The organism is Bradyrhizobium yuanmingense (genome assembly GCF_900094575.1).
Classification (GTDB): Bacteria; Pseudomonadota; Alphaproteobacteria; order Rhizobiales; family Xanthobacteraceae; genus Bradyrhizobium; species Bradyrhizobium yuanmingense.
On sequence record NZ_FMAE01000009.1, the window covers coordinates 170,889 to 227,878 of the forward strand.

The 56,990-nt window shown below is 65.3% G+C and carries 54 protein-coding genes (1 of these 54 only partly in view); 31 read left to right on the forward strand and 23 right to left on the reverse strand.

Annotated features, from left to right (window positions below):
- Window positions 1-164 precede the first annotated feature (164 nt).
- From GA0061099_RS29975 to GA0061099_RS30045, 15 genes are all read left to right on the forward strand, one after another.
- On the forward strand, window positions 165-1,265 hold the full coding sequence (locus GA0061099_RS29975) for an inositol-3-phosphate synthase (protein ID WP_036023680.1): 1,101 nt from the start codon (window positions 165-167) through the stop codon (window positions 1,263-1,265).
- On the forward strand, window positions 1,265-1,861 hold the full coding sequence (locus GA0061099_RS29980; protein WP_036023678.1) for a histidine phosphatase family protein: 597 nt from the start codon (window positions 1,265-1,267) through the stop codon (window positions 1,859-1,861). Before GA0061099_RS29975 ends, GA0061099_RS29980 begins: the two co-directional genes overlap by 1 nt.
- Complete coding sequence (locus GA0061099_RS29985) at window positions 1,858-2,961, forward strand: CgeB family protein (RefSeq protein ID WP_036023676.1); 1,104 nt, start codon at window positions 1,858-1,860, stop codon at window positions 2,959-2,961. The genes GA0061099_RS29980 and GA0061099_RS29985 overlap by 4 nt, the downstream gene beginning before the upstream one ends.
- 2 nt (window positions 2,962-2,963) lie before the next feature.
- On the forward strand, window positions 2,964-3,764 hold the full coding sequence (locus GA0061099_RS29990) for a nucleotidyltransferase family protein (protein ID WP_036023674.1): 801 nt from the start codon (window positions 2,964-2,966) through the stop codon (window positions 3,762-3,764).
- Window positions 3,761-4,528 (forward strand): TIGR04290 family methyltransferase, encoded by a 768-nt coding sequence (locus tag GA0061099_RS29995; protein WP_074448197.1) that lies wholly within the window; start codon window positions 3,761-3,763, stop codon window positions 4,526-4,528. Before GA0061099_RS29990 ends, GA0061099_RS29995 begins: the two co-directional genes overlap by 4 nt.
- A complete protein-coding gene (locus tag GA0061099_RS30000) occupies window positions 4,525-5,475 on the forward strand; it encodes a glycoside hydrolase 5 family protein (RefSeq protein WP_036005069.1) in 951 nt (316 codons plus the stop codon). Before GA0061099_RS29995 ends, GA0061099_RS30000 begins: the two co-directional genes overlap by 4 nt.
- Window positions 5,463-6,668, forward strand: a complete 1,206-nt coding sequence (locus GA0061099_RS30005) for a phosphopentomutase (protein WP_036023670.1) — start codon at window positions 5,463-5,465, stop codon at window positions 6,666-6,668. Before GA0061099_RS30000 ends, GA0061099_RS30005 begins: the two co-directional genes overlap by 13 nt.
- A 209-nt stretch (window positions 6,669-6,877) precedes the next feature.
- Window positions 6,878-7,990, forward strand: a complete 1,113-nt coding sequence (locus GA0061099_RS30010; protein ID WP_036023669.1) for an NAD-dependent epimerase/dehydratase family protein — start codon at window positions 6,878-6,880, stop codon at window positions 7,988-7,990.
- Window positions 7,990-9,051 carry an SDR family NAD(P)-dependent oxidoreductase gene (locus tag GA0061099_RS30015; RefSeq protein WP_036023667.1) on the forward strand — a complete coding sequence of 354 codons (1,062 nt, stop codon included), beginning with the start codon at window positions 7,990-7,992 and terminating at the stop codon, window positions 9,049-9,051. The genes GA0061099_RS30010 and GA0061099_RS30015 overlap by 1 nt, the downstream gene beginning before the upstream one ends.
- Window positions 9,048-10,334, forward strand: coding sequence for a TIGR04295 family B12-binding domain-containing radical SAM protein (locus tag GA0061099_RS30020; RefSeq protein ID WP_036023664.1), 1,287 nt, complete (start codon window positions 9,048-9,050; stop codon window positions 10,332-10,334). The genes GA0061099_RS30015 and GA0061099_RS30020 overlap by 4 nt, the downstream gene beginning before the upstream one ends.
- On the forward strand, window positions 10,331-11,443 hold the full coding sequence (locus GA0061099_RS30025; protein WP_036023662.1) for a glycosyltransferase family 4 protein: 1,113 nt from the start codon (window positions 10,331-10,333) through the stop codon (window positions 11,441-11,443). The genes GA0061099_RS30020 and GA0061099_RS30025 overlap by 4 nt, the downstream gene beginning before the upstream one ends.
- Window positions 11,440-12,570 (forward strand): CgeB family protein, encoded by a 1,131-nt coding sequence (locus tag GA0061099_RS30030; protein WP_036023660.1) that lies wholly within the window; start codon window positions 11,440-11,442, stop codon window positions 12,568-12,570. The genes GA0061099_RS30025 and GA0061099_RS30030 overlap by 4 nt, the downstream gene beginning before the upstream one ends.
- Window positions 12,567-13,655, forward strand: coding sequence for a CgeB family protein (locus tag GA0061099_RS30035; RefSeq protein WP_036023658.1), 1,089 nt, complete (start codon window positions 12,567-12,569; stop codon window positions 13,653-13,655). The genes GA0061099_RS30030 and GA0061099_RS30035 overlap by 4 nt, the downstream gene beginning before the upstream one ends.
- Window positions 13,652-14,776, forward strand: coding sequence for a CgeB family protein (locus GA0061099_RS30040; protein WP_036023657.1), 1,125 nt, complete (start codon window positions 13,652-13,654; stop codon window positions 14,774-14,776). The genes GA0061099_RS30035 and GA0061099_RS30040 overlap by 4 nt, the downstream gene beginning before the upstream one ends.
- An 11-nt stretch (window positions 14,777-14,787) precedes the next feature.
- Complete coding sequence (locus GA0061099_RS30045; RefSeq protein ID WP_036023654.1) at window positions 14,788-15,852, forward strand: UDP-glucuronic acid decarboxylase family protein; 1,065 nt, start codon at window positions 14,788-14,790, stop codon at window positions 15,850-15,852.
- Between the two features lie 39 nt (window positions 15,853-15,891).
- On the opposite strand, the gene GA0061099_RS30050 is transcribed toward GA0061099_RS30045, so the two are convergent.
- Window positions 15,892-18,195, reverse strand: a complete 2,304-nt coding sequence (locus GA0061099_RS30050; RefSeq protein ID WP_036023651.1) for a TonB-dependent receptor — start codon at window positions 18,193-18,195, stop codon at window positions 15,892-15,894.
- Window positions 18,176-19,255 (reverse strand): HoxN/HupN/NixA family nickel/cobalt transporter, encoded by a 1,080-nt coding sequence (locus GA0061099_RS30055; protein ID WP_050995897.1) that lies wholly within the window; start codon window positions 19,253-19,255, stop codon window positions 18,176-18,178. Before GA0061099_RS30055 ends, GA0061099_RS30050 begins: the two co-directional genes overlap by 20 nt.
- 108 nt (window positions 19,256-19,363) lie before the next feature.
- Between GA0061099_RS30055 and GA0061099_RS41440 the strand changes: the two genes are divergently transcribed.
- Both GA0061099_RS41440 and GA0061099_RS30060 read left to right on the forward strand, forming a co-directional pair.
- Entirely contained in the window at window positions 19,364-19,516 is a 153-nt protein-coding gene (locus tag GA0061099_RS41440; RefSeq protein ID WP_156447252.1) for a hypothetical protein, read from the forward strand.
- A 72-nt stretch (window positions 19,517-19,588) separates the two neighbouring features.
- Window positions 19,589-19,789, forward strand: a complete 201-nt coding sequence (locus GA0061099_RS30060) for a hypothetical protein (RefSeq protein ID WP_036023649.1) — start codon at window positions 19,589-19,591, stop codon at window positions 19,787-19,789.
- Between the two features lie 15 nt (window positions 19,790-19,804).
- Here the strand turns inward: GA0061099_RS30060 and GA0061099_RS30065 are convergent, their stop codons facing one another.
- The 10 genes from GA0061099_RS30065 to GA0061099_RS30110 form a co-directional block, all read right to left on the reverse strand.
- Window positions 19,805-20,806 carry a formate dehydrogenase subunit gamma gene (locus GA0061099_RS30065; RefSeq protein WP_036023646.1) on the reverse strand — a complete coding sequence of 334 codons (1,002 nt, stop codon included), beginning with the start codon at window positions 20,804-20,806 and terminating at the stop codon, window positions 19,805-19,807.
- Window positions 20,807-20,846: 40 nt separating this feature from the next.
- A complete protein-coding gene (gene fdh3B / locus GA0061099_RS30070; protein ID WP_036005105.1) occupies window positions 20,847-21,443 on the reverse strand; it encodes a formate dehydrogenase FDH3 subunit beta in 597 nt (198 codons plus the stop codon).
- A 13-nt stretch (window positions 21,444-21,456) separates the two neighbouring features.
- Window positions 21,457-24,399 carry a formate dehydrogenase subunit alpha gene (locus GA0061099_RS41445; RefSeq protein WP_036005108.1) on the reverse strand — a complete coding sequence of 981 codons (2,943 nt, stop codon included), beginning with the start codon at window positions 24,397-24,399 and terminating at the stop codon, window positions 21,457-21,459.
- A gap of 14 nt (window positions 24,400-24,413) precedes the next feature.
- Window positions 24,414-24,623, reverse strand: a complete 210-nt coding sequence (locus tag GA0061099_RS30080; RefSeq protein WP_036023641.1) for a twin-arginine translocation signal domain-containing protein — start codon at window positions 24,621-24,623, stop codon at window positions 24,414-24,416.
- A 29-nt stretch (window positions 24,624-24,652) separates the two neighbouring features.
- The gene (locus GA0061099_RS30085) at window positions 24,653-25,432 is read right to left on the reverse strand and encodes a molecular chaperone TorD family protein (RefSeq protein WP_036023638.1); all 780 of its coding nucleotides are present in this window, start codon (window positions 25,430-25,432) and stop codon (window positions 24,653-24,655) included.
- A 129-nt stretch (window positions 25,433-25,561) separates the two neighbouring features.
- Complete coding sequence (locus tag GA0061099_RS30090) at window positions 25,562-26,173, reverse strand: DUF3306 domain-containing protein (protein WP_036023636.1); 612 nt, start codon at window positions 26,171-26,173, stop codon at window positions 25,562-25,564.
- Window positions 26,170-26,685: a DUF3305 domain-containing protein gene (locus GA0061099_RS30095; protein ID WP_036023633.1), complete on the reverse strand. Its 516-nt coding sequence runs from the start codon at window positions 26,683-26,685 to the stop codon at window positions 26,170-26,172. The genes GA0061099_RS30090 and GA0061099_RS30095 overlap by 4 nt, the downstream gene beginning before the upstream one ends.
- The gene (locus GA0061099_RS30100) at window positions 26,682-27,689 is read right to left on the reverse strand and encodes a DUF6352 family protein (protein WP_036023630.1); all 1,008 of its coding nucleotides are present in this window, start codon (window positions 27,687-27,689) and stop codon (window positions 26,682-26,684) included. Before GA0061099_RS30100 ends, GA0061099_RS30095 begins: the two co-directional genes overlap by 4 nt.
- Complete coding sequence (locus GA0061099_RS30105) at window positions 27,686-28,225, reverse strand: DUF6505 family protein (protein ID WP_036005125.1); 540 nt, start codon at window positions 28,223-28,225, stop codon at window positions 27,686-27,688. The genes GA0061099_RS30100 and GA0061099_RS30105 overlap by 4 nt, the downstream gene beginning before the upstream one ends.
- On the reverse strand, window positions 28,222-28,962 hold the full coding sequence (locus tag GA0061099_RS30110; protein WP_036023628.1) for a biotin/lipoate--protein ligase family protein: 741 nt from the start codon (window positions 28,960-28,962) through the stop codon (window positions 28,222-28,224). The genes GA0061099_RS30105 and GA0061099_RS30110 overlap by 4 nt, the downstream gene beginning before the upstream one ends.
- A gap of 164 nt (window positions 28,963-29,126) precedes the next feature.
- Here GA0061099_RS30110 and GA0061099_RS30115 point away from each other — a divergent pair, with 164 nt between their 5' ends.
- The gene (locus tag GA0061099_RS30115; protein ID WP_074448198.1) at window positions 29,127-31,097 is read left to right on the forward strand and encodes a 4Fe-4S binding protein; all 1,971 of its coding nucleotides are present in this window, start codon (window positions 29,127-29,129) and stop codon (window positions 31,095-31,097) included.
- Window positions 31,098-31,127: 30 nt separating this feature from the next.
- On the opposite strand, the gene GA0061099_RS30120 is transcribed toward GA0061099_RS30115, so the two are convergent.
- The gene (locus GA0061099_RS30120) at window positions 31,128-32,417 is read right to left on the reverse strand and encodes a c-type cytochrome (RefSeq protein WP_036023624.1); all 1,290 of its coding nucleotides are present in this window, start codon (window positions 32,415-32,417) and stop codon (window positions 31,128-31,130) included.
- An 88-nt stretch (window positions 32,418-32,505) separates the two neighbouring features.
- On the reverse strand, window positions 32,506-32,766 hold the full coding sequence (locus GA0061099_RS40415) for a hypothetical protein (protein WP_128262436.1): 261 nt from the start codon (window positions 32,764-32,766) through the stop codon (window positions 32,506-32,508).
- 236 nt (window positions 32,767-33,002) lie between these two features.
- Here GA0061099_RS40415 and GA0061099_RS42810 point away from each other — a divergent pair, with 236 nt between their 5' ends.
- Window positions 33,003-33,125 carry a hypothetical protein gene (locus GA0061099_RS42810; protein ID WP_260346694.1) on the forward strand — a complete coding sequence of 41 codons (123 nt, stop codon included), beginning with the start codon at window positions 33,003-33,005 and terminating at the stop codon, window positions 33,123-33,125.
- A gap of 6 nt (window positions 33,126-33,131) precedes the next feature.
- On the opposite strand, the gene GA0061099_RS41450 is transcribed toward GA0061099_RS42810, so the two are convergent.
- The gene (locus GA0061099_RS41450; RefSeq protein WP_157785990.1) at window positions 33,132-33,275 is read right to left on the reverse strand and encodes a hypothetical protein; all 144 of its coding nucleotides are present in this window, start codon (window positions 33,273-33,275) and stop codon (window positions 33,132-33,134) included.
- Window positions 33,276-33,437: 162 nt separating this feature from the next.
- On the opposite strand from GA0061099_RS41450, the gene GA0061099_RS30125 reads away from it, so the two are divergent.
- A complete protein-coding gene (locus GA0061099_RS30125) occupies window positions 33,438-34,574 on the forward strand; it encodes a GNAT family N-acetyltransferase (protein WP_036023621.1) in 1,137 nt (378 codons plus the stop codon).
- 20 nt (window positions 34,575-34,594) lie between these two features.
- On the opposite strand, the gene GA0061099_RS30130 is transcribed toward GA0061099_RS30125, so the two are convergent.
- Entirely contained in the window at window positions 34,595-35,812 is a 1,218-nt protein-coding gene (locus GA0061099_RS30130) for an FAD-dependent oxidoreductase (RefSeq protein ID WP_036023619.1), read from the reverse strand.
- 409 nt (window positions 35,813-36,221) lie between these two features.
- On the opposite strand from GA0061099_RS30130, the gene GA0061099_RS30135 reads away from it, so the two are divergent.
- The 3 genes from GA0061099_RS30135 (at window position 36,222) to GA0061099_RS30145 (ending at window position 40,515) form a co-directional block, all read left to right on the forward strand.
- Window positions 36,222-37,568, forward strand: a complete 1,347-nt coding sequence (locus GA0061099_RS30135) for a lipopolysaccharide biosynthesis protein (protein ID WP_036005142.1) — start codon at window positions 36,222-36,224, stop codon at window positions 37,566-37,568.
- Window positions 37,569-37,774: 206 nt separating this feature from the next.
- A complete protein-coding gene (locus GA0061099_RS30140; RefSeq protein ID WP_036023616.1) occupies window positions 37,775-38,950 on the forward strand; it encodes a glycosyltransferase family 4 protein in 1,176 nt (391 codons plus the stop codon).
- 29 nt (window positions 38,951-38,979) lie between these two features.
- On the forward strand, window positions 38,980-40,515 hold the full coding sequence (locus tag GA0061099_RS30145; RefSeq protein WP_036023614.1) for a glucosamine inositolphosphorylceramide transferase family protein: 1,536 nt from the start codon (window positions 38,980-38,982) through the stop codon (window positions 40,513-40,515).
- Here GA0061099_RS30145 and GA0061099_RS30150 read toward each other — a convergent pair.
- From GA0061099_RS30150 to GA0061099_RS30180, 7 genes are all read right to left on the reverse strand, one after another.
- On the reverse strand, window positions 40,480-42,207 hold the full coding sequence (locus GA0061099_RS30150; protein ID WP_036023730.1) for an FAD-dependent oxidoreductase: 1,728 nt from the start codon (window positions 42,205-42,207) through the stop codon (window positions 40,480-40,482). The genes GA0061099_RS30145 and GA0061099_RS30150 overlap by 36 nt on opposite strands.
- A gap of 46 nt (window positions 42,208-42,253) precedes the next feature.
- Complete coding sequence (locus GA0061099_RS30155) at window positions 42,254-42,721, reverse strand: MarR family winged helix-turn-helix transcriptional regulator (protein WP_036023611.1); 468 nt, start codon at window positions 42,719-42,721, stop codon at window positions 42,254-42,256.
- A 150-nt stretch (window positions 42,722-42,871) separates the two neighbouring features.
- Window positions 42,872-43,819 (reverse strand): ABC transporter substrate-binding protein, encoded by a 948-nt coding sequence (locus GA0061099_RS30160; RefSeq protein WP_036023609.1) that lies wholly within the window; start codon window positions 43,817-43,819, stop codon window positions 42,872-42,874.
- Between the two features lie 101 nt (window positions 43,820-43,920).
- Window positions 43,921-44,961, reverse strand: a complete 1,041-nt coding sequence (locus tag GA0061099_RS30165) for an ABC transporter permease subunit (protein ID WP_036005162.1) — start codon at window positions 44,959-44,961, stop codon at window positions 43,921-43,923.
- Entirely contained in the window at window positions 44,954-46,477 is a 1,524-nt protein-coding gene (locus tag GA0061099_RS30170; protein WP_036023608.1) for a sugar ABC transporter ATP-binding protein, read from the reverse strand. Before GA0061099_RS30170 ends, GA0061099_RS30165 begins: the two co-directional genes overlap by 8 nt.
- Before the next feature lie 138 nt (window positions 46,478-46,615).
- Entirely contained in the window at window positions 46,616-48,061 is a 1,446-nt protein-coding gene (xylB, locus tag GA0061099_RS30175) for a xylulokinase (protein WP_036023606.1), read from the reverse strand.
- Between the two features lie 11 nt (window positions 48,062-48,072).
- Complete coding sequence (locus GA0061099_RS30180; RefSeq protein ID WP_036023604.1) at window positions 48,073-48,996, reverse strand: LysR family transcriptional regulator; 924 nt, start codon at window positions 48,994-48,996, stop codon at window positions 48,073-48,075.
- 107 nt (window positions 48,997-49,103) lie between these two features.
- Here GA0061099_RS30180 and GA0061099_RS30185 point away from each other — a divergent pair, with 107 nt between their 5' ends.
- The 8 genes in view from GA0061099_RS30185 to GA0061099_RS30220 are tightly spaced (at most 50 nt apart) and all read left to right on the forward strand, a layout consistent with a single transcriptional unit that may run on beyond the window.
- Window positions 49,104-49,427: a Dabb family protein gene (locus GA0061099_RS30185; RefSeq protein ID WP_036005173.1), complete on the forward strand. Its 324-nt coding sequence runs from the start codon at window positions 49,104-49,106 to the stop codon at window positions 49,425-49,427.
- Window positions 49,424-50,503 carry a maleylacetate reductase gene (locus tag GA0061099_RS30190; protein ID WP_036005176.1) on the forward strand — a complete coding sequence of 360 codons (1,080 nt, stop codon included), beginning with the start codon at window positions 49,424-49,426 and terminating at the stop codon, window positions 50,501-50,503. Before GA0061099_RS30185 ends, GA0061099_RS30190 begins: the two co-directional genes overlap by 4 nt.
- Window positions 50,504-50,507: 4 nt before the next feature.
- Window positions 50,508-51,872, forward strand: a complete 1,365-nt coding sequence (locus GA0061099_RS30195; RefSeq protein ID WP_036023601.1) for an amidohydrolase family protein — start codon at window positions 50,508-50,510, stop codon at window positions 51,870-51,872.
- A 20-nt stretch (window positions 51,873-51,892) separates the two neighbouring features.
- Window positions 51,893-52,795: an NAD(P)-dependent oxidoreductase gene (locus tag GA0061099_RS30200; RefSeq protein ID WP_036023599.1), complete on the forward strand. Its 903-nt coding sequence runs from the start codon at window positions 51,893-51,895 to the stop codon at window positions 52,793-52,795.
- A gap of 14 nt (window positions 52,796-52,809) precedes the next feature.
- Window positions 52,810-53,694: an intradiol ring-cleavage dioxygenase gene (locus GA0061099_RS30205; protein WP_036023598.1), complete on the forward strand. Its 885-nt coding sequence runs from the start codon at window positions 52,810-52,812 to the stop codon at window positions 53,692-53,694.
- A gap of 50 nt (window positions 53,695-53,744) precedes the next feature.
- Entirely contained in the window at window positions 53,745-55,139 is a 1,395-nt protein-coding gene (locus GA0061099_RS30210; RefSeq protein ID WP_036023595.1) for an FAD-linked oxidase C-terminal domain-containing protein, read from the forward strand.
- A 10-nt stretch (window positions 55,140-55,149) separates the two neighbouring features.
- Window positions 55,150-56,673, forward strand: a complete 1,524-nt coding sequence (locus GA0061099_RS30215; protein ID WP_036023593.1) for a sugar ABC transporter ATP-binding protein — start codon at window positions 55,150-55,152, stop codon at window positions 56,671-56,673.
- Window positions 56,666-56,990, forward strand: the 5' portion of a protein-coding gene (locus tag GA0061099_RS30220) for an ABC transporter permease (RefSeq protein WP_036023591.1). 626 nt of this gene lie beyond the right edge of the window; the window shows 325 of its 951 coding nt (coding positions 1-325); its start codon is at window positions 56,666-56,668; its stop codon lies off the right edge, out of view. The genes GA0061099_RS30215 and GA0061099_RS30220 overlap by 8 nt, the downstream gene beginning before the upstream one ends.

Sequence of the window (56,990 nt, forward strand, 5' to 3'; positions counted from 1 at the left end):
ATTTTATCCCATGTTAAGCGCGTCGCATTTTCTCGCGATGAATCGGCCGAGGCGTGCCGCCCGCCATCTCCTTTCCAGGAACGAACATACCTTCCACACGTTCGCCGACGTACTTACACCGACTCTTGCACCGACGCCGCGCGTTTTCCGGAGGGCTTCATTCCATGCATTCTCGTCTCCAACACAGGCGCCGCGTGCGCGTCGGACTCGTCGGCGTCGGCAATTGCGCGAGCTCCTTCGTCCAGGGCCTCACCTACTACCGGAACGCCAAGTCGAACGAGCCGGTCCCGGGGCTAATGAACGCGGATCTCGGCGGTTACCATATCAGCGATATCCAGATCGCTTCGGCGTTCGACGTCAACGCCAACAAGGTCGGCCGCGACGTCGCCGATGCGATCTTCGCCTCGCCCAACAACACGCACCGTTTCTCCGACGTCGCGCCGACAGGCGTGATCGTGCAGCGCGGACCGGTCCTGGACGGCATCGGGCATTATCTCACCGACGACGTTCCGATTGCGGACGTGCCGGAGGCCGACGTGTCCGAAGTGCTGGCGATGTCCCGCACCGACGTTCTGGTCTCCTATCTTCCGGTCGGCTCGCAGCGTGCCAGCGAGTGGTATGCGGCGCGCGCCATCGAGGCCGGCTGCGGCTACGTCAATTGCATTCCGGTCTTCATCGCCTCCAATCCCGAATGGCAGCGCCGCTTCGAGGAGGCCGGCCTGCCGATCGTCGGCGACGACATCAAGAGCCAGGTCGGTGCCACCATCCTGCATCGCGTGCTCGCCAACCTGTTCCGCGAGCGCGGGGTGCGGCTCGACCGCACCTACCAGCTCAATGTCGGCGGCAACACCGATTTCAAGAACATGCTCGAGCGGGAGCGGCTGGCCTCGAAGAAGATCTCCAAGACCCAGGCCGTGACCAGCCAGTTCGACGTCCCCATGGACCCCGACAACATCCATGTCGGACCGAGCGACCACGTGCCGTGGCTCACCGATCGCAAGCTCGCCTTCATCCGCCTGGAGGGAACGACCTTTGGCGGCGTTCCCCTGAGCGCCGAGGTCAAGCTCGAGGTCTGGGACTCCCCGAATTCGGCGGGCGTCGTGATCGACGCGGTGCGCTGTGCCAAGCTCGCCATGGACCGCGGCCAGGCCGGAGCGCTGACCGGCCCTTCGAGCTATTTCATGAAATCGCCGCCGCAGCAGTTCACCGACGAAGAGGCCGGACGGCGGACGCGCGCCTTCATCGACGACAAGGCGTTTGCGTGATGGCTGAGATCATCCATCTCGTCCGCCACGGTCATCATGCCCTGCTCGGCCGCATCCTGTGCGGCAGGATGAAGGGCGTCGAGCTCGACGATCTCGGCTGTGAGGAAATGGCGCGCTGTGCCGGCACCATCGCGCCGCGGCCATCGCTCATTCAGTCCAGTCCGCAACGGCGCTGTATGCAGTCGGCCTGCATCCTCGCGGCGCATTTCAGGCTGCCGGTCGAGATCGTTCCCGCCCTCGACGAAATCGATTATGGCGAATGGACCGGACGATCGTTCGATGAGCTGGCGCCGGATCCCCGATGGTCGCGCTGGAATGGGCGCCGCGGCACCAGCCGTCCGCCCGGTGGCGAGAGCATGCGGTCGCTTCAGAATCGGATGGTCGCTCATCTGGAGCAGCTGCGTGGCGATCGCAATCTCGACGCCGTGGTCCTCGTCAGCCACGCCGAGCCGATCCGCGCCGCGCTGCTGCACTATTCGCGCACGCCGCTCGACCAGTTTCTTTCGATCGAGATCGATCCGGCCAGCATCAGCACGCTCCGCGCCGACAGAAGCGGCATGAAGATCATCGGGATCAACAAGCGGGTGCCGGCGTGAAGATCGTCATCTTCGGCCTGACAATCTCCTCTTCCTGGGGCAACGGTCACGCCACCTTGTGGCGCGGCCTCTGCAAGCATCTCGCGCGTTCGGGACACAGCGTCGTCTTCTTCGAGCGCGACGTGCCCTATTATGCCGGTGCCCGGGATCTCTACGAGCTGCCGGGTGGCGCGCTCCGGCTGTTCGCGAACTGGGACGACGTGCGGCAGGCGGCAAGCGCCGAAATCCGTGATGCCGACGTCGCGATCGTGACCTCCTATTGCCCCGATGCGATCGCCGCGACCGAGCTGATTCTCGCTGAGGATCGTGCCGTTCCCGTGTTCTACGACCTCGATACGCCGGTTACGCTGGCAAGGCTCATCGCCGGCGAGGCTGTCCCCTATATCGGCCCGCGCGGCCTGCGGGACTTCGCGCTGGTGCTCAGCTTCACCGGAGGGCCTCACGTTGCGGACGAATTCCGCACCAGGCTCGGCGCGCGCGACACCCTGCCGCTTTATGGGCATGTCGACACAGACATCCACCATCCGGTTACGCCGCAGCCGCATTATCGCGCCGATTTGTCCTATCTCGGCACCTACTCCGAAGACCGCCAGCGCACGCTCGAGGCGCTTTTCGTTGCGCCCGCGCGGGCACGCAAGGATCTCCGCTTCCTGATCGGCGGCGCGCAGTACCCGGACGATTTCCCATGGTCGCCCAACATTTATTTCGTGCGGCACCTGCCGCCGTCCGAGCACGCGCCGTTCTTTGCCTCATCGCGGCTGACCCTCAACGTCACCCGCCGGGCCATGGCGGAGATGGGCTGGTGCCCGTCCGGCCGGCTGTTCGAGGCCGCGGCCTGCGGTGCCCCGCTGCTGAGCGACGACTGGCCCGGAATAGCGGACTTCTTCGCGCCCGGAGAAGAGATCCTGATCGCACGCGACGAGCACGACGCGCTTGCCGCACTCGCGATGCCGGATGCCGAGCTCAGGCGCATGGCCCTGCGCGCCTATGAGCGCACCATGGACCAGCACACATCCGACAAGCGGGCGCGTGAACTGATCTCGATGCTCGAGCAGATTGCGTCGAGCCGGGTCAGCCGGCAACAAATCGAGGAGGCCTGATCATGTGGGGCATCGTTCCGGCCGCGGGCCGCGGCAGCCGTATCCAGCCGCTTGCGTTCTCGAAGGAATTGCTGCCGGTCGGCAGCCGGCATGACGACGGTACCGACCGTCCCTGCGCCGTCTCCGAATATCTGCTGGAGCGCCTCATCCTCGGCGGCGCCGACAAGATCTGCTTCGTGATCTCGCCCGGCAAGTCCGACATCCTCGAATATTTCGGCGACCATTACGGCAGCGCCGAGCTCGCCTATGTGGTGCAGCCCGAAGCCTCCGGCCTGTGCGACGCGGTGTTCAGGGCAAGCACCGTCGTCGGGCGGCACGAAGACGTCATGGTCGGCTTGCCCGACACGGTGTGGTTTCCCAAGGCGGCCCTGCAATCCCTGCCCGAGGCAGACCTCTCGTTCCTGCTGTTCCCGGTCGAGCACCCCGAATTCTTCGATGCGGTGGTGCTGGACGGCGAGCAGGTGACGGAGATCCAGGTCAAGCAGCCGAATGCAGCCTCGCGCTGGATCTGGGGTGCTTTCAAGATGTCGGCCCACGGCTTCCGCCAGCTCCAGGCGCTGTGGCACGCACGCGAACGCCGCGACGAATATTTCGGGACGCTGGTCAATGCCTACCTTTCGGCCGGCGGCAACGGCATCGGGGTCAAGGCCGGCGAATCCTACGTCGATGTCGGCACCATCGACGGCTATCGCACGGCAATGGCCCTGCTCGCCGAGGGCGTCGAGGGCCGTTCCAAGTCGCGGACCCGCGCCTCATCGGACGGGGCCCGGCCGGTCTCAATGAATAACGGAGCGATTGCATGACCAGAGGCGCCCTCTCCCGCGAGGAAATCCGCCAGCGCGTCGATGCGCTGGGGCCATGGTTTCACAATCTCGACCTCAAGGGCGTGCCGACAGCGCCGTCGCACTTTCTCGGCGACTACCCCAATGTGAAGTGGCAGCGCTTCTCCGGCATCATTCCGGACCGGCTCGAAGGCAAGACCGTGCTCGATATCGGCTGCAATGCCGGCTTCTACGCCATGGAGATGAAGCGGCGCGGCGCCGAACGCGTGCTCGGCCTCGACACCGACGAAGAATATCTGGCCCAGGCCCGCTTCGCGGCCGAGGTGAACGGGCTCAGGATCGAATTCCGCAAGATGTCGGCCTATGATGTCGGGCAGCTGCGCGAAAAGTTCGACCTCGTGATCTTCATGGGCGTGCTCTATCATCTGCGACACCCGCTGCTGGCGCTGGACCTGATCCATGAGCACGTCGCCGGCGATCTCCTCCTGTTTCAGTCGATGCTGCGCGGCGACAGCCGGGTCGATGCGATCGAGAAGAATTACGACTTCTGGACTACCGATCAGTTCGATTCCTCCGGCTACCCGAAGCTGCACTTCATCGAGCACAAATATGCCGACGACCCCACCAATTGGTGGGTGCCCAATCGCGCCTGCGTCGAGGCCATGCTGCGCAGCGCCGGCTTTGCCATCGCGGCCCATCCGGAAGAGGAGGTCTATCTGTGCAAGCGCACGACGCGGCCGCAGGTCGACGGGCCGGTTTATCCGTCACGGGAGGCGAGCCGATGATCGAGGCGGCCAAGATCTGGAACGAGCCCAACAACAAGTCGCATTGGGACCTCCTGATCGACCCGGACTGGGCGATGTTTGCCAACCTGGCGCTCGCGGCCGGCAAGGCCATCCGCAGCGCGCATCCGACCTTGCCGCGCGTGCTCGGCGGCATTTCGCCGATCGACCCGTCCTTCATGCGCAGCATGCAGGCGCGTGGCGTGCTCGATCACGTCGACGCCGTCGCCGTGCACGGCTTTCCGCTCGACTGGAATTTATGGCAGATCGGAGAATGGCCGGCCAAGATCGAGGAGATCAAGGCTGTTACCTCGCTCCCGGTCTGGGTGACCGAGGTCGGCGTCTCCTCGTTCGGCGCCGAGGAGGTGCAAGCCTGGGGCCTGTCGCGCACCGCCGACCTTCTGATCGGCCGCGCGCCCCGCATCCACTGGTACAGCCTCTATGATCTCCCTTCGGCCTGGGAGGCGACCACGCGGCACAAGGAGGCCGAGGGGTCCTCCTATTACCGGCATTTCCACATGGGCCTGCTGCGCGAGGATGGAACGCCGAAAGCCGCGGCGGAGCTGTTCGGCCAATACGCCGCCGACATGGGCCTCTGCCAGTGGTTTCATTTCGAGGACCATCGTCTCGATGACGCCGTGCGCTGGATGCGACGGTTCGGCGTGCGGCACTTGCGGACCGGCCTGTCATGGGCCGACAGCTTCCGCCCCAACGCACTGGACTGGTTCGACCGCCAGATGGATGCGCTGGCCGAGTTCGAGATCACTGTGACGTTCTGCTTCACGCCGGAACACCGCGGTCTCGAACCGCATCACACCAGCCCGCCGCTCGACGTGAACGAGTTCGCCGATTTCTGCGCGCAGATGGTCGAGCGCTATTGCACGAAGACCGGTCTCGCCTCCTCTAGTGGCGTCTCCCCGCCGATCAGGGAGCCGACATGCGTGCCCTGATCCTGGTGATGGATTCCGTCGGAATCGGCGCCGCGCCCGACGCCGCCAATTACGGCGACGAAGGTGCCGACACCATCGGCCACATTGCGGATGCATGCATGGCCGGGCGTGCCAATAGTCCGCAGCGGGAGGGGCCGCTGTGCCTGCCAAATCTCGTGGTGCTCGGCCTCGGCGAGGCCTGCCGCCTTGCGACGGGGCGCGTCCCGCCCGGGCTCGACGGCCGGGTTCAGGGTGCGCGCCATGGATGCGCCAGCGAGATATCGAGGGGCAAGGACACGCCATCCGGCCATTGGGAGATCGCCGGCGTGCCTGTCGCGTTCGACTGGGGCTATTTTCCAAAGATCCAGCCCTGCTTCCCGCGCGATCTCGTAACAAAGCTGTGCGAACAAGCCGGACTGCCCGGCATCCTCGGCAACTGCCACGCCTCCGGCACCGACATCATCGCCGAATTCGGCGAGCGCCACATGCGCAGCGGCGAGCCGATCTGCTACACCTCGGCCGACAGCGTGTTCCAGATCGCGGCGCACGAGGAGACGTTCGGGCTTGAGCGGCTTTACGACGTTTGCACGATCGCGAGACGGCTGGTCGATCCCCTGAACATCGGCCGCGTCATCGCGCGTCCGTTCGTCGGAACGGACGCAGGCAATTTCAAGCGCAGCTCGCACCGGCGCGATTTCTCGGTTCCGCCGCCCGAGCGAACCATCCTCGACCTTGCAGAAACTGCCGGCCGCGACATCGTCACGATCGGCAAGATCGACGACATCTTCGCTCATCGCGGCACCGGGAGAAACCTGCGCGGCGACGGCAATGCAGCGCTGTTCGATGCCACGCTCGATGGGCTTGGAGGCCTTGCAGAAGGCGGGCTTTTGTTCGCCAACTTCATCGATTTCGACACGCTCTACGGCCACCGCCGCGACGTCGCCGGCTACGCAGCGGCGCTCGAAGCTTTCGACGCCCGCCTCCCCGAGCTGCTGAGCCGGCTGCGAAGCGACCATCTCCTCATCATCACCGCCGATCATGGCTGCGATCCGACCTGGAGCGGCACCGATCATACGCGCGAGCAGGTCCCGATCCTGGCGTGGACCGCGCAGTCAACGGCTCCGATCGGCCGACGCGCCGGCTTTGCCGACATCGGCGCGACGGTCGCAAGACATCTCGACCTGCCGGCGCCACTTCATGGCGCGCATTTCTAGCCGGGATTCTAGCTGGGATTCACTTGGGTTATTGATCCAGGTTAGAGAAATTTTCGTTTGTAGGTTTCGCAGGAACGAACATTCCTTGCACCGCTTCTAACTCCCAGACGTGACTGGCGCGCAGGTCGCCCGACCAAGCAAAGGCGCGCTTCAACTCTCATCATCGGCTGGTCCCGAACGGATCGGTCCCATGCGGCACGGAGCGGTGAATGACGCGAGTATTGATTACCGGAGGCGCGGGATTCATCGGTTCGCATACGGCCGACGTGCTGCTTGCGGCTGGCTATGAGGTCCGCCTTCTCGACAATCTCTCTCCGCAGGTCCATGGCGGCAACCGTCAGCGGCCCGCTTATCTCGCGGACGATGCCGAGCTCGTGGTCGGCGACGTCACGGACAGCGTCGCCGTCGAACAGGCCTTGCGCGGCGCCGACATGGTCCTGCATCTCGCCTCCGCCGTCGGCGTCGGCCAGAGCATGTACGACATCGAGCCCTATGTCAGGACGAACGAGCTCGGCACCGCCGTGCTGCTGCAGGCGCTGGCGAAGCGACCGGTCGCACGGCTGGTGGTGGCGTCCTCGATGAGCATCTACGGCGAGGGCCTGTATCGTGATGCCGTCGGCAACGTCGTGGCTTGCGACGAACGACCGATCGGGCAGCTTCGCCAAGGAGAGTGGGAACTGCGGGATCATGCAGGCCATGCGCTCGATCCCGTGCCTACGCCTGAGACCAAGCAGCCGTCTTTGAGCTCGATCTACGCGCTGAACAAATATGCGCAGGAGCGGATGTGCCTGATCACGGGCAAGGCCTACGGCATTCCGACGGTCGGCTTGCGCTTCTTCAACGTGTTCGGTCCGCGGCAAGCGCTGTCGAATCCCTATACCGGGGTGCTGGCCATCTTCGCCGCGCGGCTGCTCAATGGCCGGCCGCCGCTCGTCTTCGAAGACGGCCTGCAGCGGCGCGACTTCGTCCACGTGCACGATGTCGCCCGCGCCTGCCGCATGGCGCTCGAATCCGACCACGCCCAGGACGTCTTCAACGTCGGCTCGGGCCAGAGCCGCACCATTCTGTCGGTAGCCGAGGATCTTGCCCAGGTGATGGGACGGTGTGAGATCGCTGCCGAGATCACACGGAAATACCGTGCTGGCGACATCCGGCACTGCTTCGCCGACATCGGCAAATCACGCGACCTGCTCGGCTTCGAGCCGCATGTCGCGTTCAAGGACGGGCTCGAAGAGCTCGCCGGGTACCTCGCCGACCAGATCGCCGACGATCAGGCGGAGCGGGCGACCCGTGAGCTGCTGCAACGAGGGTTGGTCGCGTGATGAGTGAACAAGACAACAGACCTGTCCTGGTCACCGGCGGCTGCGGCTTCATCGGCTGCAATCTCGCCGACCGTCTGGCCGAGCGCGGCGACCGTGTGCTGGTGCTGGACAATCTCGCCCGCGCCGGCGTGCGCGAGAACGCGCAATGGCTGAAATCCCGGCATGGCGAGCGCGTCGCGATCACGGTGGCCGATATCCGCGACCCCATTCCGGTGATCGACGCCGTGCGCGAGGCACGCGCCGTGCTGCACCTCGCGGCCCAGGTCGCCGTCACCGACAGCGTCAGCGATCCCTCGGCCGATTTCGAGATCAACGCCCGTGGCACGCTGAACGTGCTCGAAGCCGTCCGCCTGCACAACGCCTCAGCGCCAGTGATCTTCGCCTCGACCAACAAGGTCTACGGGCGCCTGATCGAGGACAGCGAGATCGCGCTCACCGGCCGTCGCTACACGCCGGTCAACGATCTGCTCGCCGGCGGCATTTCGGAGAACGCCCCGCTCGATTTCTACAGCCCCTATGGTTGCTCCAAGGGCACCGCCGATCAATACGTCCACGATTATGCCCGGGTGTTCGGGCTGCAGACCGTGGTGATGCGCATGAGCTGCATCTACGGGCCGCGGCAATTCGGCACCGAGGACCAGGGCTGGATCGCACACTTCCTGCTCAGCGCCATAAGCGGCAATCCGCTGACGATCTATGGCGACGGCAAGCAGGTCCGCGACGCGCTGCACGTGTCGGACGCGGTGAGCGCCTGGCTCGCGGCGCTCGACCACATCGCGCTGGCGCGCGGGCGCGTCTTCAATCTCGGCGGCGGTCCGGCGAATGCGATCAGCCTGCTCGAGTTGATCGACCGCATCACCGAGCTGACGGGCCGCAAGCTCAGCTATCGCTTTGCGGACTGGCGACCGGGCGATCAGCCCTGGTACGTAACCGACACGCGGGCGCTCGCCACCGCGCTCGGCTGGACGCCGCAAATGCTCCTCGCCGATGGCCTGCGCTCGCTCCACACCTGGCTCGACAGCCGCTTCGGATCACAGAATAGAAGCGAGGCCCTGGCATGACGCGGGTCGCCCTCATCAATCCGAACTGGGACTTTTCGGGCAGCATCTATTTCGGCTGCCGCTCGCCTCACCTGCCGCTCGAGCTCGGCATCTCCCAGCACTATCTGAAGGCGGCCGGCCACGACACGTTGCTGCTCGATGCGCATATGTTCGATCTCTCCCTCCGCGACATCGAGGCCGAGCTGCGCGCCTTTCGTCCCGGCCAGATCGTCTTCACCACCGCACCGACCTATCTGTTCTGGCGCTGCGCGCCGCCCGAGCTGCGCGTGCCGCAGCAACTCGCCATCGCGGTGCGGGACCTTGCGCCGACCCTGATCGCGGTCGGCCCGCATGGTTCGACCACGCCGAAGACCGCGCTGAAGAAGCTCGGCGTCGATATCGTCGTGATGGGCGAGTGCGAGGCGTCCCTGCTGCGTCTCGCCAATGGCGAGCGGGACTTTCCCGGCCTGTGCTTCGCCGACGGTGCGTCGCTCCGGGTCAATGGCGGCCCGCAGGCGGTCGCCTTCAACGATCAGCCCGCGCTCGATTGGCCTGACGAGATGATCCGGCGTCACCATCACCATCATCACCGCTTCGAGGCCGCGCCGACCGCACCGGGCGCCGAGGTGGAGGCCTCGCGCGGCTGCCCCTACAACTGCACGTTCTGCGCCAAGGAGAATTTCCGCAACGCCTATCGCAAGCGGCCACCCGCCGTCATTCTCGGAGAGATCGATCGTCTGCGCCGCCATGGCATCGAGTACGTCTACTTCATCGACGAGATCTTTCTTCCCAATCGCGAACTTTTGGAAGGCTTGACGACGCGCGGGCTGAAGTTCGGCGTGCAGACGCGGATCGACCTCTGGAAGCCCGACATGCTCGCCCTGCTCGGGCGCGCCGGCTGCGTCTCGATCGAAGCCGGCATCGAGAGCCTCACCGTGGAAGGGCGCGCGGCCCTCGCCAAGAATTGCAAGATGACGACGGATCAGCTCGCCGACCGGCTGGTCGAAGCCCGCCGCCACGTCCCCTTCGTGCAGGCCAATTTGATCGAGGTGCCCGAGGACGACGATCCCGTGGTGCAGCGCTGGCGCCGCACCATGCAGGATGCCGGCGTCTGGGCCAACGATCCGGTGCCGCTCTACCCCTATCCCGGCTCTCCCGACTACCGCAAGCTCTGGGGCGAGCCCGACGATGTCGCCTGGGAGCGCGCACACCGGCACTATCTCGCGATGTTCGACCAGTTCAGCGACGTGCAGAACGGTCGCCCGGTGCCACTCGACAGCCTCGAAGTCCAGGTGGCCTCATGAACCGTGGCGCCGACATCAGGATCATGATGACGACCGACACGGTTGGCGGCGTGTGGACCTATTCCTGCGCCCTCGCCACAAGTCTCGCTGCGTCCGGGGCCGACGTCACGCTGGTGACGCTGGGCCCGCGGGCGCGCGTCGATCAGCGTCAGATGCTGCACGAGACCAGCGTTCACCTGATCGAGACGGACCTCGCACTCGAATGGCAGGACCCGGAGGGCCAAAACGTTTCCGACGCAAGGCGCGTGCTTGCGAAGCTCGAAGCCAGATTGATGCCCGACGTTGTGCATCTCAACAGCTTTCGCGAGGCGACCTTTGCATGGCAGGCCCCGACCGTGCTGGTGGCGCATTCCTGCGTAAATTCGTGGGCACTCGCCTGCCACGATACGGCCTGGCTTGGCGAGCCCAAATGGCGCCGCTACAGCGAGCGGGTCGCCGCCGCGCTCGACGCGGCGCAGGCCTGGGTCTGTCCGAGCCGGGCCTTCCACGACGACATCACGGCGATCTACCAGCCGCGATCGCGCGGCGCGGTGATCTGGAACGGAATTTCGCCACGCGCCCCGTCTGGGCGAAAGCAGGACCTGATTTTCGCGGCAGGACGGCTGTGGGACCGAGCCAAGAACATCGAAGCGCTCGCCGCCGCCGCGCCTGGGCTGGATTGGCCGGTCGAGGTGGCCGGTCCTATCGAAGCACGCCTGCCAGCGGGTATCACCTGGCTCGGAGAGCTGCCGCACGCGGCGCTGGAGACGCGCCTGCAGCATGCAGCGATCTTCGTCAGCCCCGCACTCTATGAACCGTTCGGTCTCTCGGTGCTGGAAGCCGCCGCCGCCGGCTGCGCGCTGGTCCTCTCTGACATCCCGACCTTCAGGGAATTGTGGCGCGGCGCCGCCTTGTTCGTCGATCCCGCCGACAGCGAGGCGCTGCACCGGGCTCTGGCAGAGCTTTGCGCTGACGATATGGGTCGAGCAAAGCTGCAGACCGCTGCCTATGAGCAATCCCTGACCTATTCGCTGACGCGCACGACGAGCGCCTATCTCGGTCTCTACCGGGACCTGATCGCATCGCGCCGGAAGAGCGCCGCGGCCAGCCAGATCGAGGTGCGCGCATGAAATGCGTCCTATTCTATCATGCCTTCACCTCCTGCTGGAACAACGGCAACGCGCATTTCCTGCGTGGCTATGCGCGCGAGCTCCATGCGCTCGGGCACGAGGTGGTCGTGTTCGAGCCCATCGACGGCTGGAGCCGCCTGAACGCCATTCGCGAAGGAGGGAGTCATGCGATGGAGGACATTCCCGCCCTCTTCCCCGGCATCGACATCCGCCGCTACGACACCAGCCTCGATCTCGAGCGGGCGCTTGATGGCGCGGATCTCGTCATCGTGCATGAATGGAATTCGCCCGATCTCATCGCGCAGATCGGGCGCAGGCGGGTGCAAGGCGGGTCCTTCACCCTGCTCTTTCACGATACCCATCACCGTGCGGTCAGCGCGCCCGACGAGCTTGCGCAATTCGATCTCGACGGATTCGACGGCGTGCTCGCCTTCGGCGAGGTGCTTCGGCAGATCTATCTGAAGCTCGGCTGGGCAGACCGGGTCTTCACATGGCACGAGGCAGCGGACGTTGCGCTGTATCACCCGTTGCCCCAGGTCGAGCGGACCGACGATCTGGTCTGGATCGGCAATTGGGGCGACGGCGAGCGCAGCGCCGAGCTGACCGAGTTCCTGGTCGAGCCCGTGGCGGAGATGAAGCTCCGCGCCAGCGTCCATGGCGTGCGCTATTCGGATGATGCGCTCCGCACCATCAGGAGCGCAGGCATCCGCTATGGCGGCTGGCTGCCGGCGCACTGGGCCCCCGTCGCCTTCGCGGGCGCGCGCGCGACCATCCATGTGCCGCGCGGGCCTTACGTCGCCCTGCTTCCGGGCATCCCGACCATCCGCGTCTTCGAGGCGCTGGCCTGCGGCATTCCCCTGGTTTCGGCACCCTGGTCGGATGAGGAAGGCCTGTTCCCCGAGGGCGCTTATCTCAGCGTTGGCGATGGCCAACAGATGAAGCATGCGCTTCGGTCCGTCATCGACGATCCGGAATTCTCTGCCGCGATGGTGGCGACCGGCCTGAAGGTCATCAGGGATCGTCATACCTGCCGCCACCGCGCCGAGCAGCTCATCGACATCGTCACCGACCTCAGGGATTCCAGCCGCTCGGCACGGCCTCAGCACGACATCGGAGCCGTCGCATGAAGATCTGCTTCTTCGGATCCAGCCTCGTCTCGTCCTACTGGAACGGCGCTGCCACCTACTACCGTGGCATGCTGAAGGAGATCGCGGCGCTCGGCCACGAGGTCACCTTCTACGAACCCGACGCCTTCGACCGCCAGTCGCATCGCGACATCGACGAGCCGGATTGGGCCAGGGTGGTGGTCTATCCCGCGACCGCCGACGGCTGGCGCCGCGCGCTCGACACCGCCGCACAATCGGCCGACATGCTGGTCAAGGCCAGCGGCGTCGGCGTCTTTGATCTCGAGCTGGAGAACGCCGTCGCCGCGCTGCCCTCGCGGCTGACGCGGATCTATTGGGACGTCGATGCTCCCGCCACGCTCGAGGCGATGGAAAGCGATCCGCAGCATCATCTGCGTCGCGCGATCCCATACTACGACATGGTCCTGACCTATGGCGGCGGCGAACCCGTCGTCTCCGCGTATCGATCGGTGGGCGCGCGGGACTGCGTGCCGATCTACAACGCACTCGATCCCTCCACGCATTTTCCGTCACCGCCCAATCCGCGCTTTGCCTGCGATCTCAGCTTGCTGGCGAACCGCCTGCCCGACCGCGAGACGCGCGTTGAGCATTTCTTCCTCGACGTTGCACGCCATCTGCCCGAAAAGTCCTTCGTGCTCGGCGGCTCCGGCTGGGACGACAAGGACGCCTCCGCCAATCTGCGCAAGGTCGGCCATGTCGGCACCGCCGATCACAACGCGTTCTTCGGCTCCGCGCTCGCCACGCTCAACGTCAATCGCGACAGCATGGCGCGCTATGGCTTCTCACCGCCGACGCGGGTGTTCGAAGCGATCGGCGCCGGCGCCTGCCTGATCACCGACGAGTGGGCCGGCATCGATCATTTCCTCGAACCCGGCCGCGAGGTGCTGGTGGCCGCCGACGGAGCCGAGGTGGCCGAGCACCTCACCGCGCTCGATCCCGAGCGGGCCCGGTCTATCGCCCGCCGCGCCCGCGCACGCATCCTCAGCCAGCACACTTACCGGCAGCGCGCCCGCCAGTTCAACGATCTCTTCGTCGCCCACAGCTCCCGAATCGAGGCAGCAGAATGAACCTCTCCATCGTCGTCATCGGTCTTTCGGTCACTTCGTCCTGGGGCAACGGTCATGCCACGACCTACCGCGCCCTGATCGAAGCGCTGGCGCGACGAGGTCACCGCGTCACGTTCCTGGAGCGGGACGTGCCCTGGTATCGCGATCACCGCGACCTGACCAAGCCCTCTGCCTGGACTGTCGAATTGTACCATTCTTCGAAAGATGTTCCGCGCCAGTTCGGCAAGCTGATCCGCGATGCCGATCTGGTGATCATCGGCTCTTATGTTCCTGACGGGATCGCGCTCGCCGAATGGACCACGACGCACGCGAGGGGCATCACCGCGTTCTACGACATCGACACGCCAGTCACTCTGGCGCGGCTCGAGCAAGGCCTCGACTATCTCTCGGCGGCAATGATCCCGCGCTTCGATCTCTATCTGTCGTTCACCGGCGGACCGGTGCCCGGCATGATCGAGCAGAGCTACGGCAGTCCGCTCGCGCGTGTGCTTTACTGCAGCGCAGACGCGGAGATCTACGCGCCGAAGCAGGCGCCGCCGAAATGGGCGCTCGGCTATCTCGGGACCTACAGCGAGGACCGGCAGCCCGTTCTCGAGGAGCTGCTGCTGGCACCGGCGCGCACGCTGCCGAGCGATCAATTCGTCGTCGCCGGTGCGCAATATCCGGACAATATCGCCTGGCCCGCCAACGTTACGCGGATCGAGCACCTCTCGCCGAAGCAGCACCCGGAGTTCTACGCGGCGCAGCGTTTCACGCTGAACGCCACCCGCGCCGACATGAAGGCGCTGGGCTTCTCCCCGAGCGTCCGGCTGTTCGAGGCCGCCGCCTGCGGCACGCCCGTGATCTCGGACCGGTGGCCCGGGATCGAGACGATCTTCGCGCCCTCGAAGGAAATCCTGCTGGCAGCCAGCCCGCGCGAGGTCGTCGAGATCCTGCGCGACATGCCGGAAGAGCAACGGCGCACGATCGCCCACAACGCGCGGCGGCGGGTTCTCGCCGATCACACGCCCGACCATCGCGCACGGCAGCTGGAGACCTATTACGCCGAGGCAGCCGCGCGGCGCCGCCGCAAGACGGCGCCACTCCCCGTCGTTCGCCCCATGCAGGTCGCCCAACTCTGAAAGGCCACGTCATGACGCTCCAGACCCGCATCCACGCGTCCCGCCGCTCGCCGACGGTCCTGGTCGCCGGCGGCGCCGGCTTCATCGGATCGCATCTCTGCGACGCGCTCCTGCAACGCGGCAGCATGGTGATCTGCCTGGACAATTTGTTCACGGGAACCACCGACAACATCCGGCCTCTGCTCAACCATCCGAACTTCCGCTTCATCGAGCATGACGTACGCGATTCCATCGAGATCGAGGGCGGGATCGACCGGATCTACAGCCTCGCCTGCCCGGCCTCGCCCCGCCATTATCAAGTCGATCCGGTCGGAACGATGAAGACTTGCGTGCTCGGCTCGATCAACCTGCTCGAACTGGCGCGGCAGAAGGGTTCCCGGATTCTTCAGGCCTCCACCAGCGAGGTCTACGGCGACCCGGAGGTGCATCCGCAGCCGGAATCCTATCTCGGCAACGTCAATCCGATCGGGCCGCGGGCCTGTTACGACGAAGGCAAGCGCGCCGCGGAGACGCTGATGTTCGACTACCGGCGCATGCACGGGACCGAGATCAAGGTCGCGCGCATCTTCAACACCTACGGGCCGCGCATGCTCGAGAATGACGGCCGCGTCGTGTCCAACTTCATCGTGCAGGCGTTGCGTGGCGAGCCGATCACGATCTACGGCCAGGGCACGCAAACCCGCAGCTTTTGCTTCGTCGACGATCTCGTGCGGGGGCTTCAGCTCCTGATGGAGAGCCCCGCCTCGGTCAGCGGTCCGTGCAATCTCGGCAATCCGCACGAGGTCACGATCGAGGCCATCGCCCGTGAGGTGCTGGCATGCACCGAATCTGCGTCCCCGCTGCGCTTCGAGCCCCTGCCGAAGGACGATCCCAGGCGGCGCAAGCCTGTGATCGACGCCGCCGAGAAGATCCTGGGATGGCGTCCGAGGGTGGCATTGAAGGACGGCCTTCAAGCGACCATCGCCTATTTTGCGCTCCGTCTCGCCGGGGAATCGCCCACGCTCGTGCCGGCCATCGCCGCGCGCAGGACGCGCCATTCAGCACGCGGCCGCCTGACGATGTCCGAGCAACCGTGAAGGCCTTGGCGGGTCGCCCAATGCGCCAGCGCGATAAACCTAAAACGTCCCGGCCAAAGTGACCCGGAACGCCATCGGCTCGACCGGGTGCAGCACATAATCCATCACGCCGTTCCCGCAGACCGCGGCAGGTGCGGCATTGGCGGCGCAGAGATTGTAGAGCGTATCGGTCTTCAACAGCGAGCCATAGGCATAGGTGATCTGGTTCGCCTTGCTGTTGAAGAGATTGAGCACGTCGAACTGGATGCGCCAGCCGTTCTCGCTGCGGTAGCCGAGCCGCGCGTTGACGAGGCCGGTCGGCCGCGAGCGGAACGCATTGTCCTCCGTCAACGGGCTGGAGCCGATGTAGCGCCAGCGCGCGCTGCCGAACCAGCCGGTCTTCTCGCCTAGCGTTATTCCGGCCGATGCCACCACCGCGGGGGCGTTGGGAATGTAGTTGCCGGGCGCATTGCCGATCTGCGCTTCCGGATAGCCGGCGAGCGAGGCATAGACCGCGGCCTGCTCGCTGTCATAGCCCCGGAAGCGCGCATGCGTCATTGCGAGATCCGCGTCGATGTCGATCCAGGACCGTGGCCGGTAGTGGTTGGTCCACTCGAAGCCGTAGCGGCGGCTGGCGCGCGTTGCCGAGGTGTCGCCGGCATCGCCAGCGAACAGGATCTCGGAATCCTGGTCCAGGATGAAGAGGCTGAGAGAGCTGTCGAGGCCGGGAATGATCCTGCTGCGAACCCCGACCTCCGCGCCTCTGGTGCGCACCAGGAGCGGCGACGGCGTGAGCCTTGTCGCGGGATCGGTGGGATCCTCCGTCGTGGTCGCACCGCGGGCATCGTTCGAGTGCATGCCGTAGCCGGCGCCGAGGAAGAATTCCGTATGATTGAACGGACCAAGCACCATCCTGAATTTCGGGCTGCCGAGCGCGGCATCGGCGCGACCGGAATTTGCGGCGTTGAACAGAGAGGTGACGTCGGCGGCGTAATAATCGCCCCGCCAGCCCAACGTCGTCCTGAGCCAGTCGGTCCAGCGCACCGTGTTCTCGGCATAGACCCCGACGCTGCCCTCGCCGACCTTGTCGCTGCGGATATTGCCGATGAAGCCGCGCCGGAACGTATTGGTGAGCGCGAGGTCGATCGCATCATAGCGCGATTGCAGACCGAAGGTGGTCTGCATCGGCAGGCCGGCAAAGGAGCCGTCCAGCGTGCGCGAGACATTGGCGCCCGCCATCAAGCGGTCGTCGTGCTGGTGGAACTGGTCGCCGAGCACGGGATCGTCGAGGAAGTAAGTGAAATTGTTGAAGAGGTCGAGCTGGCTCTTCACCAGATAGGCGTTGGCCTTCCATGAACCGATGTCGTCGGTCTGCGCGATGCGCCCGGACAGCGCAAAGCGGTTGGCATGGCCGCCGTCGCTCGGATCTTCCGAACCATAACGGCCGAGCAGGCCGCTGGTGATGGCGCGCTGCGGCACCTGGTCGGTCGCATTCCATTGGTTGACGTAGGCCATGCCGGTGAGCGACATGCCGTCGGTCGCGGTGCCCTGGCTATAGCGCACGAGGCCGTTGAGCTTTCGCAATTTGTCCGGATTGTCCCACGGGCCGTCGTAGGTACCGATCTCGCCGGCCACCAGCAGCGAACCGTCGCCAACCTTCGCGGAATCCATGCCGAGCAGACGGCGGTAACCGAAGCTGCCGGCGCTCACCTGCGCCAGCCGCCTTGTGCTGTCGATCAGGCCGATGTGAACGCTTCCGACCGAGGCGAAGTCGCCTTCGTCGGCGAAGTAAGGTCCCTTGCGCACGTCCATTGCGGCGATGGTTTCCGGGATCAGCCAGTTGAGATCGGCATACCCCTGGCCATGCGCGTGGGTGCGCATGTTGACGGGGACGCCGTCGACGATGATCGCCAGATCGGTGCCGTGGTCGAGATTGTACCCGCGCAGGAAATACTGGTTGGCTTTGCCCTCGCCGGAATGCTGCGTCACGATCAGACCGGGAACGGCTTCGAGCGCCTCGCCCGGCCGTGTGAAAGGGCGCGCGTTGATCTCGTCGCCGGAGACAGTGATCTCGCTGGCCATGCCGGCTGCGGCCCTTGGACCCGAGCCGGCACTGCGCGGATCCGACGCCTGCGCCGTCGCGGAAGAGCGGCGACCGGCCGCGGGCGATCTGGCGGCACGGCGCGATGCGGCCGTCATCTTGCGCCCGGGCGCGGCGCCGCCACTGACCTCAACCGGCGGCAGTTCGCGTGAGGTGTCATTGCTCTGTGCGAAGGCGCGGCCGTCATCCGCGAGCAGCGCCAGGACCGAGAGTGCCGTCAAAGCGCCGCCGTGACGACCGTGCTCAGGCCGCCTCGGTCGCATCGGTGCATTCCAAAACTTTCGTGCCGGCGCGGCGAGGCTCGTTTGCGAACATGCGGCGATAGAGCACGACCGAGACGAGCCATGCGACCGCAAACAGCGCGATCACGACAAAGCCGACATTGGCAAGCGACTCGTTGAGGTCCTCGATCAGCGCCCATGCGCCGCCGGAGAGACCGAGCCGCTCGCCGATCAGGCCGAGCGCTTCGATCCCGCCGATGAACAGTGCAACCGCGACGGAGGCGCCGGTGATCGTGAGATTGTACCAGAGCTTGCGCAAGGGATCGACGAAGGCCCAGCGATAGGCGCTCACCATCAGCGCGGAATCGGCAGTGTCGACCAGCGCCATGCCTGCAGCGAACAGCGCGGGGAAAACCAGCACATCGGCGAGCGAGGCGCCGCGCGCGGCTTCGCTGGCGGAGATGCTGAGCAGGCTGATCTCCGTCGCGGTGTCGAAGCCGAGGCCGAACAGGAAGCCGAGCGGGTACATGTGCCAGGGCTTCGTCACCAGGCGGAACATCGGGCCGAGCAGCCGGGCCAGAATACCGCGGCTGGCAAGCAGCGCATCGAGTTGCGCAGCATCGTGAACGCCCTGCTCCCGCGCCGCGCGAAACGTCCGCCACAGGCCGACGAAAATGACGAGGTTGATCGCGGCAACCGCAAGCAGGAACAGGGCCGAGACTGAGGTGCCGATGAGACCGCCGATCTCCTTGAGCAGGCTGTCGCCGCCGAGGCTCACGACGCCCAGTGCCAGCAGCATGGTCGCCACCACGACGACGGTGGAATGGCCGAGCGCGAAATAGAGGCCGACGCTGCGCGGCGTCTCGGCGCCGTGCATCAGCTTGCGCACGACGTTGTCGATCGCGGCAATGTGATCGGCATCGACGGCATGACGCAGGCCGAACACCCAGGCCAGCAAGGCCGTCGCCATCACCGTCGGCCGGTCGCCGAACAGCGTGAAGGCCCAGGCCCATGCGGCGATGTTGGCGGCGACGAGCCCGCCAAGCAGCGCCACCGTTCCGGGCTCGACCGCCCGCAAAGTCCGCATCGCTGCTCGTTCCATTCGCTCGCCCTTACAGTATGACGTTTATCAAAATTTCTCATACTGGCAAGAGCAAGAGCCGGACCAGTTTCGGTCTGCCCCCTGACGAGCCGACGGAATGCGAGCCAAATGGCGGGCCTGATGGAGGAATTCCGCGTCAGCGGGATCACCGCGCCGATGCGGGATGGGCGCTCGCATTGGCAAGCAGATATCCAGTTTGACGCCGAAGTTGACGGTCGTCAGGGGGAGCTCGACCCACGCAACTGGAACCCGTTGCTGTGAAGCCGCTCACATCCGATTCGACGATCCCGATGTATTCATCGTGCCGGGTGGAGATGGCAGACGGAGACGCGCATGAAACTCCTCATGCTCTCGCTAATCGCAGCCATGCTTCTCGCCGGTGCGGCCAATAGCGTGTTCAGGCCGCATCCAGTGCCTCATTTCGGTCAGCCCGGCATGGCGTCCATTCAAGATATGCAGACGGGACGGGCCGACAAGCTTCCCGAGCAGGAGCTGCAGGACCGCTCCGTCTTGTTTGCGAAAGAGCTGCGGTAGGCCGGCAGGCTCGCTTTATTCGGCCGCTGCGGTCGCAGGTTGCCGCTGCCCATCGTTCGGTCCCGTTCGCGCCATCTGCTCGTCGAGCCAGAGGCTGTGGTGCTCGCGCGCCCAGTTGACGTCGACTTCGCCCGAGCCCATGGCGGCGAACGCACCTTCCATGCCGATGGTGCCGATATAGATGTGCCCGATCATCGCCGCGACGAACAGGACCGCCACAATGGAGTGGACGATCTGGGCCATCTGCATGCTTTCGATACCCGTGCCGTAGAACGGGAACATCAGCGCATAGCCGCTCGCCGCGACGAGCCCACCACCGATCACGACGATCCAGTAGATCATCTTCTGGCCGCCATTGAAGCGATTGGCCGGTGGATGGTCATGCCCGATCAGGCCGCCACCCCGCTTGGCCCATTCGATATCCACCTTATTGGGGATATTGCCGCCGATCCACATCAGGAAGATCAGCACGACCCCCAGCGTGAACGGGAAGCTCAGATAATTGTGGGCGTATTTGGCCCATTGCGACCATTCGGAAAAGGCCTCGAAACCGATCAGCGGCAATAGCAGTTGCCGGCCAAAGGTGACGTTGAGGCCGGAGATCGCCAGGATGATGAAGCAGGTTGCCGTCATCCAGTGCACGAAACGTTCGAAACCGTTGAAGCGCACGATGGTGCGGCCCGAGTGGCCGCTTTCCAGCCGAACCATGCCGCGGGTGAGATAGAAGATCATGATCAGGGCGATCATGCCGATGATGGCAACGCCGCCGATCCAGGGCAGCGTCACCATGCGGAATTCCCGCCATTCCCGCCCCTGCGGCTGCTCGAGAACGCCGGACCGCTGATCCGGAATGCTGACACGCCCTTGAATCCGGTTCAGCTCCTGCAGAAGCTGCTGCTCCTTGACCGAGCTTGCAGTCGGATTGACCTGCTGAGCACTCGCAGGCGCCGCCATCGCCAAGAGAAGCAGCGTGCAAACGCCGAACGCCAGGCGAATGAACCTTCCAAATGACGCCATCACGTCCTCCCCGGTATTTGCGCGCCCTTCTGTTGCCACCTCAGGACTCGATCGCCTCGCGATAAGCGGTCTTCCAGCCCCATGCACCCGAGCCATAGCCGCGCTTCATGACGCGCTCCTTGTAGATCTGCGCGATGATCTCGCCGTCGCCCGCAAGCAAGGATTTGGTCGAGCACATTTCCGCGCAGAGCGGCAGCTTGCCTTCGGCCAGCCGGTTCGCACCGTATTTCGCGTATTCCTCCTTGCTGCCGTCGGCCTCCGGGCCGCCGGCGCAATAGGTGCATTTGTCCATCTTGCCGCGGGAGCCGAAGTTTCCGACCTTTGGATATTGCGGCGCGCCGAACGGACAGGCGTAGAAGCAATAGCCGCAGCCGATGCAGAGGTCCTTGGAGTGCAGCACCACGGCATCGGCCGTGGTGTAGAAGCAGTTCACCGGACAGACCGCCGCGCAGGGCGCGTCCGTGCAGTGCATGCAGGCCATCGAGATCGAGCGCTCGCCCGGCTTGCCGTCGTTGATGGTGACGACACGCCGCCGGTTGATGCCCCAGGGCACCTCGTGCTCGTTCTTGCAGGCGGTGACGCAGGCGTTGCACTCGATGCAGCGATCAGCGTCGCAGAGAAATTTCATCCGAGCCATGTGCGTGCTCCTCTCAGGCTGCGACGATCTGACAAAGCGTGACCTTCGGCTCCTGCATGCCGGTTGCAGGATCGTAGCCGTAGCTCGTGATCGTGTTGGCGCTCTCGCCCAGCACGATCGGATCGGTGCCGGCAGGATAGTTCTTGCGCAGGTCGTTACCGCCGAGCCAGCCGCCGAAATGGAACGGCATCCAGGCGACGCCCTTGCCGACGCGTTCGGTCACCATCGCCTTCATCTTGGCCCGCGAGTTGTTCTCAGCGCCGCTCACCCAGACCCAGCCGCCGTCCTTGATGCCGCGATCGGCGGCATCAGCCGGGCTGATCTCGATGAACATGTCCTGTTGCAATTCGGCGAGCCACGGATTTGTGCGGGTTTCCTCGCCGCCGCCTTCGTATTCGACGAGACGTCCGGAGGAGAGGATCAGCGGGAACTGCTTGGCGATCCCCTTCTCCACCGCCGCCTTCTGCACCGAGAAGCCGATGTTGGGCAGACGGAACTGCTTGGCATCGGGCAAGGTCGGATACTTCTCGACGAGGTCGACGCGCGGCGTGTAGATCGGCTCGCGGTGCACCGGGATCGGATCCGGTAGACCGAACGCATTCATGCGCGCCTTGCCGTTGCCGAAGGGCACGCAGCCATGCTTCAGCGCGACGCGCTGGATGCCGCCGGAGAGGTCGAGCGCCCAGGACACCGCATCCGGATTGGCCGGGTTGACCCGCTGGATGGTCGCCATCTCGGCCTCGGTGAGATCCGTGTCCCAACCGAGCTTCTTCAGGCTCGCCAGCGTGAACTCGGGATAGCCGTCCTCGATCTCCGATCCCTTGGAGAAGGACTTGTCGGCGAGCAGGCTCACCTTCCGCGTCGTGCCGTCGGGCAGCTTCTCCTCGCGCTCGATGCCGAAGCGCGGACGGAATGCGCCGCCGCCGTCCATGACGTGCAGATTGTTGTTGTAGAGCAGCGGCGAGCCGGGATGCTTCACCTCGGGCGAGCCCCAGCACGGCCAAGGCAGGCCATAATAATCGCCGCCGACTTCCGGATCGTCCTTGGGGGCGCGCATCGTCACCAGGTCGAACTTGTGCTGGTTCTTCATGTGCGCCTTGATGCGCTCCGGCGACTGGCCGCAATAACCGGTCGACCAGCTTCCACGGTTGATCTCGCGCAGCACGTCCTCGGGGACCGGAAGGTTGTTCTCGACCTTGATGTTCTTGAACATCTTGTCGGCGAAGCCGAACTTCTTCGCCAGCAGATAGATGATCTCGAGGTCGTCCTTGGATTCGAAGATCGGCTTGACGATCTGCTCGCCCCATTGCATCGAGCGGTTGGAGGCGACGCGCGATCCCGCGCATTCGAACTGCGTCGCCACGGGCAGGATATAGACGCCGTCCTTGCGTCCGGCCTCGACCGCCAGAGACGCCCAGGTGGTCGGGTGCGGATCGGCGATCACCAGCAGCTCCAGCGCCTTCAGGCCCTTCAGCGATTCGGGAATGCGCGTGATGCTGTTGCTGGCGTGGCCTTGCACGAACACGGCCTTGACGTTGTCCTTCTGTGCGACGTCGGCCTTCGGCAACAGCGCGGCATCGAACCAGCGCGTCAGCGGGATGCCTGGCGTCTCCATCTGCTTCTTCTCGTCGAAGCGCGAGACGAGATAGTCGTAGTCGACCTCCCAGACCCGGGACCAGTGCTTCCAGGCGCCCTCCGCGAGGCCGTAATAGAACGGCAACGTCACGATATCGAGGCCGACATCGGTCGCGCCTTGCACGTTGTCATGGCCGCGAAGGATGTTGGCGCCGGCCCCGGCCTTGCCGACGTTGCCCGTCATCAGCAGCGCGATGCAGCTCGCCCGCACGTTGGCGGTGCCGACCGTGTGCTGGGTCTGGCCCATGCACCAGATGATGGTCGCGGGCTTGACCGTCGCGAACGTCTTGGCGACACGCTCGAGCTGCGCGGCGGGCACACCGGTGACGCGCTCGACCTCCTGCGGATTCCATTTCTCGACCTCCTTGCGCAGGTCGTCGAAGCCGTAGACGCGCTGGGCGATGAATTCCTTGTCCTCCCAGCCGTTCTTCAGGATGTGCCACATCATGCCGTAGAGCACGGGAATGTCGGTGCCGGGACGGATGCGGACATATTCGGTGGCATGTGCCGCGGTGCGGGTCAGGCGCGGATCGAAGACGATGAAATTCGCCTTGTTGAGCTCCTTGGATTCGAGCAGGTGCTGCATGCTGACCGGATGCGCTTCCGCCGCGTTGCTGCCGATAAACAGCATCGTCTTGGAGTTGCGCATGTCGTTGATGCTGTTCGTCATCGCGCCGTAGCCCCAGGTATTGGCGACGCCGGTGACGGTGGTGGAGTGGCAGATCCGCGCCTGGTGATCGGTGTTGTTGGTGCCCCAGAACGCGCCCAACTTGCGGAACAGGTAGGCTCCTTCGTTGGTCATCTTGGCCGAGCCGAGCCAATAGACCGAATCGCTGCCCGACTTCTCGCGAACCTGCAGCAGCTTGTCGCCGATCTCGTTCACCGCCGTGTCCCACGACACGCGCGTCCACTGCCCGTTCACCAGCTTCATCGGATAGCGCAGGCGGCGATCGCTGTGCACGAGCTCGCGCACCGAGGCGCCCTTGGCGCAATGCGAGCCACGGTTGATCGGCGAATCCCAGCTCGGTTCCTGCCCGATCCAGACTCCGTTGAGGACTTCCGCCGTCACCGTGCAGCCCACGGCACAATGCGTGCAGATGCTCTTCTTGACGGTGGCGCCGGCCGCGAGCGGGCCGGCGGCGGCCGCCTCCGCCTTTCGCACGTTGCCCACCGGCATGGCCCCGAGCGCGGCGAGCGCGCCGCCGGCCAAACCGGATTTGCGCAGGAATGTGCGGCGATCAAGTCCCCCGCCCTGCCCCGCAAGGGATTCGGCGACGGAACCGCGGCGATCGGAACGCTGGTGTGTTCGCTTGATAAGCACGGGCAGCCTCCCTCTCAGGCCGGATAACGATTGACGCGGTAGAACGTCTTCACGTGATCGGATTCCTTGTAGCGCGCCTTGCGCTTCTCATCGTTGGTTTCACTGTCGGCCTGGGCGGACCCGACCAACGGTGTTGCAAGGGCCGCGCCGGCACCGGCGGTACCCAAGCCGACCTTGCGCAGGAAATCGCGGCGTCCGACCTTTGATTTCGTCTCGTCACTCATCGCATCTCTCCCGGACCGAAGCGCCTCGGTCAGCTGGCGAATGTAAATGCTTCCGTCTCGATTTCGATGAAAGTGCGGCCGAGCGCGCCGACTGCGCGATAGAAACGGGCAGTCCCCGCGTTCTCGATGTCGGCGAACAACCGCCCCATCCATGGCGACACGTGCTTTTCGAAGAAGGCGCGCTGCGCCTCGTGTGAGGCATCGAAGCGGCCATCGGCAAGGCCCGACATGATCTCGCACAGGATGGCAGCGTGATCTTCGGGTTCGGAATCGTTGGCGATACGCTCGATGCCGAGCGTCATCAGGTCGCCGCGCAGGCGCGACAAAGGCCGTTCGTTGAGAAAGCCCGTGAGATAATAGGAAGCATAGGGCAGCAATTCACCGCGGCCGAGCCCGACAAACAAATCGAAATACTCCCGCTCGACTTTCGACGGGACGGCGCTCGAGGCCGCGTCGGCGAGCGCCGCATGCGCACGACCGAGCGGCGTCGCGTCTCCGCTGAGCGCGGCGAGCTGATCGAGCAGGCGCTTCGACGGAGGCGCAGACAGCAGCGCCGCGAGCAAGACGTATTCCCGCGCGCGCGCCGCATCGATGGGATCGACGAGCTCGGCGGAGCCGGCTTGCTCACCGTAAAGATCGCGCCGCAGATCGTTTCGGGAGACGCCGGTCGCCGTTTCGACTGCAACCACCCGTTGTGCGGGCACACGGGTCCAATTCGAGACGGAGGGCTGGCTGATGCCTATTTTGCGTGCAAGCTGAGCGATGCCGCCTGCGGCATCGATCGCTCGATCAAGTCCGTCATCGCGCACGTGGACCTCCCATCCCAGTCCCGTCTGCTTGATTATCGCTTTTGTTACAAAGCAGTAGGTAGCGTAATCCGGGTTCCAGCAACGGTCAATCGCCTGCCATAGCCTGTACCTATAGTCTTTGGTCGTGGTTCAGCGCGGCAGTGCACCACCATGCGTGCGGGACCTCACAGGCTCTGCAGAATCCGCAGGTCTTTCACCCACTGTCGGTTGCACTGCAGCAGGGATTGCCAGGTGCTGCGTCTCATCGGGCGGCTCGACGACATTGGAAACAAGTGCCACATCGGCTTGATGCGATTCCGCCGGAGAATCCGCCGTTTCGATCGACGCCTCAGCAAGAGTCTGGGCCGCCTCGCGCACGCCGCCGACAATGCGATCGACCAGTGCGGCCAGCTCCTCCGAGGAACAATCCAGCGGGCCAAATCCCGGCATCGCCGTCGGGTCGTTGAAGTCCCATGCATTCTCCGCGAGCCCGACGAAGTCGCGAATCGCGGGATCGGTCGCCCAAGCGCGGCGAAGAGCCGCAAGGCTCAACTCGCGAGGAATCCCCTTGCCGAGGAAGGCCGTGATGTCGGTGGCAGCATTGATCTCGTCGATCGACGGCAGGCTCGACAGATCGAACTCCGTCTCGTCCTCTTTGTCCTCGGACGGCGGCGTCGGCTGCGCCGGGGCAGGTTTCGCCGGCTCCGCTCGCGACTGCTGTTTGCGGCGGGACCAACGCGCAAGGAAGTCCTCCTCACTCATTCCTTTCCGCCTTCATGTTCGCGCCGCGCCAGCGCCTCCGGATCGGCACGGCGCCGCTTGCGTTTGACGAATTCGCGCTCGACATGGTGCTCGGCCACGAAGCTTTCAATCGCCTCGCGCAGCACTTCCGGCATCGGCACGGCCTCGACGAGATTGTCGGCGGCTTCGGTAAAGCCTTCGCCCTCGGCGGGGTCGGCGGTCACCGCGGTGACTGCATAGGGCCAGACGCCTTGCGCAGGCGACAACACGACCCAGATGCTCGGACCGCCGGAGGCGAGATTGTCGCGATAGCGCGCCGTCTCCGACGGATAGAGATCGATGGTCGCACTTCCGGCATAGAACAGGGTCGTGCCGTCCTGCTCGCGAAGCACGGTCCATGGCTCGGTCGACGGCTCGTCCGGCAGGACAGCAATTCCGCGCCAGATGAAATCGACCCAAGGCGAGTCGGCCTTGCGCCGCTCGACTACGACGCCGACGGCAATCGAGAGGGACGGCAATGCCGCGGGGCTCACGTCGCCATCTCCAGCCGCTTCACCGGCAACCCGGTCAGCAGATTCTGTGGCTTCATCCGCAGCTTCTGATCCGCCGTCATCGACAGGATCAGGTAGACCGGCTCATCCCCGACATCGTCGAGGGCACGGCTGGAATCCGCAAACGTCAGCCGGAACAGCGCCAGCACGCGATCGGCGTCGCGCTCGCCGAGCTCTTCGCCGCGCCACAGACGGTCGCCGAGCCTCGTGGCATCGGCATCGAGCCCGACATACCAGCTCAGCTTCGCCTCGTGCAGCGCCCGTAGCGGCTCGATCACGACATCGATGCCGAGCAGATGGGAGACCCAACGCGTCATCGCCTGCGCCAGCGCTACAGGTCCGCGGCCGTCGGCGGTCAGGTCGAGGGCCATGTCGAACTGGTCGCTCCGGTGCCAATAGGCCTCGGCATTCTCCTCGCCCAACACCTCGACCACCGCATCGGTGGTGGCGCCGAGCATCGACATCAGCGAGAGCACCGGGGTCGGGCTCCGGCCGCCGACGACCTCCTCGTCTCCCAGCAACAAAGCGTGCTCATGTGGGAGAACGCGCTGGATCCGGAAGAACAATTCGGCCGCGCGCAGCACGAACGGGTCGTCGCAGCCGTCGAGCGCGTTGCGCAGGATGACGTGCACGAGCTGGTTGACGAACAGCGGCGGCAGATCGTTCGCCCCTGAGCGGAGCCAGGCAAGATAGGCCGCTTCGAGCGTCGGATGCCGCAGCAGAAGATCGCGGAACGCCAGCACGAACTGCCAATTCTCCCTGGCATCAGCATCGGCAATCGCGGCGATCTCGCCGGCGCCGACGGCCTGGCGCGGGTCGGCGAGCAGATCGCGATGCAGCCGGCGTTCGACCGGGCACGCGTCGTCCGGCGGCATCAGCTCGGGACGGGCAAAATAGGCTTTGAGAAATTCGTCCGTGACACGCAGGCCGCCGCCCTCGTCGCGATCGAGCAGGTGGTGACCACAGGAGATCCAGAAATCGTTCATCGGACGGTCGGCTCCCGGCCGAGATCCGCAAGCCTGAGATCGCCGTCCGGCTCGACGTCGTCCTCCATCTCGATGAACGAGAACGCCTTGCCATGCCCCTGGCCTTCCCGAAGCTGCAGCCGGCGGAACGACTCGCGGACCTCCCCGTCGCTCGAGGTGCGGTGCACTGCAATAAGCGAGCTGATGGGATGGCTGCAGAGCGACTGGGCAAAAGCGACCTCCTCTTCGGCCGCCGTTTTCGCCGCCGCCATATCCGGCGCGCCGAAACGATCGACCAATTGCCTCGCCAGCAGATCGACCAGGCCGTGGTAATCGTCCGCGGTCGCCGGAACGATCTGCGCCAGCGTCGACCAGCCCCAGGATTGCACCCCGAGGAACCCACCGCGAAACGCCGCGCGGGCCTTGCCCTCGAGCTTCGCGCCATCGCAATCCCAGAAGCGGAAGGCGCCGGAAACGGCCCATTCGCCCGGCTCTGCCGCCACGTCGAACACGAAAGTGTCCGAGGGATCGAGCGCGATCGTGCGCAGGAGTTTCACAGGCGCGGTCCTCCGAGGGCCGGATCGAGCCAGGACGGCACCGCGAGCGCCCGGACCAGGTCGCTTCGTTCGATCGTCTCCGTCCCGATGCGGCGCGTCAGGAGGTCGCCGCAATCATCTATGCGCTGTATCGTCTGCCTTTCACGCGGCATCCGCGTGAGATAGTCGCGCGCGACGCTGTCGAAGCCGTCGACCCGCCAGCCGTCCAGCGCCAGCATCAGATGCCGGGCGAAGCTTTCCGTGATCTGCGCCGCGCCCGCCTCGCCAAAGCCTTCCTGGTCAAGCGCCGAGGCCAGCGGGTGGACGCCTGGATCGTCATCATTCATGGCAACCGTCCGTATCATCGCGCCGAAGACCAGCCAGGGCGGCGGCGCCTCCTCGTCAGCTCCGGAACACCAACCCATCCGTCCGCCGCCGACCAGCCCCCCGTCGATCCTGACCGCATCCGGCCAGCCGATCGTGATCGGCTTGCTCGGCGGTGCATAGGCGCGAAGCGCGTCGGTGAGCGCAACCATGCCTGCGTAGAACGCACGCCGCGCGCTGCGCAACGGCTCGGCCGGCTCGAGCACCACGGCGAACTCGGCGAGGTCGAAGCGGCCGACATAGACGAGCGTTCCGGCGCCGCTCTCCGGTGCGATGCGGCATGCATGGGCAAAAGCGTCGCCGCTCTCGCGCAATCGCACCAATGTGAACGGCGGCGGCAGGTGGATCGGTTCCGCCGTGGAAACATGGCTCACTGGGATCGACGGCAGACCGTCCTCCGCTTTCCTTTTCTTCCCGATGGATAATGTCTATACGAGGCGAAGGGCCGGCGCGAGTCCGTCGTCGTCGTCCGAAAGGCGGAGGAGTTAACCTGGAGCAGCCGTCGAAGACCATCCTGATCTGCTCGTGCGAAGACACGATGCGCCTCGACGTGGCTGCAATCCGGCGCGCATGTCCGAACAGCGAGGTCAAGAGCTTCCGCCACCTCTGCGGGGCGGAGCTCGATCATTTCCGCAACATGGCCGCGACAGAAGGCGTGTTGACGGTCGCCTGCACGCAGCAGGCGGCGCAGTTTTCGGACGAGGCCGGCGAGCGGCCTGACGCGATCGGCTTCGTCAATATCCGCGAGACGGCTGGCTGGTCCCGCGACGGCGCGCACGCCGGCGCAAAAATGGCCGCCCTGCTCGCATCCGCCTCCATCCCCGCCCCGGACTATCCGCTCGTCACCTTGTCGAGCGAGGGCGTCATCCTGATCTACGGGCGCGATGAGGCCGCGATTGAGGCCGGCCGCCTGCTTGCCGATCACCTCGACGTCACCGTGATGCTGAAGCAGCTCGATGACACGGTGCCGCCGGTTGCCACGGTGTTCCCGATCGTGAAGGGCACGATCCGCTCCGCGAAGGGACATTTCGGCGCGTTCGAGCTTGTCATCGACGACTATGCGCGTCCCCGCCCCTCCTCGCGCGATCGCTTCGTGCTCGACTCGCCGCGAAGCGGGGTCACCTCGCGCTGCGATATCGTGCTCGATCTTTCCGGCGGTCTGCCAATGTTTCCCGCCCACGACCTGCGCGACGGCTATCTCCGCGCCGACACGAAAGATCCCGCCGCGGTGCTGCGCGCGGTGCTGACCGCGCGCGATCTCGTCGGCAGCTTCGACAAGCCCAGATATGTCGAGGTTGCGCCGGCGCTTTGCGCCCATTCGCGCTCGAAGCGTACGGGCTGCCATCGCTGTCTCGATCTTTGCCCGACCGGGGCAATCACGCCCGTCGGCGATCATATCGCAATCGATCCGAATATCTGCGCGGGCTGCGGCCAATGCGCGGCGGCCTGCCCGACCAGCGCGGTCTCCTACGCGCTGCCGCCCGCCGATACGCAGCTCCATAAACTTCGCGCCATGCTGCTCGCCTACCGCGAGGCCGGCGGCGCGAATGCGGTGCTGCTCTTTCACGACAGCCCGCACGGCACGCCGCTGATCGACGCCCTCGCGCGGCATGGCGACGGCCTGCCGGCGAACGTGCTTCCCTTTGCCGTCAACGAGCTCACGCAGGTCGGGCTGGAGGCGATCGTCGGCGCCTTTGCCTATGGCGTCTCTGCCGTGCGCTTCCTGCTCCGTGGCAAGCCGCGCCACGACGTGACCGGATTGACGCAGACGATCGCGATGGCTGAGGCGATCCTCGGCGGCCTTGGATTTGCGGGCCGTCGCCTCGCCACCATCGAAACCGACGATCCCGACGCGCTCGGCGCGCATTTGACTGATATCGGCACGCTCGCCGCGGTCCCGACGCCGGCAACTTTCAAGACCGTCGGCAAGCGGCGCGACCTCTTGCGGTTTGCCCTCAGCGAGTTGCATCGGCTGGCGCCGCAGCCGGTCGACATCATCGCGCTGCCGCAAGGTGCGCCGGTCGGCGCAATCAGCGTCGAGGCCGATGGCTGCACGCTGTGCCTATCCTGCGTCTCGGCCTGCCCGACCGGCGCATTGCGCGACGATCCCGAGCGGCCGGTGCTGAAATTCATCGAGGATGCCTGCGTGCAGTGCGGCCTGTGCCAGAGCACCTGTCCGGAAAAGGTCATCAGCCTCAAGCCGCAGATCGATTTCCGGGCGGCGCGCGCGCCCGCCGTTGTCATCAAGGAAGAGGAGCCCGCGCTCTGCGTCCGCTGCGGCACGCCCTTCGGCGTCAAGAGCACGATCGACCGCATCGCCGCCAAGCTCGAAGGCCGGCACTGGATGTATCCGGCCGGCGACAAGCGAATCGAGGCGCTCAGGATGTGCGCGGACTGCCGCGTCGTGGTCATGAGCGAACAGCAATTCGATCCGTTCAAGGGCGTTCCGGAACGAACGCCGCCGCGAACGACGGATGATTACATCCGCGAACGCAACGGCAAGGACTAAAGCGGACGAGGTCGAATCGGCGCAAGGCAATCATCTCGACGTCGCGCGGGCCAGAAATTCGGTCAGCGCGCGCCGGTCCTCGGCCGAGCCGATGCGCTGCTCCGGCATCTTGGTGCCGGGGGTGTAGGCATTCGGCCCGATTTCGAACAATCGTGCGACGGTTTCCGGCGTCCAGACGATGTCCATCGTCTTCAGTGCATCAGAGAAGCGATATCCCGGCACCGAAGCGATCTTGCGGCCGTAGAGTCCCGCAAGTGTGGGACCCGCGCGCTGCACCTCCTTGTCCGAGAGCGTGTGGCAGGCAACACAGGCCCGAAACACATCGGCGCCGTGATCGCCGGCATAGGCCGCAAGCGGGTCGGCCGGTGTGCCGACCAGGCTTGAACCGATGGGATTGCCGGTGCGGGCATTCCAGCGCCTGATCCTGCCGTCCGCACCACCCGTCATCAGTGTCTCGCGATCGGCAAGGAAGGCGACCGCCCACACCGGCAGCCCGGGCCCAACCAGGGTGCGCAGCAGGTTGCGCGACTTGCGATCGATGATCGCCACCGTGCCGCCGATCCCGGCCGCAGCGACCAGCGCACCGTCCGCCGACATGGCCAAGGCCACCACCGGCGTCGGACTGGCCGCGACCTCGCCGCTGACCTTGCCGTCCGTTGTCAGCATGCGCAGCCTGCCATCGACCGCGCCCGTGACGATTTCACCATCCGGCGCGACAGCCACCGCGTTCAGCGGCGCCGGCAAAGTCACGATGTCAGGTTGGCCATCCGGCAAACGCCAGATGCGCAGCGCAAGATCGTAGCCGACACTGACGAGCCTGCCGTCCGGCAGGAAAGCGACCCCATTGACGTTCTGCGTATGCCCTTCGAGCACGCGGGATGTGCTGTCCGACAGCGACCAGAGCCGCACTGTCTGGTCCCATGACGCCGATGCGAGAAGCGTCCCATCGGACGACACAGCAAGCGCCGCGATCGGAGCGACATGTCCCTCCAGCACCCGGTCCGGCTCCGGCCGGCCCGCCGTCCACACCGCAATGCGCGCATCGGCTCCGGCCGTGATCATGCGGCCGTCTTTGAGAAAGGCGACGGCGTTGACGCCATCGGCATGATACCGCAGCACGTGCTCTGCCGTATCTGTCCTGAGCGACCAGCGGATGACGGCGGTGTCGAAGCTGCCGGAGAGAAGGCTGTCGTCATCGGGCGAAATGGCGAGAGCCCGTATCGGGCCGCCGTGTCCGACCATGTCGGCATGCACCGTCGATGCGGCAAAGATGGTCCACAGCAATGCGGCCACCTTCGTGCACAGAGCCGATCTGTTCATTCCTGGCCGCCTGCTGACATTCACCCGCTCGAGATTGCCAGAAGAGGCAACGGAAATGAATATCCTGGAACGGTCTACTTGAAACAGTCTACTTGGCCGGTGCCGTCGTGGTCTTGGACGACCCCTCCGGCGCGGGCTGCATTCCGGGCGGACTCTGGCCCTGGGGGCTTTCGGGCGGCGCACCACCCGAGCCGGTATTGATCGGACCCGTCCAACCTTGCGGCTGGAGCTGGCCCTTGTCCTCGGGAGGCGTTTGCCCCGTCGGCGAGTTGGTTTGCGCCGGCTGGGCCAGGGCGCCCTCGACAATGCAAAGTGCTGCGAAGCACAGGATCGTTCTCGGTAATTTCACGCCAAGCCTCCGATGCGCTCACCAGGCCTGCAGAAAACTTGCAAGACCCGCATCCGTTCCGGATCGTGCAGCGCAGCAGCGCCGAGCTCCGGTCCCTTGGCTCGATGGGCGATGCGTCTTTCCGCCGATCCCGTGTTCAAAAGCCCATAGCGGGCGGATGGCTGATGCGATCGACGAGCTTGCTCGCCGCAGGCCCTGTCGTATAGATGGCGTGGTCCAATCGAGGGAGGCTGAGGATGAAGGCTTTTTTGCTTGGCTGCGTCGCGGCCGTGGTGATCGCGGTTGGTGGGATGGTGATCCTCGATCGCGTGCAGGAGCCCGCCGCGCACGCGTTTGCCACCACCGGGGTGCGGCTCTAAGAAGTCTCACTCGCGCTTGAGCCCGATCGGCCCGAGGATCGGAGCGGAGGGAACGAGCTCGACCTTGCGAACCATAGCTTCCTGCAGCCGAGGATCGTAGATCATTGCCTGCGCCATGCAGACGATGGCGCCGCGCAAGGTGCGCTCCATGCGCCATTTCCGCCTCCGGCTTCAGAATTTGGTAACCATACGAGCATGGTTGAACGCATTGGCGCAAATCGCGCGGCGGCAGTGTCTGACCTGTAACGGCCTTGGTATAAGCGCAGCTACGGTTCGAACGACGTTCGCGGATGATCCGGTTTCCTTGTGCGCATGAATAAGCCCAGCAACACGTTCGACATCGCCATCGAGCCGTCGTTCGACTTTCTGTCTCCGGAATATGCAGAGCTGTTCGATCGTTCGGCTGCCACTGCCTTCCAGCATCCGGTCTGGTTGCATAGCCTCTACACCAGGCTCGCGCCGGAAACGGATGCAACGGCTCTGGTCGTCATCGTGCGCGACCGCGACACCGGCACGCTTGCGATGGTGTTACCGCTGCTCCGAATCCGGCGCGGTCCGATACGAACCATCGAGTTCGCCGACCTCCGCGTCTCCGATTATCTGGCACCGGTTTGCAGCCCGGACGTGTTTTCACGATTGCTCGATGATGCGGCCGCATGCGCGCAGATTCGGCGCCTTGTCCGCCCCTTCGATCTACTCCGGATGGCCAAGCTGCCCGACGGACGGCTTCCGATCGAGGACCTCCTGGCCACATCCCGCCGTGTCTCGATGAACACCAATGCTTATGCCACGGTTCTGGTCGCGCCTTACGAGCAATGGCGGGCCAGTGCGATGGATCGCTCCTACCAGAAGGAACTCGCCAAGAAATATCGTCAGCTGCAGAAGAAGGGCGCGCTGAGCTTCTCATGCTGCAGCGACAGCGCCGCCGTGCTCGAGACGATGGAGGTGATGAGGAAGTTTCGCGGCCCGCGCTTTCACGCACAAGGCGACGGAGACCTGCTGCAGCGGCCCGAATATTACGGCTTCTATTCCGACGTCGCCCTTCGGGGCCTCGGGTCCTTCGTTCGCCTCTATGCCATGAAGATGGACGGCGAAGTGATCGCCGCCGTGCTCGGATTGTGCCACCGCGACAGCTTCCTCGTCATCATGAGCGCCTTCGACATCGCCGGCTACAAGAGCCAGTCCATCGGCGCGCTGATGTTCGAACAAGTGGCGCGAGATTGTATTGAGCGCGGAGATCAGATGCTCGACTTCACCATCGGCGACGAGCCATACAAGAAATCGTTCGGCGCACAGGCTTCACCGATGTGGGAGGTCACGCAGGTCGGCAGCGCCGTAGGCGCGATCGCCCTCTTCGCGCTGAAGCAGGCGCCCTGGCTCAAGCTGGCGGCCAAGCGGCTCTCCGATTTGAAGGTTCAGCCCGCCCACACCGCGAGGCCCACGCGCTGACCGGCGGGGGGTCGCAGAGATCAGGCGCGCAATACGCCGCGGACGCGGCCAAGCCAGCCCGGATGCATCTGATCGACGCGGTGTGCAAGACTGCGCCGCAGGAAGTGCAACCGTCGCCGCACGTCCCAGCCGATATCGTTGCGCGAGGTCAGCGCCTGGCGGAAGCGTGCCATCTTCAGCGATTGCTGATCCGCCGCGATCTTGTCGCGATCGGCATAGAATTGCGAGATCTTCTCCAGGCCCATGCCTGCAGTCATGAGCCATCGCGGCACATATTCGGTGCAGAGACGGTCGACGTCCACGAGCAGGCGGGCGACACCCGTTCCGGCCGCAGGACAATTGGTCTGGAACGCATCGCCGATGAGCACGATTCCGGGCCGGAGATGCCCCTCGACGACGGTCAGATCCATCACCCAGTTCTGGACGCGATCGGTCACGCGGAAATCGCCGAGGTAGCTCCGCAATCCCGGCAGCAGGCGCAAGATTGTCGCCTCCGGTTCGCGGCGCAACTCGCGCATAACAGGATCGGTCGGATCGCGGAACATGAAGAGATTGGCACGCATTCCGGCGTGGACGGGAAACAGGCTGAGATAGTCGATGCCATCGGCGGTGCGTTCGCCGTAACAGGTCAACGCCTCGAAATCGAACGGGGTGCCATCCTGGCGAGCGATCGTGAAACCGAACGACACCGAATGGCGCTCGGCAAGCACGCGCCGCCTGATGCCGAGCTTGTAGCCCAGGGCTCCCGCCATGCCGGTGGCCAGAACGACGAGGCGCGCCGCCACGCGCCGTCCGGAGGCGAGCTCGAGATGCTGGACATCGCCGCTGCTGCCAATCGCTGTGACCTCGTCGACGATCAGGTTGGAAGGATCCGGAAGCTGGCGACGCGCCATTGCGACGAGATCGGCATAGGCAAATCCGTAAGCCCTGCCGACGCTGACATCGACCACCTTGCCCTCACGGATGTTGAGCACTTGATCATATCGGCACGCGACATCTTCGAGCGCATCGAGAAAGCCGAGCTTGCCGAACAGCTCCAGCTGATGGCCGCCGATCTTCTCGACCCGAAACTCATCCGGATGGACTGCCCGCTTGTCGATCAGAGCGACGCGACGCCCTGCCCGCGCCAGCACGGCCGCCGCAAGCGATCCCGCAAGACCGCCACCGACGATGGCGACGTCCGAGTCGATGGTTGCGGTCTCGTCCCCGTCGACCGGCTCGGTCACGGTTCTCGTCATGGCTCCGGCTCCCACGGTTAACAGCGTCTGCAGTGCAATTCTCTCGCCTGATGTCGCATCGCAGGGCCGGGTGCGAACATTTCCTGAGATTGAGGTTAATGACCGCAGGTGCCCAGTTCGCCGACTCGCCGCGGCACGCGTCTTGCTGTCCCGAAACCATTCTGCACGCGAGCCCCGGATCTCGCCTTCTCAGTCGTCGATGCGGCGTTATGCCGTCCGTCGCGCGAGTTGAAACTCGCAGATGTTGGACAATGGAGACAGCGATGTTCCAGAACGAAGCAACCCGTATCACCGCGATCGCCGAAATCCTCCAACTCGTCCATTAACACTCGCGATTGCTCGACATGCTAGGTTCTCGCCGGTATCGGAACATGTCTCGTCAGGGGAGCGCGGCTCCCTTAACCCTTCCATGATCGCATCCATTCTCCAGTTCATGCGGCGCGACGTCACGCGCGGCGTTGCCGGGACCATCCTGCTCAAGGTCGGCAGCGGCGTGCTCGCGTTCGCGTTGTTCTCGCTGGCTGCGCGGACGATGTCGCCTGACGGCTTCGGCATCTTTGCGACCTGGCTGTCGGTCGCGCAGATCGCAGCCGTCGTGGGACTGGTCGGCCAGGAATCCCTGCTGGTGCGATTCCTGAACGAATACCAGGTCGGCGAAAGGCCGGACCTTACCAAGGGCGTGCTGCAATCGAGCTTGAAGATCGCCTCGCTCGCAATGCTGATCGTGATCGGCGGAATCGCGATCGTCGCGAGCATGAGAGGCGACTGGTGGCTGCTGATCCTTGCGGTGTCGGCCTACACGGCCGTCAATGCCGGATTGATGCTCGGCAGCCAGATCGCGCGCTCGCTGGTCAGCATTCTCATGGGCGAAGGAAACCGCGAGTTCCTTTGGCGGGCCCTCGTCGTCGTGTTCCTGCTCGTCATGCTGCTCGCCCATCGCCAACTCGATCCGGCCGAGCTGTTCGCGGCGATGACGGTCGCCATGTCGGTTGGCCTTGTTGCGCAGATCGTATCCGTCGCGCGCGTGCTGCCGGATCTGCGCAGTACGCCGGCGCGCTCGGAGACGTCACGCTGGCGATCAAGTGCCCTGCACTTCTGGCTCGCATCGATCCTCGAAGTCGCCAATCAGTATCTCGACGTCATTCTGGTCTACTGGATGCTGGATCCGACGACCGCGGGAATCTACTTTGCCGCCTCGCGCCTCGCCAACATTTTCGCCATGGTGTCCGCGGCGCTTTACACGTTCGGTGCGCGCCGGCTCCCGTCGCTCTATTTCAGCAAGAACCACGGGGAGTTCGAGCGGACCTCGCGCTTGATGGCGGAAGTGACTGGGCTCTGCGTCGTCGCCGGTCTCGCCACGATCTGGATCGGCGGCCCCTATCTCCTCAACCTGTTCGGACCTCATTTCGCCGAGCAGCATTCGGTCCTGATCGTGCTTGCAATCGGAACCGCCATTCAGGCGGCGGGCGGCCCGGCTGCTGCGATCTTGCAGCTGACCGGTCATGAACGAATCTATGTGCCGGTGGTCGCTGCCAACGTCGGGCTGCGGCTCGTCGGATTTCTCGTCCTGGTCCCCTTCCTCGGCGTGCTTGGCGCGGCGATTTCGACGACCGTGTCGCTCGCGCTCGCGACCATCGCCCTGAACGTCCTCTGCCGCCGGCGCAGCGGGGTGGATCCTTCCGTTCTGGTGCTCTTGCGCTTCCCAGCATCGAGGCGCGGCAATTATGCCGTTCGCAGCGCTGACTCGCGTGACTAGGTGTCAGCACGCGCCGCCGGGGTGAACGCGCAGGACCGATTGGTTAACGCGCCAGCCGGGAACCAGCGGAAATGCTGCGCCAACGACACCGTCGCCATCGCGCCGCATTAACTCCGTTTGTTGCTAGCCGGTGTCCGCGGGATGCCCGCATGATAGGTACGGAGTTAAGAAGGTGAAGATTTCGTTGCTTTAGCGGGTCGGGATCCGTGCTCCATTATCAGCAGAACAAGGACCTGGACGAGACGAGCGCGACGGCACCTGCGCGGCCGAACGGCAGTGGGCGAAAACTCCACGTGCTTCTTGCGCAAACCCAGGCCGAGAACGCCGGTGCACAGGAGATCTCGCGGCTGCTCGGCGCCGGGCTGACCGCGCGCGGTCACCGGGTCACCAATCTGTTCTTCTTCCGCAAATCGGACTCCTTTGACGAACCGCCCGCCACGCTCTACTGCGCGCCGAGCCGGCCGGGCAATCCGCTGGCGCTGCTGGGGATGCTGTGGACGCTCGGCCGCCACATCAGAACCACCAGGCCCGACGCCGTCCTGACCTTCCAGCATTTCGGCAACGTCATCGGCGCCGGCGTCACGCGCCTCGTCAGCCGTGCACCCGTCGTCGCCAATCAGGTTTCATCCGCGCTGGCGATGAGCTGGCCGGTCCGCACCGCCGACATCGCCATGGGCAGCCTCGGCTTCTTCGACTGCATCACGCTCAATTCGCAGGACATGGAGCGCGAATATTCGCGCTACCCCGCGGCCTACCGGTCGCGCATGGTGCATGTGCCGCACGGCTTCGACGACAAGGCCCTTACCCTGTCGAAGGAGGCGGCACGAGGTCAATTCAACCTGCCACCGGACCGCGTCCTGCTCGGTTGCGCGGCACGGCTGCATCCGCATAAGCGGCTCGATCTGGCGATCGGTCTGCTGCCGGATCAACCGTCCTGGCATCTTGCGCTGGCCGGCCAGGGAGCCGACGAGGCCCGGCTGAGGCAGCTCGCGAACGACTTGAACGTCGCGGACCGTCTGCATTTGCTGGGAGAGATTCCTCCTGGCCGGATGGCGGACTTCCTTGCTTGTCTCGACGTGTTCGTCTTTCCGACCCAGGCCGAGACCTTCGGTCTGGCCGCGGTCGAGGCTGCCAACGCCGGTGTTCCCTCCGTCGTGACCGATCTTCCCGTCCTGCGCGAGGTATTGTCCTACGAGGGCAGACCGACGGCGCTCTTCGTCGATGCCTCCGATCATGCGAAGCTCTCCGCGGCGGTCTCCAGGCTGGTAACCGACAAGCAATTACGTGACGAGCTGCGACAAAACGCCAAAGGCCTGCGGCTGCGCTATTCGGTAGATGCCATGGTCGAGGAATACGTCCGGATTCTCGACCGGGTCGTTTGACCTGATACGTCGGAACAGATTGGCTCGACATGATCATCGAGTTTCGCTGTGAACGTGACTATGCGCGGCGCTGGATGGACCGCAGGACGCTGTCGGTCGACGGCCGGGACATGTCGGTGCAAGTTGCATGGACGGCAACGGCGGAGCCGCGGCCGGCAGGTCTCGATGCGCTGGTCGAGCTCGAACGCATCGTGTTGCACAAGGGCAAGCACAGCGCCGCCGACAGGCTGACGATCAGCTCCGAACCAGCACGGGTCAGCATCGGCACCGCCGACGTAATCGTCGATTTCACGAATGCCCCGCGCGATCCGGCGAGCCCGGCCCGGCTGTATCTGCGGCCGCTGTTCAACGGCGTCGCAGGCGAAAATGCCGCGCTCGCCGCCATCCTCGCCGGCGACCTGCCCGTGATCGAGATCGTCAACGAGATCGACGGTTCGGTCCTCGACCGCGGCCATCCGTCCGGTGAGATTGCTGCGGGCCTCAGTGGTGCGCTCGAAACGATCATGGCGCGGACCCTCACCATGCTGGCGGCGATCCTGTCGGGAAGGCCGCGCATCGTGCCGCACCTGCCGCGCCCCGCTTCAACTGTCCCGCACCGCGGACCCGTTGGCTACGTGGCGCGCGGCCTTGCCGTATCGATCGCCAAGGAGATCTATCGCCTCTGCTGCTATGCCCCGCATTGGCATATCGGATGGCGCTTCAACGACGGCCCGGGCGTCTGGCAGACCGGAGACCTGTCAGGTCCAAGCTGGAACGTTCTGGGAGATCCTGGAAACCACTTCTACGCCGATCCCTTTCCCGTCACGTGGCAGGGACGGACCTTCGCCTTCTTCGAGGATCTCGATCACCGTGTCGGAAAAGGTATCATTTCCGCGATCGCGTTCAACGACGCGGGGCCGATCGGCGAGGTGACGCCGGTGCTGGAGGAGCCCTGTCACCTCTCCTATCCGTTCCTGATCGAGGACGATGGCGAGCTGTGGATGATCCCGGAGAGCTCGACCCGCGGGGACGTCGCCCTCTACAAATGCACTCGGTTTCCGGACAAATGGGAGCGATACGCAACGCTCCTTTCCGGCCTCGAGCTGGCCGACGTCACGATCACGCGCCACAACGGCCTGTATTATCTGTTTGGCGCCTGGCGCGACGGAACGGGTGGCTATTCGGATTCGCTGGCGATCTATTACGCCGATCGGCTCTTGGGGCCTTGGCTTCCCCACGCCAGCAATCCCGTCTTGATCGACCGCGCCAGCACGCGGCCGGCAGGAAACTTCGTCACGCTCGATGACAAACTGTGGCGACCGGTCCAGGATTGCACCGACGGATACGGCGCAGCGCTTGCCCTGGCGGAAGTGGTCGAGCTGTCGCCGACGGTATTCAAGCAGGTCGTCCGCCACACTCTGAAACCCGGACCGGCATGGCCGGGCAGGAAGCTGCACACCTTGAATCGCTGCGGGCGGCTCGAGCTGATCGACGGATCGCGCGTCCAGCCCAAGACCAGTCTCTTTACGAGCGCAATTCCATCGGCCGTGTCACCTGCGCGAACCAATCCCTCCACCGCCGGCTAGCAGCCGCGCGTCTTCGCGCCCGAGTACGCGGCTAAGAACGCGTGCGATCGTTCCTGCCTGCGATGCGTTGCCGCGCCAAGCCACGATCTGGTCGGGACGTATCAGGGCGAGATCCGCCTCATAGAGATCGCGCAACGATCTGGGTAGCGTGACGAGCTTTACGTCGGCCCCGATCGCGCGAATGGTGTCAGCGAATGACGCATGGGCCGACATGACGTCCCCAAACTGAAGCAAGGTCCATTCGAATCCGAACTGGTCGTATAGCGACATGCCGTCCTCCAGCCACGCATGCGGTGGGCGGCCACCGGGAGAGGCGGTGGGAACGTAGACGTTGGCAGCATCCGGCGGCGGCTCGCTACCATCGGGGACGATGATTGGGGAGCCGTCGTAGCGTCCGCCGAAGGTGACGCCGGGGATGTTGAACTCGGCACGGGCGTGCTGATTGAGATAGGCACCCGCGATTCGCCGCGCCTTGTGGCCGGCCTCCGTGGCATCCTCGATCTCCGGCGCCGGCGCGAAGAGGCCAAGCGAATCGGCGAAGCGGCGCGCATGATCGGTGTTGCGGAGCGCCACCGGACGCCGCTCGACCTCGTAACTATTGAGCAGTGCCGCCGGGCTCACGCCCTTGACGACGCTTGCGAGCTTCCAGCCGAGATTGACCGCATCCTCGATGGCGGTGTTGTAGCCGAGCCCGCCGGTCGGCGTGAACAGATGCGCCGCGTCGCCGCCGAGGAAGACCCTGCCCCGCTGCATCCCGCTTGCCACCAATGCGTGACCGGCGGTCCAGGTCAGGAAGGACAGAACTTCGCAATCGATCGGCGCACCGCAGGCGCGCTGGAACGCGGCTTTGGCCTGGTTGATCGTGATCGCAGTTTCGTCCTCGCCCGGTCGCAACTGGGTGTGGAATGCAAACTCATCACGACCGTTCACCGAGGCCATGAAGGCGCGGCGGTCGCCGTTGAAGCAATTGTACATCCACGCTTTCGCGTGGGGAACGCGCGCGTAGAAATCGGGCGAGCGGAGATAGACCGCCAGCATGCGGCCGCCCATGAAGTCGCGCTGCGTCCCGCTCTCGCCGCCATAGACGATCCCGAGCGATTGCCGGACCATCGAGCGCGGCCCGTCGGCCCCGACCAGGAAGTCGGCGCGGACCCGAAAGCGGCTGCCATCGTCGAGACATTCGATATTGCCGGCGATACCGTCATCACTTTCCGTGTAGCCGATCAGCCGGTGACTGTAGTTGAGCTGGATTCCGGGCAGCCGTTCGGCGTGGCGGCGCAGCACCGCCTCGACATATTTCTGCGAGACCCGATGCGGCAGCTCCGCCGCGCTCCAGGAGCCTGACATGCCCTTGATCAGCTCACCCGCCCGCGACGCTGACGGCAGCGCGAACCGCGCCAGCTCGTATCCGGTATAGCGCGTGAAATATGCGACATCGGTCGGGTAGTCCGCGGGCAGACCTTCGCGCCTGATCTCGTCGGCAAAGCCCAGCCGCCGATAATGCTCCATCGAGCGCGCCTGCGTCGCATTGGCTTGCGGGTTGAAGGCCGTGCCCGGCTTTTCGTCGACCAGGATCGCGGACACGCCGCGGCGGCCGAGCTCGTTGGCCAGCATCAGCCCGCAAGGGCCCCCGCCAACGATGAGCACCGCGGCCGTCAGACGAATTTCCAAGATGCTTCTCCCTACCAACACCAACCTGCATGGTAAGGACACCTGACTATTTCGTCAAGCTGCCTGACTAATTCGGGTCGTCGAGCGTGTCGAATTCCGTGCCATACACCGCGAGCCCCTTCAGGATTGCATCCATCGTGGCCTTGCCGAGCTCGACGCGCATCTCCCGCTCGGCGATGTCGACGGCATCACGGAACGCATCGAGCCATTTGCGTCCGGCCGGCGTGAACACGACGATGCGCGCGCGCCGGTCGGTCGGATCGGCGATGCGATCGACGAGGCCGAGCGCGGCGCATTGGTCGACCAGCTCGCCCATCGCCTGCTTGCTCATGGAGGCGCGGCGGGCGAGCTCGGTGAGCCGCGTCCCCTCCACGTCCAGATTGCGCGTGAGGCTGACATGGGCGATGCGCGTCTCGTCGTGGCCCCGCTCGGTCATCAATTCGAGCACACGGCCTTCGAAGCGCCGCACCGCGTTATTGAGCAGGCGGCCGATATTGGCATGCCGCCACGCGGTGCCTGACGTCGTGGATTTCACCGGATCTGCTTTCCGAATCGACCGAACGAGATCGTGGAAAGCTAGCACAGGCATTGCTGCGTGCTACTGGTGAGCACGCGAGGTATCGGCGGCGGGCGGCGCGAACGAACCGCCACCCGCCATCTCTCGTGCTTCGAACGCCCCGATGCCTTACTGCGAGCGATCCGAGGTCCAGCCCTTGTACGCGGCAACGTTGTCCCTGGTCACCAGCTTGGACGGCAGCAGCTCGACGGTCGAAGCCGGCTTCTGGCCGTTGAGAATGCCGACGCCGACCTGCACGGCCCGCCGCGCCATGAAGAACGGATCCTGCGACGCCGATGCCTGGATCTGCGGCGACTGCGGATCTTTCAGCGCGGCCTCGATATCGGGCGCGCCGTCGACGGCGGTGATGATCATGCCGGTTCGGTTCTGCTGGCGTGCCGCAAGGTCGGTGCCGATCGCCTGCGGATCGTTGATGGCGAAGATGGCGTCGATCTTGGGGAAGCGGGTCAGATAGCCCTGCGCGACGGTGAGGCCGCCCTCGCGCGAGCCCTTGCCGTCCTGGTCGCTCGACAACACCTTGATGCCGGGATTCTTCGCGAACACGTTCTTGCAGCCGACCACACGGTCGATCACGGCGGAGACCTGCGGCCCGTTCTCGATGATGACGTCACCCTTGCCGCCCAATTTGTCGACGATGTACTGGCAGGAGATCTCGCCGGCCTGCACGTTGTTCGTGGTCACGGTGGCATCGGCGCCTTCGGCCGCGGTGTCGACAGCGACGACGACGATGCCTGCGGCCTGCGCCTTCTTGATGGCCGGCCCGATCGCCTTGGGATCGCCGGGATTGAGCAGGATCAGGTCGACGCCAGCGGCGATGAAATTGTCGATCTGGGTGACCTGCTTGCCGAGGTCGTATTCGAAGCCGACCGTCGTGATCTTCACGTTGGGATTGGTCTTCTTGGCCTCGAACTCGGCGCCCTTCGACAGCGCGACGAAGAACGGATTGCCCATCGATCCCAGCGAGACGCCGATCGACTTGAGCTCCTTGGCGAAGGATGGTGCGGTGGTGAGGGCAAGCGCCATGGCGGCGCCGGCGAGCATGATCGTCTTCAACATGGACTTCCTCCCTGGTCTGTCTTCGTCCCCGGCGCGGCAGACCAGTTGCCGCAACGGAATCTCGTCTCAAGCCATGCGCACGCCGTTGCGCGCCAGACCTTTCACGTTCTCGCGGAGCCTTGCAGCCGGTAGCGGTCCAGCGCCACGGCACCGATGATCACCAGGCCCTTGATCACATATTGCCAGATGTCGGAGACACCGATCAGGATGAGCCCGTTCGAGAGCACGGCGATGATGAGCGCACCGACCAGCGTGCCCCAGATCGAGCCGATGCCGCCGACGAACGAGGTACCGCCGAGGATCACCGCGGTGATTGCATCGAGCTCATAGGACTGGCCGAGCTGGAGTCCGTTGGCTGCGTAGAGCCGCGCCGCCTGCATGGCGCCGCCGAGCCCGGCGAAAAGTCCGGAGATGCCGTAGACGAAGATCAGGACGGCCCAGACCTTGATGCCGGCAAGCCGCGCTGCGCTCTCGTTTCCGCCCACGGCATAGATATGCACGCCGAGCACGGTCCGGCGCAGCACCAGCCAGGAGACGAGAATGACGAGCAAGGCGATTACCGAGAGCCATGGGATCGACGCGACTCCGGGAATGAGCGTCAACGAGCCGTTGCCGATGAAGGCATAGGGAATGGAGGGATTGAACACGGTGGTGTCAGCCCCGAGCAGCCGCGCCAGGCCGCGCACTGCGGTGAGCGAGCCGAGCGTGACGATGAAGGGCGGCAGGCGCAGCAGTGCAATCAGCGCGCCGTTGACGATGCCGAAGACGAGGCCGGTGAGCAGTGCGGCCGGCAGCCACAGCAAGCCGAGCTCCGGCATCTTGGAGAGCGTCAAACCCGCCATCGCGGAGGCCGCCAGGATCGAGCCGACCGACAGGTCGATGCCGCCGGTGAGGATGACGAAGGTCATGCCAGCGGCGAGCACGGTGTTCACCGCGGCCTGCTGCAATACGATGCCGAGATTTTGTCCGGTGAAGAAGCGGCCTTCCGACAGCACGTTGAAGCCGATGCAGAGGATCAGCAGCACCGGCAACATGCCGAGCGCGCTGATCAGCATCCTCATCCGCTGGCGTCTTGTCTCCGCGGCAGCGCCATTGGTCGTCGTCGATGCCGGCTTTGCCTCCGCAGCACCATTGTCAGGCATCGAGATGCTCCATCCCCGTGGCAAGCCCCATGATGTCTTCCTGCGCAAGCGGCGAATTCGGACCGCGGCTGACCTCGCCGGCAATGTGCCCGGCACGCATCACGATGACGCGGTCGCAGATGCCGATGATCTCGGGCAGATCGGACGAGATGACGAGGATCGCGGTGCCGGCCTTGGCGAGATTGTCGATGATCGAATAGATTTCCGACTTGGCACCGACATCGACGCCGCGCGTCGGCTCGTCGAGAATGAGGACCTTCGGCGCGATGGCGAGCAGTCGCGACAGCAGCACCTTCTGCTGGTTGCCCCCTGACAGGCCGCCGGCGGGAACGCCGGCATTCGCGGCGCGGATGCTGAGGCCGGCAAAGGCGCGGTCGGCGCGCTCGCGGGCCTTGTCGCGATCGAGAAACCAGCCGAGCTTCGCATCGCGGCCGAGCACGGCGAGGTTGATGTTGTCCAGACACGACATGTCGAGAAACAGGCCGAGCGCCTTCCTGTCTTCGGTCAGATAGGCAATGCCGGCCTCGAGCGCCTCGCCCGGCGTGCGGATCTCGACCGGACGCCCCTCCAGCTCGAGCCGGCCGGAGGTTTTTGGCGACGCGCCGATGATGAGATGCGCAAGCTCGGTGCGACCGGCGCCGATCAGGCCGGCGAGGCCGACCACCTCACCCGCATGCACGGTGAGGGAGCAGCCCTTGACGCGCCCGCCATCGGCCATGTCGATCGCCGCGAGCACGGGATGCCCCCGCCCCGCCTCCGGATCATGGTCCTTCTTGTAGAACGAGGAGACGTCGCGACCGACCATCAAGCGCACGATGGTGTCGGCGCGGATCTCGGGCTTGTCGAGCGAGCCGACCAGGCGGCCGTCGCGCAGCACGGTGACGCGATCGCCGAGCGCATAGACCTCGTCCATGCGATGCGAGATGTAGATGATGGCAAGGCCCTCGGCGCGAAGCTGGCGGATCAACGCGAACAGCCGCTCACTTTCGGCGGCCGACAACGAGGTGGTCGGCTCGTCCATGATGAGGATTTTCGATCTGACGTGCAGCGCACGGGCGATCTCGACCAGCTGCCGCTGCCCCATGGACAGATGCGCCACCAGCGTCGAGGGCAGGAAGTCCGCGCCCAGGCGCTTCAGGATCGGGCCGACGCCCTCGCGCATTGTGCCGCGCGCCAGCAAGCCTGACCGCGATATCTCCCGTCCCAGATAGATGTTCTCGGCAACGCTGAGATTGGGAGCGAGCGACAGCTCCTGGTAGATGATGGAGATGCCCGCCGCGCGGCCGCCGAGCGGGCCTTCGATCCGCACCGCCCTGCCCTCGATGCGGATCTCGCCGCCCGCGTCGGGCCGGTAGGCGCCGGACAGGATCTTCATCAGCGTCGACTTGCCGGCGCCGTTCTCACCCATCAGGGCGTGAATTTCGCCGGGATAGACGGTGAGATCGACGGCCCGCAGCGCCTTGATGCCGAAGAAGGTCTTCGAGACCCCGCGCATCTCGAGGATCGGATCGTTCATCGTGCCTCCCGGCGCACAATGCGTTTCCCACCCGCGTCTCGTTTCTCGGCAACGCGGTTTGGTCATTAAACAAAAGCGGGTGACGCAGGGCAATACCGAAGGCGAATATACCGAAGTATGCAAACCAGATTGGGCCAGCTAGTGGCGCGGCCGATACAGGTCGCGCCAGGCGGGAAGCCGTTCAGCGTAGGCATCGACCAGTGCAGCGTCGGGCTCGAATGTTTCGATGCGCTGCGGCTGCATGCATACGTCACCGATTGCCTCACCCGTGACAGCAAGCCGCCCCAATCTCGCCGCACCGAACGCGGCGCCGGTTTCACCTCCGGCAAAGCGATGGATCGGAATGCTCAGCACGTTCGCCAGCACCGAGAGCCAGAAGGTAGAGCGTGAACCGCCGCCAATCACGTCGGCCTCCGCAATCCCGATGCCGGCATCCGCGAGCGCATCGCGGCAATCGGCAAGCGCGAAGGTAACGCCTTCGAGCACCGCCTGCACGATCGCCGCGCGATCGGTGCCATGGCTCAGGCCATCCAGCATGCCGCGCACAACGGGATCGTCGTGCGGCGTCCGCTCACCGGCGAGGTAAGGCAGGAAGCTCACGGGCGACGGCGCCTGCGGTCGTGCTCCAAGCGGCGCCAGCAGCTCGGCCTCGGCGGCGCCGAACAGGCGCGCGAGCCAGGCAAGGCAGGAAGCGGCCGAGAGGATCGCGCCGGCCTGAATCCACATCCCTGGAATGGCGTGGCAGAACGTGTGCACGACACGGTCGGGATTGGCGGCGATCCGGTCGGTCGGGACCATGAGCGCACCCGAGGTTCCCAGCGACACGAAAGCGGCTCCCGGCCGGATTGCGCCGATGCCGATGGCGCCCGCGGGATTGTCGCCGGCCCCACCCGCGATCACCGGCTGCCTGATCATCCCCCAGCGCCGCGCGAGTTCGCTGCGCAGCGTGGTTGCGGGCGCGCATCCCTCGACCAGGCGCGGCATGTGCTCGCGCGACAAGCCGCTCGCTGCCAGCGCGGCGTCCGACCAATCGCGGCGCGCAACGTCGAGCCATAGGGATCCCGAGGCATCCGAGACGTCCTCGACAGCCTCGCCCGATAGCACCAGTCGCAGATAGGCCTTTGGCAGAAGAACGAGTTTCGTCGCCGCGAAGATCTCGGGCTCGTGCGCGGCGATCCAGAGCAGTTTTGGCGCGGTGAAGCCCGGCATCGCCTTGTTGCCCGTCACCTCGCGCAAGGCGGGCCAGCGTTGCTCCAGGACACGGCACTCAGTCGCAGAGCGTCCGTCGTTCCAGAGGATGCAGGGCCGCAGCGGCCTCAAGCTTGCATCGAGCAGCGTGGCGCCATGCATCTGGCCGGACAGCCCGATGCCTGCGACCGCTGCTAACGCATCGGCATGCGACGCCTTGAGAGCATCCAGCGTGGCGAAGGTCGCATCGATCCACTGCGCCGGATCCTGCTCGGAATAGCCCGGTTGCGGCGAGACGGTCGCGAGCGACCGGCTCTCGCTTGCGATCACGCGCTGGGCATCATCGACGAGAACCGTCTTGACCGCCGACGTGCCGAGATCGATGCCGAGATACATGCTGCTTCCGCTCACTTCGCCGCGTCGATCCAGATCCCCGGCTCTGAATGCTCCCGGATGTAGCTGACGAGGAAGTCGGAGAACACCCTGATCTTGGCAGGCAGCCTGACGCGGTTCTGATAGGCGATGTTCATGGTGAGCAACGGCAGCTGCCAATCGCTCAGGACAGGCACCAGCCGCCCAGCCGCGATATCGCCCTGCACGATATAGAGCGGCTGGATCAGGATGCCGAGCCCCGCGCGCGCCGCACCACAGATGATCTGGCCGTCGTTGCTGTCGAGCGTCGGCGCGATCCGGATCGTCTGCGTCGTGCTGCCCTGGCTCAGCCGTAGCGAATAGGGATCATTGGCGAGATTGTAGATCAGCATGTTGTGCCGGGCGAGATCGGCGGGATGCTCGGGCCGGCCGTGCTTCTCCAGATAGGACGGAGCGGCCGCGAGCACGCGGTGCATTTGCCCGATGCGCCGGACGATGATGTTGGAATCCGGTTCGTGCTCGCGGGTACGAATCGCAACGTCAATGCCGGCTTCGATGAAGTCGAGGTAGCGGTTCGCGCTGATGATCTGCACGCTGAGATCAGGATAGAGCGCACGGAAGGCTGGCAGCATCGGTGCGAGGTAGATCATCGCAAAGGAGAGCGAGCTCGTCACGCGCAGCATGCCCTTCGGCGACAGCGCGCGGTCGGAGACGGCGTCCTCAGCCTCGGCGAGCTCGTTCAGAAGCGTGCTGCACCGCTGCAGCAGTTCCTGTCCCGCTTCGGTCAGCCATTGCCGGCGCGTGTTGCGCTCGATCAGCCGGACCGCAAGCCGCTCCTCCAGCGCACTGAGATGGCGGCTCGCAGCGGCGTTCGACATCCGCAGGATTTCGGCGGCCTTGGAAAGGCTGCCGAGCTCAGCGGTTTTGGAGAACACCTCGAGTTGAAGCAGCCGGTCCATTTTTACGAAATAAGGAAAAGAGACTTACAAATTTTGACCTTTATTTCCGTTTTCTGCAAGGCAAAATGGCGCCAACAAAGCACCATTGCAGGCGAGGAAATCAGGAAATGTCGGGCCCGATCAGGCACATCGTGATGTGGCGACTGCGCGGGGAGAGCCCTGAGGAGCGCTCGGCCGCCCGGCTCAAGGTCAAGACCCTGTTCGAGGGCCTCAAGGGCCGGATCGACGGCCTCACCCATATCGAAGTCGGCATGGACGTCAGCGCGGTTGATTATGCCTGCGACGTGGTGCTGTTCTCCGAATTCACCGACCAGGCGGCGCTCGCCGCCTATGCCAACCACCCGGAGCATCTGCGCGTGCGCGAGGCGCTGGGCGACTTGCGGATCGGGCGCTTCCAGGTCGATTATCCCATCAAAGAGACCGGCGCATGATCGGCTCGTTCACCTTCGAAAACCTGCCCTGCCGCGTCGTGTTCGGCAGCGGCACGCTTGCCTCAGCCAAGGCCGAGGTCGAGCGGCTCGGCGGCAAGCGTGCGCTGGTGCTGACGACGCCGCAGCAGGAGGCACAAGGCAAGAGCTTGGGAGCCGCGCTCGGCCCGCTCTATGCCGGCATCTTTTCCGGCGCCACCATGCACACGCCGGTCGAGGTCACGGAACGCGCGCTCGCGGCAATGAAGGCATGCGAAGCCGATTGCGTCGTTTCGCTCGGCGGCGGCTCGACCACCGGGCTCGGCAAGGCCTTGGCCTTGCGCACCGGCGTCAACCAGCTCTGCATTCCCACCACCTATGCCGGCTCGGAGATGACGCCGATCGTCGGCCAGACCGAGAACGGACTGAAGACCACGGTGCGCGATGCAGCCGTGCTGCCGGAGACCGTGATCTACGACGTCGACCTGACGCTGACGCTGCCGGCGAGCCTCGCCGCAACCTCCGGCATCAACGCGATCGCCCATGCCGTCGAGGCGCTTTACGCGCGCGATGCCAATCCTGTCACCTCGCTGATGGCCGAAGAAGGCATCCGCGCGCTGGCGCGCGCCCTGCCCGCCATTGCCGCGAAGAGCGACGATCGCGAGGCCCGCACCGAGGCGCTCTATGGCGCCTGGCTGTGCGGTGTCTGCCTCGGCACGGTCGGCATGGCGTTGCATCACAAGCTCTGTCACACGCTCGGCGGCACTTTCGACCTGCCGCACGCCGAAACGCACACCATCGTGCTGCCGCATGCGCTGGCCTACAACGCGCCGGCCGTGCCCGACGCGATGGTGCGGATCGCGCGCGCGATCGGGGCAGCCGATGCAGCTCGGGGGCTTTTCGAACTTGCGAAACGGCTGGGTGCGAAGGTCGCGCTACGCGACGTCGGCATGCCCGAGGGCGGGATCGACAAGGCGGCTGACCTCGCAGTCACGAATGCCTACTGGAATCCGCGGCCGCTCGAACGAGGCGCCATTCGCGAGTTGATCGCGCGCGCCTGGACCGGCGAGCCACCCGGCGCCATCAAAGCGGTAGCTTGAAGCGATGCGGCGCACCCTGATCAGATCCGCCACCGTCATCAGCATGGATGACGCGATCGGCGATCTCTCGACCGGCGATGTGCTGGTCGAGGGCAGCCGGATCGCCGAGGTGCGCCCGTCGATCGACGCTGCGGCCGACACGGCGGTCGTCGACGGCACGGGCCGCATCGTCATTCCCGGCCTGATCAACGCACATATGCACACTTGGCAGACCGGCTTGCGCGGCTTTGCCGCGAACTGGACGCTGCTGGAATATTTCCGCCGCATGCATGCGGGCCTCGCCACCGTGTTCCGGCCCGACGATATCTACATCGCAACCCTCGTCGGCGCGCTGAACCAGATCAATCACGGCGTCACCACGCTGGTCGATTGGTGCCACAACAACCCGACGCCGGATCATACCGACGCCGCCGTGCGCGGCCTGATCGAAAGCGGCGTCTGCGCCGCGTTCTTCCACGGCTCACCGAAGCCCGAGCCGAAGCCGGGCGAGCCGCATTTCTCGGAAGTGCCGCATCCGCGCCGTGAGGTCGAGCGGCTGCTGGCCGGGCCCCTCGCCGACCGCGACGGCCTCGTCACGCTCGGGCTCGCCATCCTCGGTCCGCATTATTCGACGCTCGACGTCGCCATGCACGATTTCCGCCTGGCGCGGGAGCTGAAGCTGATCGCATCGATGCATCAGGGCGGCGGTCCGGCCAAGACGCCCGGCGGCTGGGAGAAGCTGCTCGAGGCCGGCCTCGTCGGCCCCGGCATTAACATCGTCCACGGCAACGATCTGCCGGATGATCTGCTCGATCGTCTCGTCGATCTCGGCGTATCGTTCTCGGTGACGCCCGAGAACGAGATGATCCAGGGCCATGGCTTTCCGATCACCGGCCGCCTTCTGAAGCGCGGCGTGCGGCCGACCATCGGCATCGACCTGGAGTCCGTGCTGGCCGGCGATCTCCTCTCCGCCGCGCGCGTTGCGCTGTCGATGCAGCGGGCACTGGACAATGTGGAATCGCGCAAAGCAAGTGGCGCCATTCCGGCGACGACCACGATTCCCGTGCGCGAAGCGCTGCGCTGGATCACGACGGAAGGCGCCCGCATGCTCGGCCGCGAGCACCAGATCGGCTCGCTGACGCCGGGCAAGCTCGCCGACCTCGTGATCATCAACGCCTCCGACCTCAATCTCCATCCAGTGCATGATCCCGTCGCAACCGTCGTGATGCAGACGAGCCTCGCCAACATCGAGGCCGTCATGATCGGCGGTGCCTGGAAGAAGCAGAACGGGCGGCTATTGGTCGAGGGACTCGAGACGAAGAAGGAGCTGCTGGCGCAATCCGGCCGGCGGCTGGTGCAGGATATTGAACGACAGGGACGCGCCGCCTGAGGCGCCAATGGACAAGAACAATGACTGACGCTCTGAAAACAGTTGGTTTCATCGGGATCGGCAAGATGGGCCTGCCGATGTCGGTGCTCGTCGCCAAGGCGGGCTTTGCCGTTACCGCGTTCGACCAGAGCGCGGCGCGCATCGACGAGGCACGCGCGCAGGGCATTGCGATTGCCGCTTCGCCGGCCGAGGCCGTGCGCGGCAAGGCCGCCGTGATCACGTCCCTGCCCGACGACGCCGCTTTGCGCGGCGCATTGCTCGGCTCCGCCGGCCTGATCGCCGCGATGGCGCCCGGTGCCGTCTTGATCGAAACCAGCACCGTGAGTGTCGAAGCCTCGGCTGAGGTTGCAGCCGCCGCGCAGGCGCGTGGCATTGCCTATCTGCGCGCGCCGGTTTCCGGCAATGCCAGCATCGTGCACACGGGGGCGCTGACCTGCTTCGTCTCGGGGCCGAAGGACGCCTTCGAGAGCGCAAAGCCGCTGTTCACCGCATTCACCCGCGCCCAAACCTATCTCGGCCCGGCCGAGGAAGCGCGCTACGCAAAACTCTCGGTCAACCTGATGATCGCGGTGTCTGCGGCGATGATGGCCGAGAGCCTGGCGCTGGCGCGCAAGGGCGGCATCGCCTGGCAGGACATCCTAAAAGTGCTCGACGACAGCGCGGTCGCCTCTCCCATGGTGAAGTACAAGACCGCGCCGCTACGGACTCGCGACTTCGAGTCCACCTTCTCCTGCAGGCAGATGGCCAAGGATCTCGACCTGATCCTGGGCGCCGGCCATGCCGTCGGCGTGCCGCTGCAGCTCGCCGCGCAAGTGCGCGAGACCTATGGCGCGCTGGTCGCGCAGGGCGACGGCGATACCGACTTCATCGCGACCGTCAAGCATCTCGAACGGCTGTCCGGCCTCGGCGAACCAAAACCCTGATCGCGGAGATACACATGCGTAACTTCAACGAAAATACGATCACGGATGCGGTGCTGGAGCGGATCGCGGGCGCGACCGACCCGCGCATCAAGCAGGTGAGCGAAGCGCTGGTGCGGCACTTGCACGCCTTCGTCCGCGAGGTGCGGCCCACCCAGAACGAATGGGAGTTCGGCATCGATTTCCTGACCCGCACCGGGCACATGTGCAACGACAAGCGCCAAGAATTCATCTTGCTCTCGGACACGCTTGGCGTCTCCATGCTGGTCGATGCCATCAACCATCCGGTGCCCGAAGGCGCGACCGAGACCACGGTGCTCGGCCCCTTCTTCGTCCAGGCTGCGCCCGAGAAGGACAGCGGCGCTGACATCTCCGGGCCGATGGATGGCGATCCGATGCTGGTCACCGGCTCGGTCTCGGCCGTGGACGGAAAGCCGCTCGCCGGCGCCATCGTCGACGTCTGGCACTCCGACCACGACGGTTATTACGACGTGCAGCAGCTCGACAAGATCGGCGATCTCGCGATGCGCGCCCGCTTCCATACCGACACCAACGGCCGCTTCCATTTCTGGTCGATCAAGCCGGCCGCCTACCCGATTCCGCATGATGGACCGGTCGGCGAGATGCTGGAGGTGCAGGGACGCCATCCCTGGCGCCCGGCGCACGTGCACTTCATGATCTCAGCGCCCGGTTTCGAGCAGCTGGTGACGCACGTGTTCGTTGCCGGCGACCAATATCTCGACAGCGACGTGGTGTTCGGCGTCAAGGACAGCCTGATCCGCGAATTCGTCCGTCATCCCGCCGGCCGTGCGCCGGATGGTCGCATGGTGGAGCGCGATTATTTTCATCTCAACTATGATTTCGGCCTGAAGCAGGTCGCAAGCAACGCAAGAGCCGCTTAAGCTCAACAACGGACCAACAAGAGTCCGTAAAACAGGGACGGGAGCTGAGGATGGGACCGCGGATCAGCACGGGCGTTTTGGCCGAGCGCCTCACCGGCATGATCGGTCCGCGCGCGAGCGTTGCGCGCGGCGTCCTCGATCAGCACGGGCAGAGCGAGTCGCACTATCAGAGCCTGCCGCCCGACATCGTGGTCTTCCCCGAGACCACGCAGGAGGTCGCCGAAATCGTCAAGCTCTGCGCCGGCGTCGGCATGCCGATCGTCCCGTTCGGCGCCGGCACCTCGCTCGAAGGCAATGCGGCCGCGGTCGCGGGGGGCGTCTGCTTCGACTTCGCGCGGATGAACAAGGTACTGATGTTGCACGACAGCGACATGGACGTCGTGGTGCAGCCCGGCATCACGCGCAAGCAGCTGAATGCGGAGCTGCGCAACACCGGCCTGTTCTTCCCGATCGATCCCGGCGCCGACGCCTCGATCGGCGGCATGACTTCGACGCGCGCCTCGGGCACGATGGCGGTGCGCTACGGCACCATGAAGGACAATGTCATGGCGCTGGAGGTGGTGTTGGCCGACGGCCGCGTGATCCGTACCGCCCGGCGCGCGCGGAAATCGGCGGCCGGCTACGACCTCACGCGCATGTTCGTCGGTGCGGAAGGCACCCTCGGCGTCATCACCGAGATCACGCTGAAGGTACACCCGGTGCCGCAGGCGATCTCGGCGGCAGTCTGCAGCTTCGACACCCTGCACGATGCGGTGGACACCGCGATCTCCGTGATCCAGTCCGCGATCCCCGTGGCCCGCATCGAGCTGCTCGACGATGTCATGATGCGCGGCATCAATGCCTACGCAAAGCTCGGCTATCGCGAGGCTCCCACCCTGTTCTTCGAATTCCATGGCTCAGAGACTTCCGTCGCCGAGCAGGCCGAAGCCGCGCAGGCGATCGCGGCCGAGCATGGCGGCCATGGCTTTGCCTGGGCTAAGGCGCAGGAAGACCGCAGCCGGCTCTGGCATGCCCGCGACAACACCCTGTACGCCGGCCTTGGCTTGCGGCCCGGCGCGCGCGCTGTGATCACCGACGTCTGCGTGCCGATCTCGCGTCTGGCGGAATGCCTGATCGAGACGCGGCGCGATGCTGACGAGCACGGCTTCACCGCGCCGATCGTCGGCCATGTCGGCGACGGCAATTTCCACATGCTGATCCTGATCGACCCGACACGACCGGAGGCGGTCGAGGGCGCCAAGGCGCTGCAGGCCCGCATGGTCGCGCGTGCCATCGCCATGGACGGCACCTGCACCGGCGAGCACGGCATCGGGCTCGGCAAGATCGACTATCTCACCGACGAGCTCGGCGAGGCCGTGGACGTGATGCGATCGATCAAGGCGGCGCTCGATCCCGACGGATTGATGAACCCCGGAAAGATCTTTTCTGGCAGAGCCACAACATGAGCAACAAGCCATGAGCGACGCGCTCCCGATCGAGGTCACCTCACCCACGCCGCTGCTGGAGCTGCGCGGCATCAGCAAGGAGTTTCCCGGCGTCAAGGCGCTCGACGACGTGTCCTTCGCCGTCTACCCCGGCGAGGTCCATATGCTGCTGGGCGAGAACGGCGCCGGCAAGTCGAGCCTGATGAAAGTGCTGTGCGGCGCCTATCGCGCCGACGCCGGCGAATTCTACTACAAGGGCGAGAAGGTCGCGATCAATTCCACCGCGGATGCGCAGAAGCTCGGCATCGCCGTGATCTTCCAGGAATTCTCGCTGGTCCCCCATCTCGACATCGCCCAGAACATCTTCTTGGGACGCGAGCCGAAGGGCCGCATTCCCGGCACCATCGACCGCCGCAGGATATTGGCTGACGCAAGGCGCGTGCTCGACACGATCGGCTTCGACATCGATCCCGCCACCACCGTCGACAAGCTCGGCGTCGCCCAGCAGCAGATGGTCGAGATCGCCAAAGCGATCAGCCAGAACGCCCGCATCCTCGTCATGGACGAGCCGACCGCGGCGCTGTCCGACCGCGAGACCGAGCTCTTGTTCGCGCTGATCGCGCGGCTGAAGGCCGACGGCGTCTCGATCGTCTATATCTCGCACCGCATGGCCGAGGTGTTCGCGCTCGGCGATCGCATCACCGTGCTGCGCGACGGCCGCCGCATCGACGGCGTCCGGCCCGCCGACGTCACGCCGGACCAGCTCGTGCGCATGATGGTCGGCCGCAACGTCGACATGACCTATCCGCGCCATTTCGCCGACAAGCCCGGCGAGGTGCTGCTCCAGGTCAAGGGCCTCTCCGCGCCCACCGGCATCTCCGACATCAACATCGAGGTGCGCCGGGGCGAGATCGTCGGGCTATGCGGCCTGGTCGGCTCCGGCCGCAGCGAGGTCGCCCGCGCCATCTTCGGCGCCGACCCCGTGACCTCGGGCGAGATCATCTTCGATGGTAAGAGCATTTCCGGCGAGCCGGATCTCGCCGCCCGTCGCGGCATCGCGCTGATCCCCGAAAGCCGCAAGAGCGAAGGCCTCGCGCTGCTGCGATCCGTCAGCGACAATCTGGTGGTGTCGGCGCTGAAAAAGCTGTTTCCGAGCGGGCTATTCGACCAACGCTCGGCCCAGCGTACCGCTGACGGTCTGATCCGGCAGCTCCGCATCGCGACACCAAGCGCACGCCAGACCGTCGGCCTGCTCTCGGGCGGCAACCAGCAGAAGGTCGTGATCGGCAAATGGCTCGCCGCCGGCTCGAAGCTCTTCATCTTCGACGAGCCGACACGGGGCATCGACATCGGCGCCAAGTCGGAGATTTTCGCGCTGATCGACCGCCTGGTCGCGGACGGCGCGGCGGCGCTGATGATCTCGTCCGAACAGGTCGAGATCTGCCATGTCTGCGACCGCGCCTATGTGATGCGCGAGGGGCGCATCGCCGGACACCTGACCCGCAACGAATTGACCGAGGAGAACATCGTGCGATTGGGGATGCATCATGCGTGAGGTCGCGGTCGTCGCTCAACCCAATCCGCTGCAGCGCATTCCCGGCGTTGCCATGGTGCTGGTGCTACTGATCGCGCTGTTCAGCGTGATCGCGCCCGGCTTCCTGTCGGTCGCCAACCTCTCCAACGTGCTGGTGCAGTCGACCATCCTGACCATGCTCGCGCTGCCGATGACCCTGATCATCATGACGGAGGGGCTGGACCTGTCGATGGGCGCGGTGCTGACGCTGACCTCGCTCTGCGTCGCGATCGTGTCGCTTGCGACCAAGTCGATGCTGCTGGGCCTCGGCGCCGGCCTTCTGGTCGGCACCGCCTTCG

Bases quoted from the DNA above. Each gene is read 5' to 3' on its own strand.
- GA0061099_RS29975 (WP_036023680.1), top strand. From the start codon at position 165: ATGCATTCTCGTCTCCAACACAGGCGCCGCGTGCGCGTCGGACTCGTC.
- GA0061099_RS29980 (WP_036023678.1), top strand. From the start codon at position 1,265: ATGGCTGAGATCATCCATCTCGTCCGCCACGGTCATCATGCCCTGCTC.
- GA0061099_RS29990 (WP_036023674.1), top strand. From the start codon at position 2,964: ATGTGGGGCATCGTTCCGGCCGCGGGCCGCGGCAGCCGTATCCAGCCG.
- GA0061099_RS29995 (WP_074448197.1), top strand. From the start codon at position 3,761: ATGACCAGAGGCGCCCTCTCCCGCGAGGAAATCCGCCAGCGCGTCGAT.
- GA0061099_RS30000 (WP_036005069.1), top strand. From the start codon at position 4,525: ATGATCGAGGCGGCCAAGATCTGGAACGAGCCCAACAACAAGTCGCAT.
- GA0061099_RS30005 (WP_036023670.1), top strand. From the start codon at position 5,463: ATGCGTGCCCTGATCCTGGTGATGGATTCCGTCGGAATCGGCGCCGCG.
- GA0061099_RS30010 (WP_036023669.1), top strand. From the start codon at position 6,878: ATGACGCGAGTATTGATTACCGGAGGCGCGGGATTCATCGGTTCGCAT.
- GA0061099_RS30015 (WP_036023667.1), top strand. From the start codon at position 7,990: ATGAGTGAACAAGACAACAGACCTGTCCTGGTCACCGGCGGCTGCGGC.
- GA0061099_RS30020 (WP_036023664.1), top strand. From the start codon at position 9,048: ATGACGCGGGTCGCCCTCATCAATCCGAACTGGGACTTTTCGGGCAGC.
- GA0061099_RS30025 (WP_036023662.1), top strand. From the start codon at position 10,331: ATGAACCGTGGCGCCGACATCAGGATCATGATGACGACCGACACGGTT.
- GA0061099_RS30030 (WP_036023660.1), top strand. From the start codon at position 11,440: ATGAAATGCGTCCTATTCTATCATGCCTTCACCTCCTGCTGGAACAAC.
- GA0061099_RS30035 (WP_036023658.1), top strand. From the start codon at position 12,567: ATGAAGATCTGCTTCTTCGGATCCAGCCTCGTCTCGTCCTACTGGAAC.
- GA0061099_RS30040 (WP_036023657.1), top strand. From the start codon at position 13,652: ATGAACCTCTCCATCGTCGTCATCGGTCTTTCGGTCACTTCGTCCTGG.
- GA0061099_RS30045 (WP_036023654.1), top strand. From the start codon at position 14,788: ATGACGCTCCAGACCCGCATCCACGCGTCCCGCCGCTCGCCGACGGTC.
- GA0061099_RS30050 (WP_036023651.1), bottom strand. From the start codon at position 18,195: ATGCGACCGAGGCGGCCTGAGCACGGTCGTCACGGCGGCGCTTTGACG.
- GA0061099_RS30055 (WP_050995897.1), bottom strand. From the start codon at position 19,255: ATGGAACGAGCAGCGATGCGGACTTTGCGGGCGGTCGAGCCCGGAACG.
- GA0061099_RS41440 (WP_156447252.1), top strand. From the start codon at position 19,364: ATGGCGGGCCTGATGGAGGAATTCCGCGTCAGCGGGATCACCGCGCCG.
- GA0061099_RS30060 (WP_036023649.1), top strand. From the start codon at position 19,589: ATGAAACTCCTCATGCTCTCGCTAATCGCAGCCATGCTTCTCGCCGGT.
- GA0061099_RS30065 (WP_036023646.1), bottom strand. From the start codon at position 20,806: ATGGCGTCATTTGGAAGGTTCATTCGCCTGGCGTTCGGCGTTTGCACG.
- fdh3B (WP_036005105.1), bottom strand. From the start codon at position 21,443: ATGGCTCGGATGAAATTTCTCTGCGACGCTGATCGCTGCATCGAGTGC.
- GA0061099_RS30080 (WP_036023641.1), bottom strand. From the start codon at position 24,623: ATGAGTGACGAGACGAAATCAAAGGTCGGACGCCGCGATTTCCTGCGC.
- GA0061099_RS30090 (WP_036023636.1), bottom strand. From the start codon at position 26,173: ATGAGTGAGGAGGACTTCCTTGCGCGTTGGTCCCGCCGCAAACAGCAG.
- GA0061099_RS30100 (WP_036023630.1), bottom strand. From the start codon at position 27,689: ATGAACGATTTCTGGATCTCCTGTGGTCACCACCTGCTCGATCGCGAC.
- GA0061099_RS30115 (WP_074448198.1), top strand. From the start codon at position 29,127: ATGCGCCTCGACGTGGCTGCAATCCGGCGCGCATGTCCGAACAGCGAG.
- GA0061099_RS30120 (WP_036023624.1), bottom strand. From the start codon at position 32,417: ATGAACAGATCGGCTCTGTGCACGAAGGTGGCCGCATTGCTGTGGACC.
- GA0061099_RS42810 (WP_260346694.1), top strand. From the start codon at position 33,003: ATGAAGGCTTTTTTGCTTGGCTGCGTCGCGGCCGTGGTGATCGCGGTT.
- GA0061099_RS41450 (WP_157785990.1), bottom strand. From the start codon at position 33,275: ATGGAGCGCACCTTGCGCGGCGCCATCGTCTGCATGGCGCAGGCAATG.
- GA0061099_RS30125 (WP_036023621.1), top strand. From the start codon at position 33,438: ATGAATAAGCCCAGCAACACGTTCGACATCGCCATCGAGCCGTCGTTC.
- GA0061099_RS30130 (WP_036023619.1), bottom strand. From the start codon at position 35,812: ATGACGAGAACCGTGACCGAGCCGGTCGACGGGGACGAGACCGCAACC.
- GA0061099_RS30135 (WP_036005142.1), top strand. From the start codon at position 36,222: ATGATCGCATCCATTCTCCAGTTCATGCGGCGCGACGTCACGCGCGGC.
- GA0061099_RS30145 (WP_036023614.1), top strand. From the start codon at position 38,980: ATGATCATCGAGTTTCGCTGTGAACGTGACTATGCGCGGCGCTGGATG.
- GA0061099_RS30160 (WP_036023609.1), bottom strand. From the start codon at position 43,819: ATGTTGAAGACGATCATGCTCGCCGGCGCCGCCATGGCGCTTGCCCTC.
- GA0061099_RS30165 (WP_036005162.1), bottom strand. From the start codon at position 44,961: ATGCCTGACAATGGTGCTGCGGAGGCAAAGCCGGCATCGACGACGACC.
- GA0061099_RS30170 (WP_036023608.1), bottom strand. From the start codon at position 46,477: ATGAACGATCCGATCCTCGAGATGCGCGGGGTCTCGAAGACCTTCTTC.
- xylB (WP_036023606.1), bottom strand. From the start codon at position 48,061: ATGTATCTCGGCATCGATCTCGGCACGTCGGCGGTCAAGACGGTTCTC.
- GA0061099_RS30180 (WP_036023604.1), bottom strand. From the start codon at position 48,996: ATGGACCGGCTGCTTCAACTCGAGGTGTTCTCCAAAACCGCTGAGCTC.
- GA0061099_RS30185 (WP_036005173.1), top strand. From the start codon at position 49,104: ATGTCGGGCCCGATCAGGCACATCGTGATGTGGCGACTGCGCGGGGAG.
- GA0061099_RS30190 (WP_036005176.1), top strand. From the start codon at position 49,424: ATGATCGGCTCGTTCACCTTCGAAAACCTGCCCTGCCGCGTCGTGTTC.
- GA0061099_RS30195 (WP_036023601.1), top strand. From the start codon at position 50,508: ATGCGGCGCACCCTGATCAGATCCGCCACCGTCATCAGCATGGATGAC.
- GA0061099_RS30200 (WP_036023599.1), top strand. From the start codon at position 51,893: ATGACTGACGCTCTGAAAACAGTTGGTTTCATCGGGATCGGCAAGATG.
- GA0061099_RS30205 (WP_036023598.1), top strand. From the start codon at position 52,810: ATGCGTAACTTCAACGAAAATACGATCACGGATGCGGTGCTGGAGCGG.
- GA0061099_RS30210 (WP_036023595.1), top strand. From the start codon at position 53,745: ATGGGACCGCGGATCAGCACGGGCGTTTTGGCCGAGCGCCTCACCGGC.
- GA0061099_RS30215 (WP_036023593.1), top strand. From the start codon at position 55,150: ATGAGCGACGCGCTCCCGATCGAGGTCACCTCACCCACGCCGCTGCTG.